Source organism: Apibacter sp. ESL0404 (assembly GCF_019469245.1).
Classification (GTDB): Bacteria; Bacteroidota; Bacteroidia; order Flavobacteriales; family Weeksellaceae; genus Apibacter.
Genome location: NZ_CP048267.1, coordinates 1,614,799 through 1,672,469, shown reverse-complemented (window position 1 = coordinate 1,672,469; position 57,671 = coordinate 1,614,799). Strand labels below are relative to the sequence as shown.

53 protein-coding genes and 6 tRNA genes (2 of these 59 only partly in view) are annotated in these 57,671 nt (G+C 31.1%); 20 read left to right on the top strand and 39 right to left on the bottom strand.

What is annotated here, in order from left to right; translation table 11 throughout:
- From GYM72_RS07070 to rpsU, 19 genes are all read right to left on the bottom strand, one after another.
- Positions 1–2,278: the 5' portion of a SusC/RagA family TonB-linked outer membrane protein gene (locus GYM72_RS07070; protein WP_220263912.1), read on the bottom strand. It extends 920 nt beyond the left edge of the window; 2,278 of the gene's 3,198 nt are visible here — the first part of the coding sequence; the start codon lies at positions 2,276–2,278; the stop codon falls past the left edge of the window.
- 227 nt (positions 2,279–2,505) lie between these two features.
- Positions 2,506–2,808, bottom strand: a complete 303-nt coding sequence (locus tag GYM72_RS07065) for a DUF3467 domain-containing protein (protein ID WP_105298070.1) — start codon at positions 2,806–2,808, stop codon at positions 2,506–2,508.
- Between the two features lie 17 nt (positions 2,809–2,825).
- Entirely contained in the window at positions 2,826–7,100 is a 4,275-nt protein-coding gene (gene rpoC / locus GYM72_RS07060; protein WP_160557118.1) for a DNA-directed RNA polymerase subunit beta', read from the bottom strand.
- 61 nt (positions 7,101–7,161) lie between these two features.
- Complete coding sequence (rpoB, locus tag GYM72_RS07055) at positions 7,162–10,986, bottom strand: DNA-directed RNA polymerase subunit beta (protein ID WP_220263911.1); 3,825 nt, start codon at positions 10,984–10,986, stop codon at positions 7,162–7,164.
- A gap of 91 nt (positions 10,987–11,077) precedes the next feature.
- Complete coding sequence (gene rplL / locus GYM72_RS07050) at positions 11,078–11,455, bottom strand: 50S ribosomal protein L7/L12 (protein WP_105298067.1); 378 nt, start codon at positions 11,453–11,455, stop codon at positions 11,078–11,080.
- Positions 11,456–11,507: 52 nt separating this feature from the next.
- Positions 11,508–12,032, bottom strand: coding sequence for a 50S ribosomal protein L10 (gene rplJ / locus GYM72_RS07045; protein ID WP_105298066.1), 525 nt, complete (start codon positions 12,030–12,032; stop codon positions 11,508–11,510).
- Between the two features lie 18 nt (positions 12,033–12,050).
- Complete coding sequence (rplA, locus tag GYM72_RS07040) at positions 12,051–12,743, bottom strand: 50S ribosomal protein L1 (RefSeq protein WP_105298065.1); 693 nt, start codon at positions 12,741–12,743, stop codon at positions 12,051–12,053.
- Positions 12,744–12,754: 11 nt separating this feature from the next.
- A complete protein-coding gene (gene rplK, locus GYM72_RS07035) occupies positions 12,755–13,198 on the bottom strand; it encodes a 50S ribosomal protein L11 (protein WP_105298064.1) in 444 nt (147 codons plus the stop codon).
- A gap of 46 nt (positions 13,199–13,244) precedes the next feature.
- Positions 13,245–13,790: a transcription termination/antitermination protein NusG gene (nusG, locus tag GYM72_RS07030; protein ID WP_105298063.1), complete on the bottom strand. Its 546-nt coding sequence runs from the start codon at positions 13,788–13,790 to the stop codon at positions 13,245–13,247.
- A 12-nt stretch (positions 13,791–13,802) separates the two neighbouring features.
- A complete protein-coding gene (gene secE / locus GYM72_RS07025) occupies positions 13,803–14,009 on the bottom strand; it encodes a preprotein translocase subunit SecE (RefSeq protein WP_105298062.1) in 207 nt (68 codons plus the stop codon).
- Between the two features lie 14 nt (positions 14,010–14,023).
- Positions 14,024–14,096 (bottom strand) — tRNA-Trp (locus GYM72_RS07020).
- A 51-nt stretch (positions 14,097–14,147) separates the two neighbouring features.
- Positions 14,148–15,335 (bottom strand): elongation factor Tu, encoded by a 1,188-nt coding sequence (tuf, locus tag GYM72_RS07015; protein WP_105298061.1) that lies wholly within the window; start codon positions 15,333–15,335, stop codon positions 14,148–14,150.
- A 176-nt stretch (positions 15,336–15,511) separates the two neighbouring features.
- Positions 15,512–15,583, bottom strand: a tRNA-Thr gene (locus GYM72_RS07010).
- A 13-nt stretch (positions 15,584–15,596) separates the two neighbouring features.
- Positions 15,597–15,669: transfer RNA gene (locus GYM72_RS07005), tRNA-Gly, on the bottom strand.
- Positions 15,670–15,750: 81 nt separating this feature from the next.
- Positions 15,751–15,833, bottom strand: a tRNA-Tyr gene (locus GYM72_RS07000).
- 10 nt (positions 15,834–15,843) lie between these two features.
- A tRNA-Thr gene (locus tag GYM72_RS06995) sits at positions 15,844–15,917 on the bottom strand.
- Positions 15,918–16,048: 131 nt separating this feature from the next.
- Entirely contained in the window at positions 16,049–16,339 is a 291-nt protein-coding gene (gene hpf / locus GYM72_RS06990) for a ribosome hibernation-promoting factor, HPF/YfiA family (protein ID WP_105298060.1), read from the bottom strand.
- Positions 16,329–17,249, bottom strand: a complete 921-nt coding sequence (locus tag GYM72_RS06985; protein WP_220263910.1) for a tyrosine-type recombinase/integrase — start codon at positions 17,247–17,249, stop codon at positions 16,329–16,331. Before GYM72_RS06985 ends, hpf begins: the two co-directional genes overlap by 11 nt.
- Before the next feature lie 70 nt (positions 17,250–17,319).
- Positions 17,320–17,514: a 30S ribosomal protein S21 gene (gene rpsU, locus GYM72_RS06980; protein WP_055425292.1), complete on the bottom strand. Its 195-nt coding sequence runs from the start codon at positions 17,512–17,514 to the stop codon at positions 17,320–17,322.
- A 218-nt stretch (positions 17,515–17,732) separates the two neighbouring features.
- On the opposite strand from rpsU, the gene GYM72_RS06975 reads away from it, so the two are divergent.
- The 3 genes from GYM72_RS06975 to lpdA all read left to right on the top strand — a co-directional run bounded on the left by GYM72_RS06975 (position 17,733) and on the right by lpdA (position 21,559).
- Positions 17,733–19,271 carry a glycine--tRNA ligase gene (locus GYM72_RS06975; RefSeq protein ID WP_105298058.1) on the top strand — a complete coding sequence of 513 codons (1,539 nt, stop codon included), beginning with the start codon at positions 17,733–17,735 and terminating at the stop codon, positions 19,269–19,271.
- A 175-nt stretch (positions 19,272–19,446) separates the two neighbouring features.
- Positions 19,447–20,001, top strand: a complete 555-nt coding sequence (locus tag GYM72_RS06970) for a YcxB family protein (protein WP_220263909.1) — start codon at positions 19,447–19,449, stop codon at positions 19,999–20,001.
- Between the two features lie 154 nt (positions 20,002–20,155).
- Positions 20,156–21,559, top strand: coding sequence for a dihydrolipoyl dehydrogenase (lpdA, locus tag GYM72_RS06965; RefSeq protein WP_220263908.1), 1,404 nt, complete (start codon positions 20,156–20,158; stop codon positions 21,557–21,559).
- 175 nt (positions 21,560–21,734) lie between these two features.
- Here the strand turns inward: lpdA and GYM72_RS06960 are convergent, their stop codons facing one another.
- A complete protein-coding gene (locus GYM72_RS06960) occupies positions 21,735–22,151 on the bottom strand; it encodes a helix-turn-helix domain-containing protein (RefSeq protein ID WP_220263907.1) in 417 nt (138 codons plus the stop codon).
- 153 nt (positions 22,152–22,304) lie between these two features.
- Here GYM72_RS06960 and GYM72_RS06955 point away from each other — a divergent pair, with 153 nt between their 5' ends.
- Positions 22,305–22,595, top strand: coding sequence for a hypothetical protein (locus GYM72_RS06955; protein WP_220263906.1), 291 nt, complete (start codon positions 22,305–22,307; stop codon positions 22,593–22,595).
- A gap of 84 nt (positions 22,596–22,679) precedes the next feature.
- On the opposite strand, the gene bla is transcribed toward GYM72_RS06955, so the two are convergent.
- The 4 genes from bla to GYM72_RS06935 all read right to left on the bottom strand — a co-directional run bounded on the left by bla (position 22,680) and on the right by GYM72_RS06935 (position 26,227).
- Positions 22,680–23,564, bottom strand: coding sequence for a class A beta-lactamase, subclass A2 (bla, locus tag GYM72_RS06950; RefSeq protein WP_220263905.1), 885 nt, complete (start codon positions 23,562–23,564; stop codon positions 22,680–22,682).
- Positions 23,565–23,625: 61 nt separating this feature from the next.
- Positions 23,626–24,060 (bottom strand): hypothetical protein, encoded by a 435-nt coding sequence (locus GYM72_RS06945; protein ID WP_220263904.1) that lies wholly within the window; start codon positions 24,058–24,060, stop codon positions 23,626–23,628.
- A gap of 138 nt (positions 24,061–24,198) precedes the next feature.
- Positions 24,199–25,563 (bottom strand): histidine--tRNA ligase, encoded by a 1,365-nt coding sequence (hisS, locus tag GYM72_RS06940; protein ID WP_220264966.1) that lies wholly within the window; start codon positions 25,561–25,563, stop codon positions 24,199–24,201.
- 124 nt (positions 25,564–25,687) lie between these two features.
- Positions 25,688–26,227 (bottom strand): DUF1440 domain-containing protein, encoded by a 540-nt coding sequence (locus GYM72_RS06935; protein ID WP_220263903.1) that lies wholly within the window; start codon positions 26,225–26,227, stop codon positions 25,688–25,690.
- Between the two features lie 345 nt (positions 26,228–26,572).
- On the opposite strand from GYM72_RS06935, the gene GYM72_RS06930 reads away from it, so the two are divergent.
- The 4 genes from GYM72_RS06930 to GYM72_RS06915 are packed head-to-tail and all read left to right on the top strand — an operon-like array spanning position 26,573 to position 30,261.
- Positions 26,573–27,145 carry a CopD family protein gene (locus GYM72_RS06930; RefSeq protein WP_160541925.1) on the top strand — a complete coding sequence of 191 codons (573 nt, stop codon included), beginning with the start codon at positions 26,573–26,575 and terminating at the stop codon, positions 27,143–27,145.
- Between the two features lie 7 nt (positions 27,146–27,152).
- Positions 27,153–27,881 (top strand): ABC transporter permease subunit, encoded by a 729-nt coding sequence (locus GYM72_RS06925; RefSeq protein WP_220263902.1) that lies wholly within the window; start codon positions 27,153–27,155, stop codon positions 27,879–27,881.
- Positions 27,881–29,557: a gliding motility-associated ABC transporter substrate-binding protein GldG gene (gene gldG, locus GYM72_RS06920; RefSeq protein ID WP_220263901.1), complete on the top strand. Its 1,677-nt coding sequence runs from the start codon at positions 27,881–27,883 to the stop codon at positions 29,555–29,557. The genes GYM72_RS06925 and gldG overlap by 1 nt, the downstream gene beginning before the upstream one ends.
- Positions 29,558–29,559: 2 nt before the next feature.
- Positions 29,560–30,261 (top strand): SAM-dependent methyltransferase, encoded by a 702-nt coding sequence (locus tag GYM72_RS06915; RefSeq protein ID WP_220263900.1) that lies wholly within the window; start codon positions 29,560–29,562, stop codon positions 30,259–30,261.
- A 287-nt stretch (positions 30,262–30,548) separates the two neighbouring features.
- Here GYM72_RS06915 and GYM72_RS06910 read toward each other — a convergent pair whose 3' ends face one another.
- Together GYM72_RS06910 and GYM72_RS06905 are read right to left on the bottom strand one after the other, a co-directional pair.
- Positions 30,549–31,358 carry an aminotransferase class IV gene (locus tag GYM72_RS06910; protein ID WP_220263899.1) on the bottom strand — a complete coding sequence of 270 codons (810 nt, stop codon included), beginning with the start codon at positions 31,356–31,358 and terminating at the stop codon, positions 30,549–30,551.
- Between the two features lie 68 nt (positions 31,359–31,426).
- On the bottom strand, positions 31,427–31,807 hold the full coding sequence (locus GYM72_RS06905) for an START-like domain-containing protein (protein WP_105298045.1): 381 nt from the start codon (positions 31,805–31,807) through the stop codon (positions 31,427–31,429).
- A gap of 315 nt (positions 31,808–32,122) precedes the next feature.
- On the opposite strand from GYM72_RS06905, the gene GYM72_RS06900 reads away from it, so the two are divergent.
- Positions 32,123–32,725, top strand: a complete 603-nt coding sequence (locus tag GYM72_RS06900; protein WP_160557137.1) for an RNA polymerase sigma factor — start codon at positions 32,123–32,125, stop codon at positions 32,723–32,725.
- Positions 32,726–32,972: 247 nt separating this feature from the next.
- Here the strand turns inward: GYM72_RS06900 and GYM72_RS06895 are convergent, their stop codons facing one another.
- From GYM72_RS06895 to tsaE, 6 genes are all read right to left on the bottom strand, one after another.
- Entirely contained in the window at positions 32,973–33,644 is a 672-nt protein-coding gene (locus GYM72_RS06895) for a DedA family protein (RefSeq protein WP_160557138.1), read from the bottom strand.
- Positions 33,645–33,762: 118 nt separating this feature from the next.
- Entirely contained in the window at positions 33,763–35,181 is a 1,419-nt protein-coding gene (locus tag GYM72_RS06890; protein WP_220263898.1) for a nucleoside recognition domain-containing protein, read from the bottom strand.
- Positions 35,182–35,260: 79 nt separating this feature from the next.
- A complete protein-coding gene (accD, locus tag GYM72_RS06885; protein ID WP_220263897.1) occupies positions 35,261–36,115 on the bottom strand; it encodes an acetyl-CoA carboxylase, carboxyltransferase subunit beta in 855 nt (284 codons plus the stop codon).
- Positions 36,116–36,196: 81 nt separating this feature from the next.
- Positions 36,197–36,553: a hypothetical protein gene (locus GYM72_RS06880; RefSeq protein WP_220263896.1), complete on the bottom strand. Its 357-nt coding sequence runs from the start codon at positions 36,551–36,553 to the stop codon at positions 36,197–36,199.
- 2 nt (positions 36,554–36,555) lie between these two features.
- A complete protein-coding gene (locus tag GYM72_RS06875) occupies positions 36,556–37,749 on the bottom strand; it encodes an alanine dehydrogenase (protein WP_160557140.1) in 1,194 nt (397 codons plus the stop codon).
- A 1-nt stretch (position 37,750) separates the two neighbouring features.
- Entirely contained in the window at positions 37,751–38,152 is a 402-nt protein-coding gene (gene tsaE, locus GYM72_RS06870) for a tRNA (adenosine(37)-N6)-threonylcarbamoyltransferase complex ATPase subunit type 1 TsaE (RefSeq protein WP_160557141.1), read from the bottom strand.
- Positions 38,153–38,251: 99 nt separating this feature from the next.
- Here tsaE and GYM72_RS06865 point away from each other — a divergent pair, with 99 nt between their 5' ends.
- The 3 genes from GYM72_RS06865 to GYM72_RS06855 all read left to right on the top strand — a co-directional run bounded on the left by GYM72_RS06865 (position 38,252) and on the right by GYM72_RS06855 (position 41,090).
- Entirely contained in the window at positions 38,252–38,449 is a 198-nt protein-coding gene (locus tag GYM72_RS06865; protein ID WP_105298037.1) for a C4-dicarboxylate ABC transporter, read from the top strand.
- Complete coding sequence (locus GYM72_RS06860; protein WP_220263895.1) at positions 38,439–39,332, top strand: PstS family phosphate ABC transporter substrate-binding protein; 894 nt, start codon at positions 38,439–38,441, stop codon at positions 39,330–39,332. The genes GYM72_RS06865 and GYM72_RS06860 overlap by 11 nt, the downstream gene beginning before the upstream one ends.
- 99 nt (positions 39,333–39,431) lie before the next feature.
- Complete coding sequence (locus tag GYM72_RS06855; protein ID WP_220263894.1) at positions 39,432–41,090, top strand: hypothetical protein; 1,659 nt, start codon at positions 39,432–39,434, stop codon at positions 41,088–41,090.
- Between the two features lie 248 nt (positions 41,091–41,338).
- Here GYM72_RS06855 and GYM72_RS06850 read toward each other — a convergent pair whose 3' ends face one another.
- The 3 genes from GYM72_RS06850 to GYM72_RS06840 form a co-directional block, all read right to left on the bottom strand.
- Positions 41,339–41,923 (bottom strand): cysteine dioxygenase family protein, encoded by a 585-nt coding sequence (locus GYM72_RS06850; RefSeq protein ID WP_160557144.1) that lies wholly within the window; start codon positions 41,921–41,923, stop codon positions 41,339–41,341.
- 212 nt (positions 41,924–42,135) lie between these two features.
- The gene (gene lysS, locus GYM72_RS06845; RefSeq protein WP_220263893.1) at positions 42,136–43,836 is read right to left on the bottom strand and encodes a lysine--tRNA ligase; all 1,701 of its coding nucleotides are present in this window, start codon (positions 43,834–43,836) and stop codon (positions 42,136–42,138) included.
- A gap of 234 nt (positions 43,837–44,070) precedes the next feature.
- On the bottom strand, positions 44,071–45,741 hold the full coding sequence (locus GYM72_RS06840; protein ID WP_160564175.1) for a hypothetical protein: 1,671 nt from the start codon (positions 45,739–45,741) through the stop codon (positions 44,071–44,073).
- A gap of 682 nt (positions 45,742–46,423) precedes the next feature.
- On the opposite strand from GYM72_RS06840, the gene GYM72_RS06835 reads away from it, so the two are divergent.
- The 6 genes from GYM72_RS06835 (at position 46,424) to GYM72_RS06810 (ending at position 52,330) form a co-directional block, all read left to right on the top strand.
- On the top strand, positions 46,424–47,746 hold the full coding sequence (locus GYM72_RS06835; RefSeq protein WP_220263892.1) for an ammonium transporter: 1,323 nt from the start codon (positions 46,424–46,426) through the stop codon (positions 47,744–47,746).
- Between the two features lie 104 nt (positions 47,747–47,850).
- Positions 47,851–48,429, top strand: coding sequence for a sugar transferase (locus tag GYM72_RS06830; RefSeq protein WP_220263891.1), 579 nt, complete (start codon positions 47,851–47,853; stop codon positions 48,427–48,429).
- A gap of 13 nt (positions 48,430–48,442) precedes the next feature.
- Positions 48,443–49,108, top strand: a complete 666-nt coding sequence (locus tag GYM72_RS06825; RefSeq protein ID WP_220263890.1) for an HAD family hydrolase — start codon at positions 48,443–48,445, stop codon at positions 49,106–49,108.
- Between the two features lie 10 nt (positions 49,109–49,118).
- Positions 49,119–50,189, top strand: coding sequence for an acyltransferase (locus GYM72_RS06820; protein ID WP_220263889.1), 1,071 nt, complete (start codon positions 49,119–49,121; stop codon positions 50,187–50,189).
- An 82-nt stretch (positions 50,190–50,271) separates the two neighbouring features.
- Positions 50,272–50,345 (top strand) — tRNA-Arg (locus GYM72_RS06815).
- 353 nt (positions 50,346–50,698) lie between these two features.
- Entirely contained in the window at positions 50,699–52,330 is a 1,632-nt protein-coding gene (locus tag GYM72_RS06810; RefSeq protein WP_220263888.1) for a M1 family metallopeptidase, read from the top strand.
- Between the two features lie 303 nt (positions 52,331–52,633).
- Here the strand turns inward: GYM72_RS06810 and GYM72_RS06805 are convergent, their stop codons facing one another.
- From GYM72_RS06805 to mutY, 4 genes are all read right to left on the bottom strand, one after another.
- The gene (locus tag GYM72_RS06805) at positions 52,634–53,959 is read right to left on the bottom strand and encodes a hemolysin family protein (RefSeq protein ID WP_160564163.1); all 1,326 of its coding nucleotides are present in this window, start codon (positions 53,957–53,959) and stop codon (positions 52,634–52,636) included.
- 21 nt (positions 53,960–53,980) lie between these two features.
- Positions 53,981–54,562: a gliding motility lipoprotein GldD gene (gene gldD, locus GYM72_RS06800; RefSeq protein ID WP_160564162.1), complete on the bottom strand. Its 582-nt coding sequence runs from the start codon at positions 54,560–54,562 to the stop codon at positions 53,981–53,983.
- 332 nt (positions 54,563–54,894) lie between these two features.
- Positions 54,895–55,275: a single-stranded DNA-binding protein gene (locus tag GYM72_RS06795; RefSeq protein WP_105298023.1), complete on the bottom strand. Its 381-nt coding sequence runs from the start codon at positions 55,273–55,275 to the stop codon at positions 54,895–54,897.
- Positions 55,276–55,322: 47 nt separating this feature from the next.
- Complete coding sequence (gene mutY, locus GYM72_RS06790; protein WP_220263887.1) at positions 55,323–56,315, bottom strand: A/G-specific adenine glycosylase; 993 nt, start codon at positions 56,313–56,315, stop codon at positions 55,323–55,325.
- A 95-nt stretch (positions 56,316–56,410) separates the two neighbouring features.
- Here mutY and GYM72_RS06785 point away from each other — a divergent pair, with 95 nt between their 5' ends.
- A complete protein-coding gene (locus GYM72_RS06785) occupies positions 56,411–56,704 on the top strand; it encodes an HU family DNA-binding protein (RefSeq protein ID WP_105298021.1) in 294 nt (97 codons plus the stop codon).
- A 263-nt stretch (positions 56,705–56,967) separates the two neighbouring features.
- Positions 56,968–57,671, top strand: partial view of an Rne/Rng family ribonuclease gene (locus tag GYM72_RS06780; RefSeq protein WP_220263886.1) — the 5' end (the start) only. It continues 856 nt past the right edge of the window; 704 of the gene's 1,560 nt are visible here — the first part of the coding sequence; the start codon lies at positions 56,968–56,970; its stop codon lies off the right edge, out of view.

The window sequence follows — 57,671 nt, the reverse complement described above, 5'->3', positions numbered from 1 at the left end:
CCCCGTTTAATCTTCTTTGGAACATTTGAAATTCTACTCCCAATTCAAAAGATTCCAATTTTTCGGGTTTTAATTTATCTGTTTTAGCAACAGTTGTTAACCAAAACCAAGGATCTTTTAAATACAAGCTGCCATAATCCGGATCCTCTTCCTCATCTATATTGTAAAATGTATTGATGAGTTGATAAGGATCAGTATCATTTCTAACTTCAGAATATCCCCCTCTAATTTTTAAAAATTCCAACCAATTGCTGGTAAGATATCTAGTAACTACAAAACTGGTTGCTACCGATGGATAGAAAAAAGAATTGTTTTTAGAAGGTAAAGAAGAAGACCAATCATTTCTACCGGTAGTTTCTAAGAATACAAAATTATCATATCCTAAACTAAAAGAATAAAACAAACTGTTTACTCTTTTCTTTTCTTTTTCATTCATAACTAAAGATGGCTCTAATGAATTATTTAGATTATACCAGTCTCTTATAATTAGCCCTCCTTTAGTTTTTCCATTCATTCTTCTATATGTGTATTCCCTTCGGTTAGTTCCGGCAAAAGAATTAAGTGAAAAGTTCCCTATATTTTTGTCATAATGAAAAGTTGCTTCATAATTTAAATCAGTATATTTTCTTTCAGAAATTTTAAATTCAGAAAGAGCATGTGATCCAACAGCTGTCCTGTTTTCTGTATGAAGAGTATAGGTATCAAGCATTACCTTTCCATTTACATACATATCTTTTGTTAAATTATAAATTAAACCGGCGGTACCATACAAACGATCTCTATTATCTTTATTGGTATTTTTGTTTATAGTCCAATAAGGATTATCCGAATAAGCGGGTTTTGGATTATCCCAAGATTCTCTGTTCCAAGTTCTTTGAGTACCGTCTGCTAACTCATATTTTTGAAGATCATTATAGTCTAATGAGGTTTGACCAAAATGAAACATTTTTTGAATAATGTTGTTATTATCATATCCCACTTCAGGTCTGTTGAAACCTCTTGTAGAAGTATAAGCTGCAGAAGCATTTATTTTTAAATCATCAGATAATTTAGAATTCAGATTCATGGATAATGAATTTTTGGTTAAGTCTGAATTTGGAGTTATTCCGGATGATTTAGTATTATTATATCCTAATCTGATATTAGTATTTTCAACACTTCTGCTAAAAGATATACCATTATTGTATGTTACACCGGTCTTGAAAAATTTCTTGTAATCATTTTTAGGATATATCCATGGTTTTGCAACTAAATAATCATTTGAAAATTCAGGATCAAATGCATTCCAATGTAAGACTTTAACATTTGGATCGTATTTAGGACCCCAAGATTCGTCGGTTCTATAGTCAACCACCAGGTAATCCACACCATTAATATTTTTTGTTGCAAATGTTTTGCTTCCGCCACCACCATATAATTTTTGCTGATGAGGCATTTTGTAAACTTTGTCAAATACAACACCTGAATTAAAGACAATCTCAGTTTTACCTCTTTTTGCTTTTTTTGTGGTAATCATTATAGCTCCATTCATGGCTCTGGATCCGTATAATGCCGCGGCAGTAGCTCCTTTAAGCACGGAAATATTTGCTATATCGTCGGGATTAATATCACCGAATGAATCTCCATAATCAATACCACCTGCACCTCGTTCAGTGTTTTTATCATTGATATTTTGATCAATTAAAGGAATACCATCTACAACAATAAGAGGTTTATTGGATTGAGATAGAGACCTCATTCCTCTTAATCTGATTTGTGTTGAACCCCCCATGGTTCCACTATTATTAACGATTTGCAATCCCGAAACTTTTCCCGAAAGTGAATTAATTGGATTACTTTCCCTGGTAATAGAAAGATCGTCGCCATTTACTGATTGAGTCGCATAACCCAACGACTTTTTTTCTCTTGTGATACCTAAAGCAGTTACTACGACTCCTTCAATTACTGTTTCCTTTTTTTCAGCAGGTTCTTTGCTTTCTGTAACTGGAGACTGTAGAACCACATCATAGAAACTTTGATCATTAACAATAAAACTTGCAGTTTCGTCATCAAATGATAAAATTTCGATGGTTTGTCCGGGTTCAGCATCAATTGAAAAATTTCCTGAGTCGTCAGTATACGTTTTTTTGGTAGATCCTTGTATCGTAACAGAAACATCAGCTTGTGGCTGACCGTCACTCCCAAGAACTTTCCCGCTAATCGTTTTCATCTGAGCCCAGGCAAAAGCCGAACCCAAGAAGATAAACGAAAATCCTAAGAAAATTCGGTTTACTCTCATATCTAATACATTAATTTATCGTTTCAAATATATAATATATTTTTTAATTATCGTAAAATAATTGTTAAATAATTACATAATTCACAAATTAATTCCTTTATTTAGTTGTCTATATTATAAAAATATCGGCCTTTTATGATGTAAACTATTAAACCATTAATAAAAAAAGCCGAGGGTTTACCTCGGCTTCATTATTATTATAAATAATTTGTTGACTTTTAGACTATTTAAGCTTGACCTTTAGGACCAAAATTTAAATGGTAGGTATCATCTTTAACTGCACCAAATTGTTGTTCGAATTTTTGAATATTATCAGTTAAAGCTGTTAATAATCGTTTCGCATGTTCAGGAGTTAAAATGATTCTTGATTTAACTTTAGCCTTAGGGACCCCCGGCATTATTTGTATAAAATCTACTACGAACTCAGTCGGAGAATGATTTATTAATGCCAAATTTGAAAATACCCCGGAAGCTACTTCATCCGTCAATTCAATATTTAAGTCTTGTTGATTCTGATTTTGATTTTCCATTTCGAATTAGTTTTTGGTTAAATTTTTTCGGTTATCATTTCCTCAAATTCCTTATTCGAACCTACAACTACGTGTTGATATTCAGTTAAACCGGTACCGGCAGGGATTCTGTGTCCTACGATAACATTTTCTTTCAATCCGTTTAGATAATCAACTTTACCGGCAACAGCAGCTTCATTTAAAACTTTAGTTGTTTCTTGGAAAGATGCTGCAGAGATAAATGATTTGGTTTGTAAAGAGGCTCTTGTAATACCTTGTAGTACAGGACTGGCAGTAGCCGGAAGCGCTTCTCTAGCTTCAACCAATTTCTTATCTTCACGTTTCAATTTAGAATTTTCATCTCGAAGTTCCCTTGAAGTAATAATTTGTCCGGCTTTTAATTCCAAACTGTCTCCGGGATCAGTAATAACTTTCATTCCGAAAATACGATCATTTTCCTCAATAAAGTCAATTTTATGTTCAAGATTACCTTCTAAGAATTTAGTATCACCGCAATCAACAATTTCTACTTTAGTCATCATTTGACGAACAATAATTTCGAAATGTTTATCATCGATTTTTACCCCTTGTAATCGGTATACTTCTTGAATTTCATTTACTAAATATTCCTGAACGGCAGTAGGCCCTTTGATGTTAAGAATATCGTTAGGAGTTATAGCTCCATCAGATAAGGCATCTCCAGCATGAACGAAGTCATTTTCCTGTACAAGAATCTGATTAGATAATTTAACCAAATATCTTTTAATTTCACCGGTTTTAGACTCTATAACTATTTCTCGATTACCTCTCTTAATTTTACCGTAACTAACTACACCGTCAATTTCTGAAACAACAGCCGGATTGGAAGGATTTCGTGCTTCAAAAAGCTCGGTAACACGCGGTAAACCACCTGTAATATCCCCGGCTTTAGCTGATCTTCTTGGTATCTTTACTAAGATTCTTCCTGCCTTAATTTTTTCACCATCATTTACGATAAGGTGTGCACCAACCGGTAAGTTAATTGATTTTAACTCATTCCCTTTAGTATCTAATATTTTTAAGGTAGGAATTAATTTTTTATTTCTAGATTCTGAAATTACTTTTTCTTCAAATCCGGTTTGTTCGTCTATTTCTAGTTGATAAGTGGAACCTTGCTCAATTTGTTCGTATTCGATCTTACCGGCAGTTTCAGAAAGTATAATTGCATTATACGGATCCCATTTACAAATGATATCTCCTTTCTTAACTTCATCACCTGATTCAACTAATAAAGTAGAACCATACGGAATGTTGGTAAGCATTTGAATGTTTCCTTCCGCATTTAATAATTTAAATTCTGTGGAACGAGAAACAACGATTGAAACTTTATTTCCGTTTTCGTCTTCACTTTCAACAGTTCTAATATCATCAAATTCAACTTTTCCGTCTCTTTTAGCAACAATGCTGCTAACTTCTGCAACGTTTCCTGCAGTACCTCCCACGTGGAAGGTTCTTAAGGTAAGCTGTGTACCCGGTTCACCGATAGATTGAGCTGCAATAACTCCAACCGCTTCCCCTTTGTTGATTAATTTATTAGTTGAAAGGTTTACACCATAACATTTAGCACAAATACCTTTTTTAGATTCACAAGTTAAAGGCGAACGAACTTCCACTGATTCAATTCCGGATTGTTGAATTAATTTAGCTATTTCGGAAGTTATCATTTGATCCGCTTCAATTAATAGCTCATCTGTATCAGGATGGTATACATCATGAAGAGATACACGTCCTAAAATTCTTTCAGATAATGGTTCAACAATTTCGTCATTTTTCTTCAACGGAGAAATTTCGATACCTCTTAAAGTTCCACAATCTTGCTCATTAATAATAACATCTTGAGCCACATCCACTAAACGACGAGTCAAATAACCTGCGTCAGCGGTTTTTAATGCGGTATCTGCAAGACCTTTACGAGCCCCGTGAGTAGAAATAAAGTATTCAAGGATGGAAAGTCCTTCGCGGAAATTAGAGATAATAGGGTTTTCAATAATTTCACCTCCGGAAGATCCCGCTTTTTGAGGTTTTGCCATCAATCCACGCATACCTGCTAACTGACGAATCTGTTCTTTAGATCCCCGTGCACCGGAGTCAAGCATCATATATACAGAGTTGAATCCACCTTTGTCGGTTTTCATTCGTTGCATGATTAAATCTGTTAATCGTGCATTGGTATTAGTCCAAACATCAATTACCTGATTATATCTTTCATTATTGGTAATTAATCCCATATTATAGTTAGCTCTGATCCCATCCACTTGTTCATTCGCTTCCTGAATCATAATTTTCTTTTCTTCAGGAGTTTTAATATCACCTAAGCTAAATGATAATCCACCTTTAAATGCAGTTGCATAACCTAAAGTTTTCATATCATCCAAAAACTTAGCTGTGGTAGGGAAATCGGTTCTTTGTAATATGGTACCGATAATGTTACGTAATGATTTTTTAGTCAATACTTCATTGATGAAACCTACTTTTTTAGGTACGATTTTGTTAAATAACACGCGCCCTACAGTAGTTTCAATCATTTTTTCAACTAATTCTTCACCTTCTACAACTGTTGCTTTTACTTTAATGATAGCATTTAAATCTACTGCTTTTTCATTATAAGCAATATCTACCTCTTCAGAAGAATAGAAAATAGATCCGTGTCCTTTAACTTTAATTTCGTCCGTAGGTGTTAATGGTTTAGTCATATAATATAATCCTAAAACCATATCTTGTGAAGGTACTTGAATAGGAGATCCGTTAGCCGGATTTAAAATGTTTTGAGAAGCTAACATCAATAATTGAGCTTCCAAAATAGCTTCCGGTCCTAAAGGTAAATGCACCGCCATTTGGTCACCGTCAAAGTCTGCATTAAATGCAGTACAAACTAACGGGTGAAGACGAATAGCTTTTCCTTCAATCATTCTAGGTTGAAATGCTTGAATACCTAAACGGTGAAGAGTAGGGGCACGGTTCAACAATACCGGATGTCCTTTCATTACATTTTCCAGGATATCGTAAACTACCGGCTCTTTTCTTTCAATAATTCTCTTGGCAGATTTTACAGTTTTTACAATTCCTCTTTCAATTAATTTACGAATGATAAAAGGTTTATAAAGCTCTGCAGCCATATCCTTAGGAAGTCCGCACTCATGAAGTTGAAGGGAAGGACCTACAACAATTACCGAACGAGCAGAATAATCCACACGTTTACCTAATAAGTTTTGACGGAAACGTCCTTGTTTTCCTTTTAAGGAATCAGACAGAGATTTTAAAGGTCTGTTAGATTCAGATTTAACCGCAGATGATTTTCTGGTATTATCAAATAAAGAATCAACAGCTTCCTGAAGCATACGCTTCTCATTACGTAAAATTACTTCAGGGGCTTTAATTTCAATTAATCGTTTTAAACGATTGTTTCTGATAATAACCCTACGATATAAATCATTTAAGTCAGAAGTAGCAAAACGCCCTCCATCTAAGGGAACTAACGGACGTAAGTCCGGAGGAATTACAGGTATTACTCTCATGATCATCCATTCCGGTCTGTTAATACGACCATTGGAATTAGCATCTCTGAAAGATTCAACTACTTGTAATCGTTTTAACGCTTCTGTTCTTCTTTGTTTGGAAGATTCATTATTGGCTTTATGTCTTAATTCATAAGATAAAGCATCTAAATCTGTTCTCTTTAAAAGTTCTTCCAAACATTCTGCTCCCATTTTGGCAACAAATTTATTCGGATCAGAATCATCTAAATATTGATTTTCAATAGGAAGAGTTTCTAATATATCTAAATATTCTTCTTCCGTTAAAAATTCAAGATGTTCTAATTCTTCACCATTTAATTTTTTAGCTATTCCGGCTTGAATTACTACAAAACGTTCGTTGTAGATAATCATATCCAGTTTTTTGGATGGAATACCTAATAAATATCCAATTTTATTGGGTAAAGAACGGAAATACCAGATATGTGCCACAGGCACTACCAAGTTGATATGTCCGATTCTTTCACGTCTAACTTTTTTTTCCGTTACTTCAACTCCACATCGATCACAAACAATTCCTTTGTAACGTATTCTTTTATATTTCCCACAAGCACATTCGTAGTCCTTTACCGGACCGAATATTCTTTCACAAAACAAACCGTCTCGTTCAGGTTTATGAGTCCGATAATTGATTGTTTCAGGTTTTAAAACCTCTCCTCTAGATTGTTGTAATATACTTTCCGGAGAAGCTAATCCGATTATAATTTTACTAAATTTGCTAGTTCTTTGTTTAACTGCCATTATTTTGTAATCAATTAAATTGAAAAAAATTTAAATTTATTAAGAGTTAAGAAAGAAATATTTATTCTTCCAATCTTACATCCAACCCTAAACCTTGTAATTCATGTAAGAATACATTAAATGATTCAGGTATACCCGGTTCAGGCATTGGTTCACCTTTAACAATTGATTCATAGGCTTTAGCTCTACCTATTACATCATCAGATTTAATTGTTATAATTTCTCTTAGAATGTTTGATGCTCCGAAAGCTTCTAAAGCCCAAACCTCCATTTCTCCGAATCTCTGACCTCCAAATTGAGCTTTACCTCCTAATGGTTGCTGAGTAATTAATGAGTATGGTCCGATTGAACGTGCGTGCATTTTGTCATCAACCATATGTCCTAATTTCAACATATAGATAACTCCCACAGTTGCTTTTTGCTCAAAACGTTCTCCGGTTCCTCCGTCATATAAATAAGTAGTTCCCCACTGTGGTACTCCTGCTTCTTTTGTAAGTTCATCGATTTGCTCGGAAGTAGCTCCATCGAAGATAGGAGTTGCGAATTTTTTACCTAATTTTTTACCGCACCATCCTAAGATAGTTTCATAAATCTGTCCAATGTTCATACGGGAAGGTACCCCTAATGGGTTAAGGACAATATCTACCGGTGTTCCGTCTTCTAGGAATGGCATATCTTCATCACGTACAATTCTAGCAACAATACCTTTGTTACCGTGACGACCTGCCATTTTATCTCCAACATTTAGTTTACGTTTTTTAGCAATATAAACTTTTGCCAATTTAACGATACCGGCCGGTAATTCATCTCCAACAGAAATAGTATGTCTTTCTCTATTTAGAGAACCTAGTAAATCGTTATGTTTTATTTTATAGTTGTGAAGCAATTCTTTAATAGAATTGTTTTTATTATCATCTAAAGTCCAATTTTCTCCAGCTAAATTAAAATAGTCATCAATACTAGATAAAAGCTTTTGAGTGAATTTTACTCCTTTTGGTATTACTTCTTCATTTAAATCATTATAGATTCCTTGAGAAGTTTTACCATTTAGAAGGACATATAATTTCTCTAATAGTTGATTTTTTAAATCATTAAGCTTTACTTTAAATTCAGCTTCTAATTGTTCAATTTTTAATTTTTCGTCCCCTCTTTTACGTTTGTCTTTAATGTTACGTGTAAATAATTTTTTATTAATTACCACACCTTTTAAAGAAGGTTCTGCTTTTAGAGAAGCATCTTTTACATCTCCGGCTTTATCCCCGAATATGGCACGAAGTAATTTTTCTTCTGAAGTTGGGTCAGATTCTCCTTTAGGAGTAATTTTTCCTACTAAAATATCTCCGGGTTTAACTTCTGCTCCAATACGGATCATACCGTTTTCATCAAGATCTTTAGTAGCTTCTTCACTTACGTTTGGAATATCCGGTGTAAGTTCTTCCATACCTAATTTGGTATCACGAACTTCTAAAGAATATTCGTCTACGTGAATAGAAGTAAACCAGTCTTCGCTAACTGCTCTTTGATTAATAACAATCGCATCCTCAAAGTTATATCCTTTCCAAGGCATGAAAGCTACTAGAAGGTTTCTACCTAAAGCAAGTTCTCCATCTTCAGTAGCATAACCTTCAGTTAAAACTTGACCTTTAGAAACTCTATCACCTGCTTTAACGATTGGTTTAAGCGTTATAGAAGTACTTTGATTGGTTTTTCTGAATTTCGTTAATTTATATGTTTTACTTGCAGAATCAAAGCTAACTAATTCTTCTTCTTCGGTTCTGTCGTATTTTATAGTAATAATGTTAGCATCCACATATTCTACTACTCCTTCACCTTCTGCATTAATTAAGATACGCGAATCTTTAGCTACTTGAAATTCTAAACCGGTTCCTACAATTGGAGCTTGAGGTTTTAATAGGGGTACTGCTTGACGCATCATGTTTGAACCCATCAAAGCACGGTTCGCATCATCGTGCTCAAGGAAAGGAATTAATGAAGCGGAAATACCTGTAATTTGATTAGGTGCAACATCCATCAGATCCACCTTATCAGGTTCAACAACCGGATAATCAGCTTCCTCTCTGGCAACAATTCTCTCATCAAGAATTTTACCATCGATGTCCATATTGATGTTCGCTTGAGCAATAATTTTTCCTTCTTCCTCTTCCGCAGTTAAATATTGAGGTTCGGATTCTAAATCTACTTTACCGTCAACAACTTTTCTGTATGGGGTTTCCATAAATCCTAAGTCATTGATTCTAGCGTAACAGCCTAAAGAAGATATCAAACCGATGTTCGGTCCTTCCGGAGTTTCGATAGGACAAATTCTACCGTAATGAGTGTAGTGTACGTCTCGCACTTCAAATCCGGCTCTTTCTCTTGATAAACCACCGGGACCTAATGCAGACATACGTCTTTTATGGGTAACCTCAGATAGTGGATTGGTTTGATCCATGAATTGAGATAACTGATTAGTTCCAAAGAAAGAGTTGATAACTGAAGTTAAGGTTTTAGCATTGATCAAGTCAATAGGAGTGAACACTTCATTATCACGAACGTTCATTCTTTCTTTAATGGTTCGAGCCATACGAGCTAAACCTACACCAAATTGACCGGCTAATTGTTCACCAACAGTTTTAACACGACGGTTAGATAAGTGATCGATATCATCAACTTCAGCTTTTGAGTTGATTAATTCAATTAAATATTTAACAATTGCGATAATATCGTCTTTTGTTAAAACTTGAATATCTTCTGATATATTTAATCCTAACTTTTTATTAATACGATAACGACCTACTTCACCTAAAGAGTATCGAGCATCAGAGAAGAATAATTTATCGATAATTCCTCTAGCCGTTTCTTCATCAGGTGGTTCAGCATTACGTAATTGACGATAGATATATTCTACAGCTTCTTTTTCGGAATTGGTAGAGTCTTTTTGTAATGTGTTATGAATTATTGAGAATTCATTGCTGTTTTCTTTATGAACTAAAATAGTTTTAATTCCGGAATCTATGATTAAATCAATATGTTCCTTTTCTAAAACAGTTTCACGGTCAAGGATAATTTCATTTCTTTCAATAGAAACCACCTCACCGGTGTCTTCATCAACAAAGTCCTCGAACCAAGTATTTAAAACTCTTGCAGCTAGAGTCCTTCCTAACATCTTTTTTAGGTTGGATTTATTTACTTTTACTTCTTCTGCAAGATCAAATATTTCTAATATATCTTTATCACTTTGATAACCGATTGCACGAAGCAAGGTTGTCATCGGAAGTTTTTTCTTTCTGTCAATGTAAGCATACATCACGCCATTGATATCGGTAGCAAATTCCATCCAAGATCCTTTAAATGGAATAATTCTGGAAGAATATAATTTAGCACCGTTGGCATGATAAGATTGTCCAAAAAATACACCAGGTGAACGATGTAATTGGGATACCATAACTCTTTCAGCACCGTTTATAATAAACGAACCGCTTGGTGTCATATAAGGAATAGGACCTAAATATACATCTTGAACTACTGTTTCAAAATCTTCATGTTCGGGGTCGGTACAATATAATTTAAGACGTGCTTTAAGTGGTACACTATAAGTTAATCCTCTTTCAATGCATTCTTCAATAGAGTATTTTGGAGGATCAACAAAATAATCTAAAAATTCTAAAACGAACTGATTCCTAGTATCGGAAATAGGGAAATTTTCAGTAAACGTTTTAAAAAGTCCTTCGTTTTTTCTTTGATCAGGACGGGTTTCTAATTGAAAAAAATCCTGAAATGATTTAACCTGTATATCCAGGAAATCAGGAAATTCAATTTGTCCTTTAGAGTGAGAGAAACTAAATCTCTTAGGGTTTTGAGTTTTTGACGCCAATGATTTACTCATATGATATATTAAAATCTTTAAAACACAAATAGGCTTAGACCTTACCAATGTTAAATTGGAGGCCTAAACCTTTATTTTTAGGTAGAATGAATTATTTCAATTCAACTTCAGCTCCAGCTTCTTCAAGCTGTTTTTTAAGACTTTCTGCTTCGTCTTTAGCTACTCCTTCTTTAATTGGAGTAGGAGCTCCATCTACAGCATCTTTAGCTTCTTTTAGACCTTTACCTGTAAGATCTTTAACTAATTTAACAACAGCTAATTTGTTAGCTCCTGCAGCTTTAAGAATAACATCGAATTCTGTTTTTTCTTCAGCAGCACCAGCATCAGCACCAGCAACAGGTGCAGCCATAGCTACAGCAGCAGCAGCAGGTTCAATACCGTATTCTTCTTTTAATATTTCAGCTAATTCATTAACTTCTTTTACTGTTAAATTTACTAGAGTTTCAGCTAATTGTTTTAAATCTGCCATTTTTAATTTTGTTTTAATTTTTGTTTAACAACTATTTATTATGAGTGTGAAATTATTCTTCTTTTTCAGATAAGGTTTTAACCAAACCGGCAATGGTATTCCCACCAGATTTAAGGGCAGAAACAACATTTTTAATTGGAGATTGAAGTAATCCAATAATTTCTCCAATAAGCTCTTCTCTGGATTTAAGATTTGCCAATGTTTCTAATTGAGCATCTCCTACAAATACTGCAGAATCAATCCAAGCAGCTTTTAGTAATGGTTTTTCAGTTTTCTTTCTGAAATTTTGTATTAATTTAGCCGGAGCATTTCCTTTTTCTGAAATGAAAATAGTAGAGTTTCCTTTTAGACTTTCAAAAACACCTGAAAAATCTTTATCTTCTACATTTTCCATTGCTTTTCTAAGAAGGGTGTTTTTAACAACTTTCATTGAAATTTCACCTTTGAAACAAGCTCTTCTTAGTTCTGAAGTCTGTTGTGCATTTAATCCATCAGTATCAGCTATATATAATACATTTGTACTTTCAAGTACTTCCTGTAATTCTTTAATTACCTCTGTTTTTTCTTGTTTTGTCATGTTTTGGTAAAATTAAAATTAGTTAATACCTTTAGGATCAATAGCAATACCCGGACTCATAGTAGAGGATAGGTATATACTTTTCACATAAACTCCTTTTGCTGCCTGAGGTTTTAATTTTATTAAAGTAGAAATAATTTCTTGTGCATTCTCTTGAATATTTTTTGCATCGAAAGATACTTTACCTATTGCAGCATGTACAATTCCGTATTTATCTACTTTAAAATCTATTTTACCTGCTTTCACTTCTGAAATTGCTTTTCCTATTTCAGTGGTAACTGTTCCGGTTTTAGGATTGGGCATTAATCCACGAGGACCTAAAACTCTTCCTAAAGGACCTAATTTACCCATTACTTGAGGTTGAGTAACAATTACATCAACATCTGTCCATCCATCTTTTATTTTTTGTAGATAATCATCCAAACCTACATAATCAGCACCTGCGTTTTTAGCTTCCTCTTCCTTATCGGGAGTAACTAAAGCTAAAACACGAGTTTCTTTACCTGTACCATGAGGTAAAGATACAACTCCACGCACCATTTGATTAGCCTTACGTGGATCTACTCCTAAACGTACAGCTATATCAACGGATGCATCAAATTTAGTATAATTAACTTCTTTAACTAAATTGGAAGCTTCCTCTAATGTATAAAGTTTTGATTTATCTACTTTAGCAACTACTGCTTTTTGTTTTTTCGTTAAAACTGCCATGATTCCTACAATTAATTATTAAAGGGATTTTGCCCAGTTACTCTAATACCCATAGATCTTGCTGTACCTGCAACCATGCTAACTGCTGATTCTATAGTAAAGCAATTTAAATCTACCATTTTATCTTCAGCAATTTGTTGTACTTGGCTCCAAGTAACGGATGCTACCTTATCTCTGTTTGGTTCGCCGGAACCTTTTTTAGCTTTAGAAGCTGCTAAAAGTTGAACGGTTACAGGAGGAGTTTTAACTACAAAGTCAAATGATTTATCCTCATAAACAGTAATGATAACCGGTAATACTTGTCCTTGCTTTTCTTGTGTTCGGGCATTAAATTGTTTACAAAACTCCATAATGTTAACCCCGGCAGCACCTAATGCAGGTCCTACTGGAGGTGAAGGGTTTGCTTGACCTCCTTTCACCTGGAGTTTTACCATTTTAAAAATTTTTTTTGCCATTTTAATTTTTACTTAAAAATGTTTTATTTATATCTGTGGAAGCAGCCTATATTTTTTCTACTTGAGAGAAACTTAATTCAATGGGGGTTTTTCTTCCGAAAATCAACACCATCACATCTAATTTTCTTTTCTCTTCATTTATTTTTTCGATGGTTCCATTAAAACCGTTAAATGGTCCATCAATAACTTTCACGGTTTCACCAAATACAAAAGGAATGTTTACGGTATCTTCAGATTCTGATAATTCATCCATTTTACCGAACATTCTACTCACTTCGCTTCGTCTCATTGGAAGTGGATCTCCTCCTTTAGTAGCACTTAAAAAACTAATTACGCCGGGTATATTCTTTATAGTATGTGGTAATTCACCAATTAAATTAGCTTCAACCATAACATAGCCGGGATAATAGACTTTTTCTTTACGAATTTTTTTTCCGTTTCTAATTTGTACTACTTTTTCCATAGGTACCACTACTTGGCCAAGATTTTTTTTAAGATGTTCGTATCTTAAAACTTCATTTTCAATATACATTTTCACCTTAGATTCTTGCCCACTGATCGTTTTCAGTACATACCATTTCATTTCATCCATCGCTTCCTAATATTAAGATTTTAATCCTATTAATATAGAATAAATATTCTGAAGCGCTTTAGCAAAAATCCAATCTACACCAAAGCAGAACATAGCCAAAATGATCGATGTAATCGCTACAACAGTTGTTGAGGATTGCAGATCGGACCATTTAGGCCACTCGACGTGATCTTTAAATTCTTCTATTGCGCCCTTTAAATACTTAATGAGTCCGTTCATTTATTATTATTTTGCGCGGGCGGAAAGATTCGAACTCACGACCTTTGGTTTTGGAGACCACTGCTCTACCAGCTGAGCTACACCCGCTTAAAAAAGAAAGAACTTTAAGTTCTTTCTTTTGTTATGATTTTATTTAAATTAATCTAAAATCTCAGTTACCTGACCTGCACCAACAGTTCTACCACCTTCACGGATAGCGAATCTTAAACCGTTGTTAAGTGCGATTGGTTGGTGTAATTCAACTGTAATAGTTAAATTATCACCAGGCATTACCATTTCAGTTCCTTCCGGTAAAGTAATTGTACCGGTTACGTCAGTAGTTCTAACGTAGAATTGAGGACGGTAGTTATTGTGGAATGGAGTGTGACGTCCACCTTCTTCTTTAGTTAAGATATAAACCTCTGCTTTGAATTTTTTGTGAGGAGTGATTGAACCCGGTTTAGCGATAACCATACCACGACGGATATCAGTTTTTTCAATACCTCTTAATAATAATCCAACATTATCTCCGGCTTCACCTCTATCTAATATTTTTCTAAACATTTCAACTCCGGTTACAGTAGATGTTAATTTTTCATCTCCCATACCAACGATATCTACAGCTTCACCTGAGTTAATAACTCCGGCTTCAATACGTCCTGTAGCTACAGTTCCACGACCTGTAATAGAGAAAACGTCTTCGATTGGCATTAAGAATGGTTTATCTTGATCACGAACCGGTAAATCAATCCAGTTATCAACTGCTGCCATTAATTCATCAACAGTAGCAACCCATTTTGGATCTCCGTTAAGTGCACCTAAAGCAGAACCTTGGATAACAGGAGTGTTATCTCCGTCATAATCGTAAGAAGATAATAATTCTCTTACTTCCATTTCAACTAAGTCTAATAATTCAGGATCGTCAACCATATCCACTTTGTTCATGAATACAACGATTTTAGGTACGTTAACCTGACGACATAACAAGATGTGCTCTCTTGTTTGAGGCATAGGTCCATCTGTTGCAGCAACTACTAGAATAGCTCCGTCCATTTGAGCAGCACCGGTAACCATGTTTTTTACATAGTCAGCATGCCCCGGACAGTCAACGTGTGCATAGTGACGGTTTTCTGTTTGATATTCTACGTGTGCAGTATTGATTGTGATCCCTCTTTCTTTTTCCTCAGGAGCTGCATCAATTTGAGAAAAATCTCTTTTTTCTGCTAACCCTTTTTCTGCTAATACTTTTGTGATAGCAGCTGTTAAAGTCGTTTTTCCGTGGTCTACGTGACCGATTGTACCTATATTAAGATGTGGTTTGGTACGCTGAAAAGTTTCTTTTGCCATGATAAATATGTTTGTTTATATTTCCAAAAATGAGTGCAAATATACTCAATTTTTTTTAAATAACAATAGCTTATAAAAAATAAATACTTTTTTATAAACAACTGTTTTGTAAATATGTCTTTAAGAAAGTTTAGGCTTATTAATAAAATTTGTGATTGTATGTTTGGATAATTGAGAGCCAATGACGGGAGTTGAACCCGTGACCTCGTCCTTACCAAGGAAGCGCTCTACCCCTGAGCTACATCGGCTGTTAAAAAATTGAGCGGAAGACGAGGGTCGAACTCGCGACATTCAGCTTGGAAGGCTGACGCTCTACCAACTGAGCTACTTCCGCTTATTTTTTGATTACCTTTGTAATTCGGTTGCAAAGGTAGAATTTTTTTTTGAATTACAAAATTTTTTTTAATTTTTTTTGTGGGGAGAGGAGGATTCGAACCTCCGAAGGTAAAAACCAACAGATTTACAGTCTGTCCTCGTTGGCCGCTTGAGTATCTCCCCTTCAAAAACGAGCCGGTAGAGGGATTCGAACCCACGACCCCGAGATTACAAATCACGTGCTCTGGCCAACTGAGCTATACCGGCGTTAAATTTTTTATTTCAAAGAAAATATTTCGTTATTTTTCTAAGATCATTATCTTCGTCTAACGGATTGCAAAGGTAGATAAATTTTTAATATTTCCAAATTTTTATGAAAAAAAAATATGATTTTTTACCTACATTTTTTCTTTCCTTTTGAGTATCATCTTTTTAGCGGCTTCACAGGCTAAGTCAATACTTTCTTCAAATGTAGGGGACGTTTTTTTAGCTACTAATTCATCACCGGGAACTTCTAAAACGATTTCCGTAGTCTTATTTTCTTTATTTCCAACGTTTTCCAATTTTAGGAATATATTAGCATTGATTATTTTGTCGTAATATTGATCTAATTTTAAAACTTTTTTATTTAAAAATGCCAATAGGGTGTCTTGTGCATTAAAATTTACTGCTTGTACGTTAATTTTCATCTTTTTTATTTTTAAGCCCAAAAGGATGGGACCGGTTGAATACTTTTTTTAAATCTTCTATAGTATTATGAGTATAAACCTGTGTAGCTGCTAAACTACTGTGACCCAGTAATTCTTTTATGGAATTGATTTCAGCTCCGTTGTGTAAGAGATGGCTTGCAAAGGTATGACGAAGCATATGCGGACTTTTTTTATCCTTAGTAGTTACCATGCTAACATATCTATGAATCAGGTTATATACATACTTTTCACTTAAAATTTTACCGTTTTTATTGGTAAATAAATATTCATAAGGTATACCAAAATTGATTTTATAGGCTAGAAATGTATTTATTTGCTCTGATAATTTTTGAGTTATAGGAATTAATCTTTCTTTATTTCTTTTTCCTGTAACTCTAATCGTGTGATTTTTTAAATCGATTGTTGAAGTTTTAAGTTGCAGGAGTTCCATTCTTCTGATACCTGTTTGATAAAATATCTCAAAAATGAGATGGTTTCTAAGAGTTTCAAAGGAATCCGAGTTATCTTTTCCTGCCTCACAAGAATTTATATAAGTTTCGATGGAATAAATTTCATCTTCAGTGTAAGGGAGTAGAACTTTTTTCTTTTGTTTAAGATTTTTTAAGTGTATGGTTGGATTTATATCCAAATAACTAATTTTAAGCAAAAATTTAAAAAAGCTTCTTATAGAAGAAATTTTTCTATTGATGGATTTTTCCGATAAATTTTTATTGGATAGATAAATAATGAAATTCCTTAGTTGCTTGGCAGTAGCATGTTCTGCATCAGAAATGCTTTCAGATTCTAAAAGAAAGCTTTGAAGATCCAGCAAATCTCTTTCATAACTTTGTATGGTAAGAGGAGAATAATGTTTCTCTAAGGTAAGGTATTCAAGAAATTTTTGTAACATATAAAAAGCCTACTTTTCAAAATTAAAAATAATTTCGAAAAATAGGCTAATATTATATAGAAAAAGTTTCTTATGCTTCTTCTTGACTTTGCAATCTTTGTTTGTAAGCTGCTCTAATTACCTGTTGTCTTTTAGTAACAGAAGGCTTAATAAACTGTTGTCTTTTTCTTAATTCTTTAACAACACCGGTTTTATCGTATTTTCTTTTATATTTTTTTAGAGCTTTATCAATAGACTCTCCATCTTTTACTGGAATAATTAACATAATAACATCTCTTTTTTGTTCTTCATTTATTTTCGAAGTGCAAATATATGAAGATAATTTGCAAACGCAAATTTATTTTTAATATCAACGAAAGATTAGGTTGAATTATTGGATATATTTTGTTTTCCCTGATAGAGGTATATAACAGTTATAGGGTAATATCTCATTTTTTATAGTAAATTTGAACGTTGAATATAAATATCTAACCAAGTATATATATGAAATCTCAAGAAGATGTTTTAAAAAAGGTAGTTGCCCATGCCAAGGAATATGGGTTTGTTTTTCCTTCCAGTGAAGTTTATGACGGATTATCAGCCATTTACGATTACGGTCAAAATGGTGTTGAATTAAAAAACAATATTAAACAGTATTGGTGGAAAGCAATGGTGCAGTTGAATGAAAATATTTTGGGATTGGATTCTGCTATATTTATGCATCCTACTATTTGGAAGGCTTCCGGGCATGTTGATGCGTTTAATGATCCGTTAATTGACAATAAAGACAGTAAAAAGAGATTTCGTGCGGATGTTTTAGTGGAAGATTTTGCGGAGAAATTTGAAGATAAAGCCAAAAAAGAAATTGAAAAAGCAAGAAAACGATTCGGAGAAGCTTTTGATTTGGAACAGTTTGAGACTACTAATCCTAAAGTTTTAGAATATAGAAAGCAAAAAGCAGATATCTTACAAAGATTAGCTAAATCTTTAGAAACTAATTTAGCAGATACTAAAGCTTTAATCGAAGAACTGGAAATTGGTGATCCCGAAACAGGTTCTAAAAACTGGACAGAAGTTCGTCAGTTTAATTTAATGTTTGGGACAAAATTAGGCTCTACTGCTGATTCTGCTACCGATTTATATTTAAGACCTGAAACGGCACAAGGAATTTTTGTAAATTACCTAAATGTTCAAAAGACAGGAAGAAAAAAATTACCTTTTGGAATTGCACAAATTGGTAAAGCGTTTAGAAATGAAATTGTGGCAAGACAATTCATTTTTAGGATGAGAGAGTTTGAACAAATGGAAATGCAATTTTTTGTTCCTCCGGGCACTGAACTGTCTTATTTTAAAGAATGGAAAGAAAAACGTTTAAATTGGCATTTAGCTTTAGGATTGGGTAAAGATAACTATAGATTTCACGATCATGAAAAGTTAGCCCATTATGCAAACGCTGCCACCGATATTGAATTTAATTTTCCATTCGGATTTAAAGAATTGGAAGGTATCCATTCCAGAACCGATTTTGATTTATCGGCACATGAAAAATATTCCGGTAAAAAACTTCAATATTTCGATCCGGAACAAAATAAAAGTTATGTTCCTTATGTAGTGGAAACCTCTATAGGATTAGACCGAATGTTTTTAGCTCTTTTATCTAAATGTTTAAAAGACGAAACATTGGAAGATGGCTCATCAAGAGTTGTTTTAAGTTTGCCTCCTGCTTTAGCGCCTAATAAAGTTGCTATATTTCCATTACTTAAAAAAGATGGATTGCCGGAATATGCAGAAAAGATTTTCAATGATTTGAAATTTGATTATAATGTAATGTATGAAGATAAAGATGCCATTGGTAAACGATATAGAAGACAAGATGCTATCGGTACTCCTTACTGTATTACCGTAGACCATGATACGCTTTCCGATCATACTGTTACTATAAGAAACAGAGATACTATGAAACAGGAAAGAGTTTCAGTAGATTCCTTGCGCACTATTTTAGGAGAGAATGTTGAATTAAAATCTCTTTTAAAGAAAATATAACCAAAATATGCTTCTGTTACTAACGGGGCATATACTTATTCCTATCTTTCTTTACTAGTTACAATTATAAATTAATTTTATAATATAGGGAGATAGGAATATTTATTTATACATATTTAATTCTTACTTATTAAATCACTAACATAAATACGACGGATTTCATACATTTACAATTATGAAAGATTATACATATACTTATAAAATTTCAGCAGATGATTATCTTACTCATCAGCTTTTTAGTGCTTCGATGAATGAAATAGTAAAACAACAAAGGAAAAAAGGGCTACTTTTATGGACTTCCGCCTTTTTTGTACTTGCTGTAATTTTTGTTTTTTTAAAGAACTATGCATTAGCCGCTTATTTTGGAGTATTTGGTATTGGGTTTATATTTATTTATCCGATTTATTCTCGTTGGATATATAAAAGATATTATAAACGTTTTGTTTATCGAAATTTTAATAAAACGCAATTAGAAACCATTGGACTTACTTTTTCAACGGATGATATAATCCTTTCCAACGGTGAAAATGAAGGAAAAATTCCTATTTCCAATATAGAACTAATCTATGAAATTCCCTCGCATTTTTTTATAAAATTAGACAGGGGAAGAAATATTATTATTCCTAAATCTCAAATTGAAGCTATAGACTCACTTACTAAAACTCTTACTGATTTAGCAGAATCAAAATCGATTCCGTATAAAAGAATGTTAGATTGGAAATGGAAATAATTTCGATTAAGACCTTTTACTGTTTAACATATTTAATACATTATGTAAAGGTATAGGCTAAGTAATTTTAAATTTATAAAATTGTTTAAGTGAGATGTATAAATTGAATGTATATTTTTTATCTTTGAATTCCAACCTAGTAGAAAAATAAATCATGAGTAATTTCGATATAGTAATCATTGGATCGGGGCCCGGGGGGTATGTCTCAGCCATTCGTTGTGCACAATTAGGATTTAAAACCGCATTGGTAGAAAAATATTCCCATTTAGGAGGCACCTGTTTACATGTGGGATGTATTCCTTCCAAATCCTTGTTAGATGCTTCCGAGCTTTATGATAAAGCTTTACACCAATTTAAAGACTTTGGAATTGAAATTACTAAGCCAACGATTGATTTTAGCAGAATGATTCAACGGAAAAATGAAGTCGTTGAACAAATAGGTAAAGGAATCGATTATTTAATGGATAAAAATAAGATTACGGTTTTTCATGGTATGGGTACTTTTAAATCTCCCAATCAATTGGAAGTGAAAGATGAAAAAGGAAATATAAAAAACCTTGAAGCTCGATATTTCATCATAGCAACCGGTTCCAAACCTGCAAACCTTCCGTTTGCTCCCGCAGATAAAGAACGTTTGATCACTTCAACAGAGGCATTAAATCTAAAAGAAATTCCTAAGCATTTATTGGTTATCGGGGGAGGAGTTATCGGATTAGAACTAGGATCTGTATACAAAAGGTTGGGAGCAGAAGTGACCGTCATAGAATTTTTAGACCGGTTAATTCCTACAATGGATGGCGGTTTATCTAAGGAATTACTGAAAGTGTTAAAAAAACAAGGAATGAAATTTTCTTTATCCACTCAAGTTACCAAGATAGAACGTAAGGGAGATAAAATATTTATTCAAGCTGTGGAAAAGAACGGTAAGGAAATCATGTTTGAGGGTGATTATTGTTTAGTTGCTGTCGGAAGGAAACCCTATACTGAAAATCTTGGATGGGAAAAGGCAGGTATTGAATTGGATGATCAAGGAAGAATAAAAGTAAATGAACATTTGCAAACGAATATTCCGAATATTTATGCTATAGGAGATGTGGTTCGTGGACCTATGTTGGCACACAAGGCGGAAGAAGAAGGAGTTTTAGTTGCCGAACAGTTAGCAGGACAAAAACCTCATATAGATTATAATCTTATACCCGCTGTGGTATATACCTGGCCGGAAGTTGCAGGAGTAGGAAAAACAGAAGAACAATTGTTAGAGGAGGGGCGTAGTTACAAAATAGGACAATTTCCCATTCGTGCTTTAGGAAGGGCTCGAGCAAGTGGAGATACGGACGGATTTGTAAAAATATTGGCTGATGAGGCTACCGATGAAGTATTGGGAATTCATATGATAGCCGCTCGTGCCGCCGATTTAATTGCGGATGCCGTGACTTTATTAGAATATCGAGCATCTGCTGAAGATATCGCTAGAATGAGCCATGCACATCCTACGTATGCTGAAGCCATAAAAGAGGCTGCCTTGGAGGCTACCGAAAAAAGAGCAATTCACAGTTAAAATAGTTAGTTATAATATAACATTAGATTAAAAAACACTTTCAATATTTGAGAGTGTTTTTTTTATTTTTTATCAATTCAGATAAATAAAACAAATGATTTGAATAAAATCAGTAAAATAAAAAAAGAGATTTTAACACTAAAACCTCTTTAACTTTTATCTAAATTGAAATCCTTTATTTATTCAATAACTTTTCCAATAATTCATCTTTTTCTTTCAGCATGCGCTCATATAAAGCCTCCTTTTCGTTATAGAGTTCTACAATTTTATCTAAGGCGTTAAAATTACAATTGTAATTATATGAAAAAGGCGCTCCATTGTTATTTGTTACTGTGTCATTAAAAGTGTTGATATAATTAAAAGTTGCTTCGTCATTCATGTTTTTAATAGCATCAATCGGAACATTAAGAGTTTTGGCTACTTTTTTTAGTGTAGAATCATCGATAAATTCTTTTTGCTCAAGTTCAGAAACGGATTGTTGGGTAATATCCAAATCAATAGCGATCGCCTCTTGTTTAATACCTAACATTTCGCGCAATCGTTTGATATTTCTACCATGATGTGTTTTTTGAGGAGCAATATCTAATTTCATTATGTGTTACTATTTATTTATGTATACAAAAATACTAAAAATACGGCTAAAAATAATGTATTTGTGAAATACATCTCAATAATTGTATTATACAAGTAAATACTTGTAAAATACGATCTCAATAATGAGCTAATTTTGACAATATAATAACAAATGAGAATGACATATACTAAAGATTTTTGGCTTGATAAAGCGCGTCATTATTTACAATCTTCTCGTGGAACAGAGGATCTTGGATCGGGAGTTGCGTTTGAAAATTATGTGCAGTTGGGAGCTTTGCTTTACTCCATTATTCATATTTCACAAAAATCGTTGTTTTTTAGAGAAGAAAAATTAGAAGAAGAGGTGCGTACAGATATATATAATCTTTTGGATATAGCTAAAAAATTAATTCCACGTTCTGAATTGGAATTTTTGGATGAAATTAGAAAGGAAATAGCGTAATATCTAGTTATTGTTAGTTTTAAAAAACCGGAATGATTTTTAAAATTATTCCGGTTTGATATATGTAACTTTTTAAATGGAAAATTATTTATTTTTATAAAAATTATATACTACCTGAGAAATATCGGCAATCATTCGAGCATTGGTTTTATCATCTTCTTTGGAATCTTTAATAAATACTGCAATAGAATATTGTTTCCCATTGGGTAAATAAACAAAACCGATGTCATTATCGGCGGCTTTTAAGCCTTCCGGGTTTCGGGAAGAACTGCCGGATTTATGTCCAATTAAAACTTTTTTAGGTAAAAGAGCTTTTAACTTATCCGAACCTGGTTCAGATTCTGTCATTGCTTGGAATAAGAAATCTTTATAGTTTTTACAAAAGATATCTTTATTCATAAAAATATCCAATAAACGAGCAGCCTCCAACGGAGTCGTCCAATTTATATATTGGTTATTAAAATCTTTGCTCATTTCCTCTTCGGTTGCTTGAATGGAAAAATTTTTACTTCCTAGTGTACGTAAATACAGATCCGTCATTTTAGTACCGTTCATATAATAATATAAAGCATCAGAGGCGTTGTTGTCACTTTTCGAAACCGTATATATTATCAAATCGCCAATAGGAATAGTAAAATTACCTTCCGGGTACTCTTTTGCTAAAGGGCTGTAAGTATCTTTTTTTATGTCTGATTTTTTCAGATATAAATTGGATTCCAAAGAAAGTAAATTTTTGTTCATATAGTCCAACAAAGCAAGTGCTTGATGAAATTTAAAAACGCTCATCGCCGGATACTTTATATCGTTATTAACAGTTAACGTATCTTTTCCGTCAAAAATCACGGCCACACCCACAGTAGCTTTCTTATTTTTAGTAATGGAATGAATTTTTTTTTCTAAACTTTGCGTTTGCGCTTTTAGAATGCAAAAAGGCATTGAGAGAAAAAATAGTAATATAAAATATTTCATAAGATAAAGTTAAATGCTATTTTTTAAATAAAGAAATTATTTTTTATTTCATTAATAAAATCTATTTCTTAATCGCTTTCTTTTCTCTAATTAATTCATTTTTTTTATCTTTATATGTTCTCTCAAGTTCGTTTTTTTGAATTTTTATTTCATTTTTGCTTAATTGACGGTTATTCTCAATTCTTTCTTTATCTCTTTTATATCTTTCTTCTAATTGATCAATTTTAGCGTCTAATTCTTTTTTCTTTTTGTCGGCAAGCTCTGAGTGGCGATCGTATGCATGATCATGTGAGTTCGAGTAATTTAAATTATCTTGTTTTTGTTTAAGTGAAAGTTCACGTTTTTTTTGTGCTTTTTCATATCCGGATAAATTTTGATTTTTGCCTATCTCTTTATATTGTCTGCCGTATTCTTTATTCATTTCTTTTCTTTCGGATTGAGCAAAGGCAGATGTTGACAGCATTAATAGAAATGCTAAGGTTAAAAACTTGTTCATTATTATTTTGGTTTTATAAAATTAATTAACAAAGAAAACCAATCTAAAAATATGCCAGTTTTAAAAGCTTTTATGTGATTAATTACTAGTTACATAACTGTAATTTCGCGAATCATTTGATGATAAAATCCATTAAAGTTAAGATAAAAATTCTTCAATTTCATCAATAGATAAATTTTTCTGATCGCCTGTTTTTATATTTTTAAGTGTTACTGTATTCGTATTAATTTCATCTTCTCCATAAAAGGCTACAAAAGATATTTCCTTTTTTTCTGCGTAGGTGAATTGTTTTTGAAGTTTCGATTTTTCAGGATATAAATCACAAGCAATGTTTTTACTTCTAAGTTCTTTAATTAGTTTCAGTGCTTGAAGACATTCATTTTCACCGAAATTGAAAAAAAGAATTTGTTTTTGGTGTAACGTAGCCTCAGGGAAAAGATTAAGTTCTTCCATAACCAAATATATTCGGTCTAATCCGAAAGAAATACCTACTCCCGGCATGTTTTTAACGCCGAATATTTCGGTGAGATTGTCATATCGTCCACCTCCGCCAATTGATCCCATGGAGATATTTTTAGCTTTCACCTCATAAATAGTTCCGGTATAATAATCCAAACCTCGCGCTAGGGTCAGGTTGAAGACCATTTCCGCAGAGGTAAGTCCAATTTCTTTTACCCGATTGTAAATAAATTCCATCTCTTGAATACCTTCTTGCCCTATTTCAATATCTGTGAGTATATCTTTCAATTGCGAAATTTTTTCTTCAAAAGTTCCCGAAAGTTCAATAATCGGAATAAGTTTTTGTAAAGAATCTTGTCCAATGCCTTTAGTTGACATTTCTTCTAAAACTTTATCCAAACCAATTTTGTCCAATTTATCCAAAGCAACAGTAAAATCGATTAATTGATTTTCGATAGATGCATATTGAGCAATAGCTGCCAATAACTTTCGGTTGTTTATATGAATTTCAATTGGAATATGTAAATCCGAAAAAGCCGAATCATATAATAAAGTAAGATTTACTTCATGCCATAAACTCGCTGAACCGACAATATCGGCATCGCATTGATAAAATTCACGATAACGTCCTTTTTGAGGTCGATCTGCTCTCCAAACCGGTTGTATTTGGTATCTTTTGAAAGGTAGGGGAAGTTGCCCGTGATTCATGGCAACGTAACGCGCAAAAGGTACGGTAAGATCATACCGCAAAGCTTTTTCAGAAATGGAACCAATTATATTTTTTGAACTCCATTGAGACATATCCGGATTCTTTTTTTTCGCTTCAGCTAGAAAATCACCGCTGTTTAATATTTTAAAAATTAAACGGTCTCCCTCTTCTCCATATTTACCGGTTAATGTGTCTAAATTTTCAAAAGAGGGAGTTTCCAGCGGTTGAAAGCAAAATTTTTCAAAATTGGATTGTAACTTAGTAATTATGTATCTTCTCTTTTGTAATTCTTTAGCGGTAAAATCTCTTGTGCCTTTAGGAATTCCGGGTTTCATTTCTTTATGTCTTATTTTGAAAACAAAGGTATAGAAATGTTTTGATTTTTTTTTAGGTAAATAAGGTAAAAAAAGAGCATAAAACATATGCTCCTTTTTACATGTATGTTGAAATATAAAATTTTTACCTGAAAGGAGAGGTAAGAGGGATTTCGGAATCCGGTTGTTTCGTAATTCGGTTTCGTAAATCTCTACGCGTAATTTCAATTATCCAGGTCCAGAATGCATGTCCGAAAAATTCAGAGAAATGTTCTGCAAAAGGCTGATCCCACGGGGCAGGTACCGTTCCCAGTATTGGCATTATAATAATATGGAACATTATGAAAATAAATATTCCATAGGCAGTTCCCTGCCATAGTTTAATTTTAGGATAATATTCTGCAACTAAGCAATAGAATATTGCACAGATAATTGAGAAGGAGAAGTGAATAATAAAGCTCATGATCGGTCGCGGATAATCATTAAAATAATACATAAGATGGGAAAGGTCATGAGACATTCCCAGTTGTTCCAGGAGGTGTTGCGGCGGATTGGTCATATCTCTTTCGGGAGTACGGGGAGGAAAAGGAACTTCCCAACCGAATTTGATAAAACCTGAAATGATTCCTGAAATGATTCCTACCCATACGGCAACATTTTTCTTAGGATGTAAAGCATTTTTCATAAACAGAATTATATAAATGATTAATTAAAATAATAATGTAATTTTTTGATACTAATGTATGCTATCTAAATACATATGTTTAAAATTATTTTCAAAAAAAATGCCTAAAATTTTACATTTATTCAGTATAATACTAATTATATTACAATTTTATTCATGAAATTGATAGAAGGTTAAGCAATGTTTACTTATGTCTTTATTACCAAAAGATATATCAATTATTTAAAGAACTATAATTTTAGCTTAAATATAATCGGTGTGTATATGTGACCTGTTCACAGGGTTATATATTAAAGTATTGATAATATTAAATTTATTAAATTCGCATTCAAAATTGATTGTATAATGCATATTCCTGATATTCCGAGTTATTTTGCCTTAAAAGCGATTCACATTATTTTTATGGTAAGCTATTTTGCGGGGATTTTTTACTTAATACGTTTATTTGTTTATTTTATAGATACCAATGAAAAACCGGAGCTTGAGCGTGAGATTCTTAGAAAGCAATACATATATATGATTTCTCGTTTATGGGATATCATAACGGTTCCGGCAGGAATTATAATGCTTATTACCGGAACATTAATGATGATTAATACTCGCGGGGATATTACTTTTTACATTTTAAGAGAACCTTGGTTCCATATCAAACTGGTATTTGTTGGAGCATTGGCTCTATATCATTACTGGAGTTGGAGGTGTATTAGAAGAATAAAGGCCGGAAAATTCATTACAACTTCTATTAAGCTCCGTATGATGAATGAAGTTGCTACTATTATTTTATTTGCCGTAATATTTATAGTTATTTTCAAACAATATTTTATGGGAATGTGGCTAAGCTTATTGATCAGTTTTATTGTTCTAGTTCTTGTAATTATGTTAGTTGTAAAATTAGTTAACAGAAAAAAGAAAAAGTAAGAATCGTATGTTTTCAATTTTTAAAAAAGAACTTTGGGCATATTTTGGAACATTAGGCGCTTATATTGTTTCGGCTGCTTTATTGTTAATCTGTTCTTTATTTTTATGGTTTTTCGATAATGATTTTAATGTTTTCAATGTAGGATTGGCTACATTAAATAACTTTTTTATACTTGCTCCCTGGGTATTGATGTTCCTATTACCTGCCTTGACAATGAAAAGCATTGCGGAAGAAGAGCAAAACGGTACTTTGGTCTGGTTATTTTCTCAACCATTGTCTGTTTCATCTATTGTATTAGGTAAATATTGGGCGATTATAGTTCTAGTCTTATTTTCTTTACTTCCTACTTTTACCTATGTTTATACGATTAATAATTTAAGTTTACCGAAAGGAAATATAGATTCAGGAATCATTGTTAGCGGATATATCGGATTACTCTTTTTGTCTATGACCTTTGCTTCAATTGGTATTTTTTGTTCTTCTTTAGTAAAAAATCAGGTATTAGCGTTTGTAACGGGTGTCTTTTTTTGTTTTATTTGTTTTTATGGATTTGAAAATTTGGCATCGTATAATCTGCTAGGAAATTTAGATTATACCCTTCAAAAAATAGGATTTTTTCAACATTATACCAGTTTTACCAAAGGGATTGTAGATACAAGAGATATAGGTTATTTTATCTTTGTAATAGTTGTTTTTCTTTTATTATCGATTCGAATAATCAACAGCAAAAAGTAATGAGATATTTAAAAAAGATAAATATTAGCTTAGTAATCCTACTTATTGCAGGACTTATATTAACTAGTGGTTTTTTTTATAAAAGGTTTGACTTAACTTCGGATAAACGATATACGTTAACTGAAAGTACTCGTCAAGTATTAAAAAAAATTGATGAGCCGATGCAGATTGATGTATATTTAGAAGGAGATTTTCCTGCAGATTTTAAACAACTGCAGTCTGAAACTCTCAGTCTGCTAGATGAATTTAAAAGGTTAAATTCCAATATTAATTTTCAATTAATTGATCCAATAAAGGAAAAATTATCACAAGAGACATTAGAAGCTATGGGTATGGCTCCTTCGGCTTTGCGGGTTGAAAAAGATGGAGCATCATCTCAACTAATTTTATTTCCTTATGCAACTATAAAATATAAAGGCAATGGGCAAACAGTACCGTTAATAATTTCTCAGGCAGGAATAACAGGAGATGAGCAAATGGCTAAATCTATCGAAAATCTGGAATACGGTTTTATCAGTGCTATTGATAAGTTATCCAATAAACGTTTGAAAAGTGTGGGCATTTTAGTAAATCAAAAAGAACTGAACCGATTGGAAATGTTCAGCCTGGCTAACAGGATTCATCAAAGTTATAATTTCGGACCTATTTTTCCTAAAGATAGTCAGACCTTGTCACTTCAGGATTTACCAATACTTAAGAAATTTGACGCCATACTGATTGCCAAACCAAGAAAGGCTTTTACTGATAAGGAAAAATTAACGATTGACCAATATATCATGAGTGGAGGTAAAACACTATGGGCAATTGATCAAGTTAATGCCGAAATGGATACTTTGCTTAAGTCCAGTAAAATACTGGCTTATCCGTATGATCTTAATCTAACTGATTTATTATTTTCATACGGAGTAAGGATAAATTCCGGAATTGTTAAGGATATAAAAAATCCTACCTATATAAATTTACAGGTTGGAGAAATACAAGGGAATGCACAAAATGCAAGAGTACCTTGGGTATATTTTCCTATGGGATTTTCCTTGAATAATCATCCGATAACCAAAAATATTAATCCGGTATCCTTTCAGTTTCCTACTTCCATAGATACCTTAGATACTCCCGGAGTTAAAAAAACAATTCTCTATCAAAGTTCTTCCTATACCACGCTTCAAGGAGTACCCTCCTATATATCACTTGAAGAAGCAAAGTTATTTGAAAGAAACAACGTAAATTGGAACGAATACAATAAAGGGCCTAAAATATTGGCAGTTTTGCTTGAAGGTAAATTTACCTCTGCATACAAGGATAGGATAGAGTCTAGTGGAATTAAAAATTTTGTGGACCGGTCAAACGATAATAAGATGATTGTTATATCCGATGGAGACTTAGCAAGAAATCAGGTGATAAAAGGTCAGCCCTTGCCTTTAGGTTTTGATTATTCAACAGGTATTACTTATGGAAACGAAGAATTTTTAATAAACGCCCTAGACTATTTATTAGATGATCATGGTTTAATGCTTTTAAGAAACAGGACGGTACAAATGAGAATGTTGAATAAGCCTCTAATTGTTCAGGAAAAATCGTATTGGCAATGGTTAAATTTAGGGGTTCCTATCGTTTTAGTCAGTATCGTAGGAGGTTCGTTTATATTTGTAAGAAGAAAAAAGTTTAGTAAAAAATAATTATGGCTGTATTATATTTACTTCCTGCCTATTTAGGTGAAACCTCACCCAAAGATATATTTTCTCCGAGAGAAATCGAATTATTACATACGTTAAAATTTTTTGTTGCTGAAAATCAAAAATCGGCCAGAAAATTTATTAAATTTTTATGTCCGGAAATAACTCAAAGCGAATTAAGTGTTTCAATATTAGATAAAAGAACCACGGAAGAGGAATTGGAATATCTTTCACAGCCTTTGAAAAACGGGGAGGATGTTGGATTAATTTCAGAAGCGGGATTACCTTGCATAGCAGATCCGGGTAATATTTTAGTTTCTTGGTGTCACAAACACGATATTCGAGTAGTTCCTATTACAGGTCCTTCTTCCATTATATTGGCGTTAATAGCCAGTGGCTTGAATGGTCAAAATTTTGCTTTTAACGGTTATCTTCCCATAGATTCTAATGTAAGGAAAAAGACAATAGTAAATCTTGAAAAGGTTAGCAGAAATCAAGGATCTGCACAAATATTTATGGAAACTCCGTATCGAAATCAAGCGTTATTTGATGACTTGATTAAATACTTAAATCCAAAAACTTCTTTATGTATTGCCACGAATGTTACTCTTCCCAATGAATCTATTAAAACTTTATATTGCAAAGATTGGAAAGCTAAAAAACCAAATTTTCACAAAGAACCCACCATTTTTATAGTACAAGCTTAAATTTTATTTTACACTTTAGCGTGTTTATCTATCTAAAATTGAGGGGTAATAAAAAACGTACTATTTACACTATAAAATAATTTTATTGATAAAACCCTTTATAGAACCATAATTAGATTATTTTTGCATCAAGAAAGTAAGAGATATCTTTAAAAAGATTTTTAATGATCTTTCAAGACATGATTACATTAAATGTAATCGCTTTCTCATTTTTTTGTGGTTTTAGTTTGAGGTCGCTTATGCGACCTTTTTTTATTTAAAACAAAACAGATGTTTTGAGTTGCCAACTATTCTAAAGAATAACCGATAAATTTTTTTGTCAATAAATGAGTTTGATCTTTCTTAAAAACTTTTTTTCTCAACCGGGTAACGGGCAGTAATCCATTTTCATCACTAAGTATAAAAAATTCATCTGCAGATTGAGCTTCGAAAGGAGATATTGGTGCTTCTTTAAAGATGTAATTTGTTTTTTCTCGTAGAAAAAGGATGTAATTTTTCTTTAAAACAGATTGGATGGCACCTTCCGTAATGGGAGGGGAAACTATCATATTATCTTGAATTAAAAATATATTACCTAATACAGATCTAGCTATTCTTTTTTCACTATTCAGCAAAATAACGTCCTGTAACTCATTTTCTCTTGCATATTGTTCTGCTATGCTGTTAAGAGGCTGATAAATTAATAAATCAGACAATAAATTGGGATATATAAGAATTTCTTTATAAACATCAACTTCATTTTCAGTAGTTACAAAGAAATTTTTATAGGATAAAATTTGTATTATAAATGAAGGGGGATGATTTTGGATATTTCTATAGATTGTTATTTTTACTCTACCTTCTGTAGTATTTAATTTCTCAGAGAGTATTTTAATTTGATCTTCAAATAATTCCGGAGTAAAAGCTAGAGGTATATCTATCCTCATTTTTCTCATGGATGCCATCAATTGGAAATATACATATTCCCAATAAAGGAGTTTATTTTGAAATAGCCAACAGAAACCATTTACAAAATCCCCGGAAAAATAATTGTTTTCAGTGTAATTGATTACTAATTGATTTTCTTCAATACATTTTTGATTGAAAATTATTTTCATACTAAATCATTAGTATTTTTTGTGTTAGTGGTTTTTTTATTGGCCCTAATACGGGAGTAATTATTATGTTAAGAACCTATAATCTTTTTTAGGTCTTCAATTAAATTTTCCCAATATAATTTAGAGTGTTCTAAGTCGCTTTCTTCGGCAAAATCAGTAATTACAAGAGCTACGTCACTGGTTACATCATCAACATGTATGGCAAGTTCCCAAAAATATTTGGTTCCTTCATCTTCTTCCCATCTGAAACGCACAAAAGATTCTTCTTTATATCGTATTAAGTTGGCTGATTCTTCTTGATCTCCCCATACAAAAGTAAATTTATCTCCTCTTTCAATTACGTCATCTGCTAACCATTCACTCATACCTGAAGAAGTTCCAATATATTCAAATAAAAGAGTGGTGGAACATTTCATAGCAAATTCTAATTGGTATTTTATCTTATTCATATTAATATTTAGATTTCAAGTTGCAATATATAAATTTGTTCTATATTTTAAAAATTATATTACTAAAGCAAAAGTTTTGATTTTATAATCTGGCATATGAGTTTTGATAGTAATAATAGACGTTTACATAATAAATAAGAAAAAATAAAACAAATTTATGTTGCATAAATAAAATATTATAATTTCATTAACAGTTTTTAGGTTTTTTTAAAAATTTATGTATACATTTGCTCATTAAGAAAGTTTTATAAGTTTAAAGAATTTAAATGTATTGAATAGATTTTTACTTTAGTTAAATATCAAATATCATAAGTAATGATAAAAAGAACTGACTGTGAATTAGTTCATTCTTATATTAATGGTAATGAAAATGCTCTTAAAATATTATTGAATAGGCATAAGTTAAGGATATATAATTATATTAATCGAAAGGTAAATAATCCTGAGCTTGCAGAAGATCTATTTCAAGATGTTTTTATAAAGGTTATTTTAACTTTAAAGGAGAAAAAATATAATGAAGAAGGCAAATTTTTACCTTGGGTTTTGAGAATTTCACATAACTTAATTATTGATCATTTTAGAGTTTCGAATAAAACCAAATTTATTAATGAATCGAGTGGACCGAACGAAGAATATAATATATTTGATTTTGTTACGGTTTCGGAACAATCCATTGAAGAATTGATTATTAATGAGCAAATTAACCTGGATCTTAAAAGGCTTATAAATGAACTTTCTGAAGATCAAAAAGAAGTTTTAGAATTACGCTTTTATAAAGGTTTAAGCTTCAAAGAAATTGCAGAAGAAACAAATGTCGGAATTAATACTGCATTAGGTAGAATGAGATATGCAATTTTAAATCTAAGAAAACTAATTGAGACCAAAAATTTAACATTCATTTACAATAATAAAATTTAATGTAATATCGTTATCAATACTATAATAACTAGTAAAGAACAATATTCAATGTACAAAAAATCTATTAATTTGTCAAATGAAAGGAGAGGTCCTTCCAATTATACTATAAATTTAATTTTAAACTTTTCTAAAAGTATAAAAATTATTGAATTAAGTAAAATTAAACATTCAATAATTTATTGCAACTAAAAGCAGCTGGTAGATATATATAATTTTTAAAATTATATATATCTATTAGTTTTTTACATTAATTTTCTGAAATATCTTTATTTTTTTGGAAAAATAACTTAACTACTACAGGGGCGGTGGTTACTATAACCATTACTAATACTATAGTTTCAATATGACGTTTCAAATCGAAATTAAATTCATTAAGGAATATTTGGTAAAGGTAATGTCCTGCAAATAATAAGGAAAAAGACCAAGCCGTTGATCCTAAAACATTATAAAATAAGTATTTACCCTTATTCATTTGAACAATTCCGGCAATTATAGGTGCAAATGTTCTTAAAATAGGTAAAAACCGAGCAAGAATAATTGCTCTTCCCCCATGTTTTTCATAAAATTCTTTTGCTTGGAAAAGATATTTTTTTTTGAATAAAAAGGTATCTTTTTTATTATAAAGATAAGTTCCGCTTTTTTTTCCAAACCAATAACCTATTTCGTTGCCAATTATACCGGCAATTGAAATTAAGCACGATAATAAAAAAACACTTAAAAAATCTGATTCAATATAAAAAATTTCTCGTATTAATTCCTTACTGTATATACCTGAGAGGAATAATAAACTATCTCCGGGAAGGAAAAATCCGGCAAAGAGACCAGTTTCAGCAAAAACTATAAATAAAACTAAATAAATACCGCCTAACTTTATATAAAACTCCGGATTAACTAATTGGCCCCAACTAAAATCATTCATAGGAACAAAGAAAAATTAAATATTAACAGGTGCAAAGATATTAATATTTAATTAAGAAAAATATTGTTATAGGAGTTCGATGATGTGTTAAAAAAATTAACATATTTATAGTTAATGGCTACCCAAAGAAATAATAGGTAATAAAAATTGCCGTAATTACGCCTAATAAATCGGTCAGCAAACCTGCAGTAAGAGAATATCTAATTCTTTTAATACCTACACTTCCAAAATAAAGAGCAACTATATAGAAAGTAGTATCTGCACTTCCCTGAAATATACAGGTAAGTCTTCCTACAAAAGAATCAGCACCATAATTTTGCATGGCCTCAATCATTAATGCACGGCTACCACTCCCACTAAGGGGCTTCATTAAAGCAGTAGGTAGTGCAGGTAAAAAATCAGTATTGATATGTAACGAGGATAAGCAATAAGAAATAGAATTAATTAGATAATCCATTATACCGCTGGTTCTCAATAAACTGATAGCAGCTAACATGGCTACTAAATAAGGAATTATTTTTACAGATACTCCGAAACCTTCTTTAGCACCATCAATAAAACTATCAAAAACATTTATTTTTTTTATAAAAGCGCCTGTAATAAATACAACGGGAATTAGTAATAAAAGTACGTTGCTAATCACTCGAGAGGCTGTACCACGCTCAAAATTTATATATTCTTGGTTAGTTTTACGGATCAACTCAGGAGTTATTTTTTTATCTTTTATGTTAATCTCCTTCTGAAATGAATCAGGATATAATTTAACGAAATCTTCTGTAGTTACATTTTCACCGGATACAGTTTGAGGGGTGATGTGAGATACGTACTCGACAGCATATTTTGTCCGAGAATCTGTGGAATATTTTATGAAATAGGAAAGCCCAAAAATCATTACTAGAGCCCCTAGTAGACCGATCAATATTTGGCGACTAAATAAGTTTAAGCGTTGTTTAATCCCTACTATAATTATACCGAATAAAGTTGTGCAAAAAGTTCCCACAATACATGGTACGAATATATCGGTAGGATCTTGTGCACCATTTAAATAACGGTAGAGCATAATGGATGTTGGGATTAATGTTAGTCCCGAGGTATGCAAAACTAAAAACATGATCTGTGCATCCGTTGCAGTATCTTTTTTAGTATTCAGTGTTTGCAAACTGTCCATTGCTTTTAATCCTAAAGGAGTGGCGGCATTATCCAGTCCAAGAAGATTGGCACTAAAATTCATCATCATATTTCCTATTGCAGGATGACCTTTGGGAATGGAAGGAAATAATTTGGAAAAAAAAGGAGAAACCAGTTTAGAGAGAAAACGTATAGCACCTGCATTTTCACCAATTTTCATAATTCCTAACCAGAAAGTCATCATTCCAGCCAAAGGCAAAGCAATATCCATTACTGCAACTTTGGTAGTACTAAACAACCCGTCAACCATATGTTTAAAGATTACCGTATCTCCTAAAAACAGGAACTTAAGAATTCCTACAAAAAAAGATAAGATAATAAAGGCAATCCAAATATAATTAAGGGTCATTTATTTGAGAGGATTATAAATTTTTAGGTAATGGATTAAAAAAAGAAAAGCTAATAATTATTAGCTTTTTCTTTATATTTTATTTAACTTCTTTATTCATTAACATGTCAACACAATGTGAAATGGTATTTTTTAAATCTTTTCTATGTGCGATAATGTCTATAAAGCCTTTTTCTAAAAGGAATTCAGAAGATTGGAAACCAGGAGGTAAATCTTTTCCGATTGTTTCTTTAATTACTCTTGGTCCTGCAAATCCGATTAATGCGCCGGGTTCAGCAATTATAATATCACCGGTAGAACCATATGAAGCGGTTATTCCTCCAAAGGTTGGATCGGTTAGTACAGATATATAAGGAAGTCCGGCATCACTTAATTGAGCTAATTTAGCTTCAACCTTTGCCAATTGCATCAAAGATAGTCCTGCTTCTTGCATTCTAGCACCTCCGGATTGACTTATAATTACATATGGTAATTTATTTTTAATACAGTAATCGATGGCTCTTCTAATTTTTTCTCCAACCGCAGATCCCACAGATCCTCCGATGAAACTAAAGTCCATACAAGAAATATAAATTTCTTTTCCATTTACTTTACCTACCGCATTTCTTATGGCTTCAGTTAATTTAGTTTTAGATTGTGCTTCTTTTAATCGATCTTTATACGGTTTGGAATCGACGAAATTTAATGAATCTTTGCTGTGAACTTTTACATCAAGTTCTTTAAATTTACCATTATCAAATAAAATCTGGAAATATTGGGAACTACCAATTCTAACATGAAAATCATCTTCCGGACTTACATAGAAATTAGCTGTTAATTGATCAGTTTCAATAATTTTCCCGGATGGAGTTTTATAGTATAATCCCTCAGGAACCTCCCTCTTTTCGCTAATGTCAGTACTTATGTTTTTTTTCTGTCTAGTAAACCATCTCATATATTCTGTTTTACATTTAGATTGTAAATATAGGAAAAAATTGTACAAACGGAATTTTATGTTAAAAAATCCTTAATAGGATTAATCAATCGTGTTTATGACTACCGTGTCTTTGCATTTAGTAAATGTAACTTTTAAGCTTTCATAATGAAGGACATAATGAGGACAAGGCAATGCTTGAGCATTACTCATCTTAAAATTTATTTTACCTTTACTAAGAACTGTATCTTTTATATAATTGAGAGATATTTTTTTTAGTTTAAGACTTTCCAGACTTTGATTAGAAAATTTTAAAGGTTTGGTTTGTATTTCAGCTAAAACCCTGTCATTGGGCAAATATGACCAAGAAAATACCTTATTACCAAATACAAATAATATAAATACAAAACCCATAAAAAAACCCGTAAGATAGAGTCTTAATCTTTTAGAAAATGACATGCTTAAATAATTAGTAAATGAATGTCTTGATATGGCAGATCGTACCAAGAAGCTATCTGTCTATTAGTAATTCTGCCTTTGTACATATAAATGCCCTGACAAATTCCACGGTTTTTTCTAAACATAGCTTCAAATCCTCCTTGATTGTTCAGATTAAGAAAATAACTTAAAAAAAAATTACTTAAAGCTTTTGAAGCGGTTCTTGCAAATTTAGAAGTGATGTTGGGAACACAATAATGTAGGACTTCATGTTTAATAAAAGCTTCATTTTTAGCATTTATTTCTGAGGTTTCAAAAACTCCTCCGTTATCAATGCTTATATCAATGACAACAGATCCCGGTTTCATTCTTTTAACAGTATTTTCAGGTACAATAATCGGCGCCCTAAGTTCTCCCTTTAAACATCCAATGGCAACATCGCAGCGAATTAACGCTTTGCTGAGCTCTTTCGGGTCTATCGTAGATGTATACAACCGTCGTCCCAGTAATTCTTGAAATCTTCTAAGTCGAGTAAGAGAATTGTCAAACACTTTTACGGTGGCTCCTAACCCTAATGCCGAACGCGCGGCGCTTTCTCCCACATTTCCTGCTCCTATAATTACTACGTTGGATGGTCTAACGCCGGTTATACCTCCTAGTAAAAGTCCATTTCCCCCATGAGTTGAAGATAATAATTCAGCGGCGATAAGTATGCTGGAAACTCCTGCTATTTCACCAATAAGTCGTACAATGGATAATTCATTATGGCTGTCTCGTATATATTCGAATCCTAAAGCCGTAATCTTTTTTTTAGAAAGTTCTTCGAAATATTCTTTGCATTGAGTATTTATTTGTACAGCAGAAATCAAATAGGAACTTGGCTGCAAGTGCTTTATCTGATCTATGGATAAAGGTTCAACTTTTAAAATGATGGGTTGAGACAGAACCTCTTTAGGGTCGTATGAAATTTTTGCCCCTGCTTCGCAATATAAAGCATCGGAATAATGAGCCCCTAAACCGGCTCCACTTTCCATTATGATTTCAATACCATTAGAGCTTAGAACCGATACAGCATCGGGAGTGAGAGCAATCCTGCTTTCAATCAAATGATCTTCTTTAGGAATACCAATACTGCATTTTCCTCCTTTTTTTATCACTTCAATTCGTTCCTCCAGGGGAATCAGCTCTTCTTCGGAAAAAGGTGTATAAATACCCATATTAGTTAAATGTTAAGTGCCTGGTTTGATCCATCAAATTTAATAAAATTTTATGATGTTCAGGTAATTCATTTTCACATATATCCGGCCATTCTATAAAACAATAATTATCGGAATCTATGTATTCATAAAAACCAATATTTATTAATTCTTCCATATATTTAATTCGATATAAATCAAAATGATAAATTCTACCAGCAGGGCATAGGTATTCATTTACTAATGAAAAAGTAGGACTTGTTATCGTATCCGGACATTCAAGTGTTTTGCATAAATATTTGACTAAAGTGGTTTTTCCGGCACCTAGATTTCCCTTAAGTGTAAAAATTTTATATTTTGAATTTGAAATTATTTCTTTAGCAACATCTTCTAAGTCTGAAAATGTATTAATAACAAAATCCATATAATTTATTTTTTAAAAAGATTATAAGAATAGTAACTGCAAAAATAAGTAAATAAATATTTTTATATTTGTTATTTAGAATTCTTCAAAAAAAGAAGTATGAAGCTAAGTTATAAATCACTTTCCATATTTATTGGAATTGGGTATTTTATAATAGGAATATTAATTATTGTTTATAAAAAGTTTTTTATTGAATTAGAACCGGAATATTCTTGGATTTTAGGGGGATTATTAATAGTTTACGGTTTTTTTAGAGCTTATCGAGCGACTAAATATATTAGACAAAATGAACAATAGATTAATAATCAGATCCATAGTGTTTTTAGCTTTTTTAATTATATGTATTTCGTGCCAAGAAGATATAAAAAAGAAACAAGCGTATAGGCAAGGGAAAATAACTTTAGCTATTGATCCTTCACTAATGAATTTAGGCTCTGCCTTAGTTGAAGTTTTTCAATCCTCTTATCCCGAAACAAAAATTTTATTCAAGCCGGAAGTTGAAGATTTAGTGATCGCTGATCTTTTGAATGGTAAGGTTCCCATAGCAATGACTACCAGGGATTTATTTGCAGAAGAAGCCGGAATTTTATACAATCATACCAACGTTACTTATATTTCAACACAAATAGCGTGTGATGCAACCATTTTTGTTGTGTCAAAAGAAAGTTCCATTAAAGAAATTGACCAAACTTCTTTAAAATCAAATATTATTTCAAATGATAGTAAATTTGTATTTGATGGAGGAAATTCAAGTAATTTTAATAATTTAAAAAAAAAATTAGGGTTTAAACTGACTAAAAATCAAAAAATTAACTCCTTTTCAAATGGAAAAGAGGTAATCCAATTTATTAGTAAAAATAGCACTCATATAGGAATTATTGGTTTGGATGTATTAAGTGAAGAAAATAATAATGAAGTGAAGGAGTTCCTTTCAAAAGTGAGAATATTGCCTATAAAAAGAGCGGATGGTAAATTAATAGATCCGACGGTGCCTAATTTGCGTGAAGGTATATACCCTTTCACCAAAAGAGTTTTTCTATTAAATGCTGAAAACAGTTTTAAAATAGGGAGCAGTTTTTCAAGATTTTGTGGCTCTCAGAGAGGACAGCTTATTGTTAAAAGGGCAGGACTTCAACCCTATTATTTGTATGAAAGAAGGATTGAACTTCATGGAAGATAAATTTTAAAAAATAGTTTAAAAAATAAATAATTTTAATACTATTAGAATACAAATAATAGTTAAAAATAAAATAAAAAGAAAAATAAATAAAAATTTAGAATGAATTACGCGAAAAAAGAAATAGGTGCAACATTTGTAATCTCTGCTTTGATGTTATCAGGATTTATGAATGCACAAAGTATTCAAGAAGGTATTAAGTATTTAGGAAGCGATCAATATAGCAAAGCCCAAAATACTTTTGAAAAATTAGCAGCTCAATCACCATCGTCAGACAATTATTATTATTTAGGAGCATATTATTTAACAATTTCTAAACCTGATCTAGAAATGGCTTCACAATATTTTAATAAAGGTTTGGCTTTAGATCCAAAATCTGATTTAAACAAAATCGGATTGGCGACAATAAAATTATATCAAGGAAAAAAATCGGAAGTAAATGCAGATTTTGAATCCATCGCCAAAGGATCTAAGTACAAAAATGCGGATGTATTATTTCAAATATCAAAAGCCTATCAATTATTTACCAATAAGCCGGAAAGTACAGATTATGATAAAAGTATCGAATATGGCCAAAAGCTATTAGACTTGGTTAAAAATAAAGATAAGTCCGAATACTATATAGTTTTAGGAAATGCCTATTTTGAAAAAAAAGATCCGGGTAAGGCGGTTTCCAATTATACCAAAGCCTTAGGAATTGCCGAAGATAAATCCATACCTTATGCATTAATAGGAAACATATGGGGGCGAACCAATGGACAAGGAAAATTAGCTGCAGAAAATTTTGACAAGGCCATAGCAGCTAATCCTAATTATCCATTAACATACAAATATTTGTCAGACTTTAATGTGAGAAGCGGTAATTATAATGAAGCATTTAAAAACTTACAAAAATATATTTCTTTGTCAGGGAACAACGATGCCGAGACTCAATTTGAATTAGCTAAAGTTTCCTATTTTATTAAAGATTATGCAAAGTCTTTAGATTTACTGACTAAAAATTGGAATGATATATCCGATCCGTTAAAATTTAAGCTAAAAGCATTGGATTTAATTGAAAATTCTGATTTTTCCGAAGCCTATAAAAATATAAATCAATACTTACAAACTATTCCTGAATCAAAAAGAGAAGGTTCAGATTATGGAGTTTTAGGAAAAATACAATCCTCATTACTTAAAACTGCAAGCGGTCAAGAAAAAGAGGAATTAACCAAAACCGCGATATTGAATTTAACCAAAGCCATCGGTCAAGGAGATAAAACCTATGATTATCAATCTATTCTTTTATCCTTACAACCGGGAGCTAAAACAGAAGTATCTATAACTAATCATAAAATTGAGGCTTTGAAAAAATCGGTTGCCGCTGATGCTAACGATACAACTTCTTGGTATAATTTAGCTTTAGAACAATACGAGGCTAAAGATTATTTAGGCTCTGTTGCATCATGGGACCAATTGATTTCTCTAATTCCTACCTGGGAAGTAGCTTATGCCGGAAAAGGTATGGCATTATATGCTTATGATTCGAGTGATAAAAGCGGTCTTACAGCTCAAGCCTTCCAAAAATATATTGATATGGTTGAACCGAAGAAAGAATATTCAGCCAATGAAAAAGCATATTTAGCTATTGCCTATACATTTTTCGCTTATAAAGAATATCATGAAGGAAATAAAGATAAAGCAGAAACTTATTTGAACAAAACATTATCTGTGGATCCTCAAAATGCAGATGCTTTAAATCTACAAAAACTTTTACAATAATTTTTACAATTAATAAGATTAAACAGCTATTTCATTTAAATGGAATAGCTTTTTTTATTGCTAAACTTTATAAGTTGTAAAGTTCAAAAAAATAAAAATATAAGATTAGAATTAATATCTGAAAGGTAGAAATTGATTTCCTGGTTAGGCTTTAAAATTGACGAATATGAATTAATATTTAATTAAAAAATTCTAACTCAATCTGAGTTAGAATTTAAATATTTTAAAATTATACTAGATTATACTAGTTATAATTGAGTGATTTTCTCGTAATTATCTTCAGGTAAATTCCATGAACAGGATGTAGCCTTGTCATTTAAGATGGCTATTTTTCTATTTTCAATATCAAAAATTCTAACACCTTTTAAAGAAGTTTGAGGAGTGTGATAGATATGTAAGCTAACAGATATTTCCGAAGAATTATTAACTACCGAATGAATACCTCCTAAATCTTCAGGAAAAATAGCACCTTCAGGAGCTACGCCTTCTCCTTCGTATACTATGAAATTTTTATCTTCAATGTAACTAACTTCTGTAAGATTTCCTTTTAAAACTTTTATTAATCCGTCATAGTTTAAGTGGTCATGAATGGCAGTTTTATTATTTATCCCCCAAAGCATTAAAATTGCACAGCATTTATTAGCATAAATAGGTAAACGAACATAACTGCCTTCCGGAACATTTACTTTATTAATAGAAAAAGCTGCATCGTAATCATTAAAATTATATTTAAATAATTCTGATGCAACTTGTTCGTAATCAGAATTACTTAATTTTAGATTTTCAATACTGCTAAGTAATTCTTGACTTTTATTTTTAAATATCGTTTCCATAATCATTTATTTATTTTGATTTTAAACAAAGATAATAAATATGAATTTAATATCATCCAATCCCTATAGATTTAGTGGTAAATAAAATCATTTTTTTTATTCATTTTTTTAAATTGACTTATAATAGAATGTATGGGTTCTAAATTCAACATATTTTAATTGAAAAAGGCTATCTAAAAAGATAGCCTCATAAATGTTATTTCAAAATATTTTTATGAAATTAATTCAACTGTTTTATTTTCATTGGTAACAGTAACAGTAATCAATGAATGTTTAGAAAGCGATTTCATGGCTTTGTCCCATTTTTTTCCACTTAGTCCGGCCAGAGATTTTAATTCATTTAATTCCATAGAAGAATTATTATCTTGTAATAATTTGATGATAATCTTTTCTTCCTCAGAATGTTCAATAGAAAATGCTTTTTGCTCGGGTTTCATTTGCGGGAAAAATAATACTTCTTGTATAGACGGATTATTAGTAAGGAACATGATTAATCGATCCATTCCTATACCTAAACCTGCAGTAGGAGGCATACCGAACTCCAATGCACGTAAAAAATCCTGATCAATAAACATCGCTTCATCATCTCCTTTTTCAGACAATTTTAATTGTTCTTCAAAACGTTCTCTTTGATCTATGGGATCATTTAATTCTGAATAAGAATTAGCAATTTCTTTTCCGCAAACCATTAATTCAAAACGTTCGGTTAATTCAGGATTATCTCGGTGCTGTTTAGTTAATGGAGACATTTCTTTGGGATAATCAGTAATAAAGGTTGGTTGTATAAAATTACCTTCACATTTTTCTCCGAATATTTCATCTATGATTTTTCCTTTACCCATAGTTTCATCAACTTCAACACCCATTTCTTTTGCTGCATTTCTCAATTCCTCCTCAGATTTTCCTGTTATATCAAAACCCGTAAATTTTTTAATGGCGTCAGTCATAGAAATTCGGGCATAAGGAGCTTTAAAATCAATTTCATGCTCTCCAAATATTGCTCGGGTTGTTCCGTTTACTGCTAGGGCGCAATGTTCCAATAATTGTTCAGTAAACTTCATCATCCAATTATAATCCTTATAAGCAACGTAAATTTCCATTGCAGTAAATTCAGGATTATGCGTTCTGTCCATTCCTTCATTTCTAAAGTTTTTAGAGAATTCGTAAACACCTTCAAAACCGGCAACAATAAGACGTTTTAAATATAACTCATTTGCAATTCGTAAATACAAAGGAATATTTAAGGCGTTATGATGGGTTATAAACGGTCGAGCCGCAGCTCCACCGGGAATGGATTGAAGTATAGGGGTTTCAACCTCAAAATATCCTTTATCATTAAAAAAGGATCTCATAGCATTAAACAGACGAGTCCGTTTAATAAAAATTTCTTTTATATGAGGATTGACTACTAAGTCAACATATCTCATTCTATATCTTAATTCAGGATCATTAAATGCATCATGGACTTTTCCTTCTTCATCAACTTTAGGTAGAGGAAGCGGTCTCAATACCTTTGAAAGAAGTTTAAAATCGTTAACCATTACGGTTTTTTCGCCCATTTTAGTGACAAATAATTCTCCTTCAACTCCTATAAAATCACCTAAATCGAGCAATTTTTTATAAAAATCGTTATATTTAAATTTATCATCGTCGGGACAAATTACATCTCTGTTAAAATACAGCTGAATACGCCCGGTGGTGTCTTGCAGCTCAGAAAAACCCGCTTTTCCCTGAATACGATTAGACATAAGTCTTCCGGCAATCACAACCTTCTCTCCTTCTTTAAATTGATCTTTTATTTCTTGGGCAGTATGCGTAACTTTATATTCTGCAGCGGGATATGGATCGATACCCGCATCCTTAAGTTTTTGTAATTTTTCTCTTCGAATTAGTTCTTGTTCTGAAAGTTGCATAATAACAATTTTATCGTGCAAATTTAGTAATAATCTGTAAGTCCTTTAAAATGTTTACCGTATTTATTTACTATTCTTTTTAAAAATTCTTCACGATATCTTATACATCTTAAGAAAAATTTAAAAATTGATAATTTTAATGTTATACATTTTGATTTTTTTGAGGAAATATTAGTTCTATAAAAAAAGGTAGACAATGAGCGTCTACCTTTACTAATATATTACTAAGAAAAATTACCTTACAAATGCAATTTCAGTAACCGGGCTTCCGGTCAATGGGTCTAATATTCCATTCGCTATATAACCGTTAGCATCTTTAATAGTTATATTTTTAACATAACTAATTTTAGATATATTGAAGAAATTGATTTTTCTGAAAGGAATACACATGTTGAATTTAAATGAGTTAGAAGTTACATTATATGGCAACACTTTAACTGTTTTATTGGACTCAAGAAGAGTACCATTATCAGCATATACATCATAAGTTATCTCTAAATCACCGGAAATTGTTTTACCTGGTAAGCTGTATTTATAATCCAATAACACATCATATCCAAAAGAGGTCAAACCGCTACATGGTACAATGGTAGCTTTACCCACTTTAAAATTTGAAAAAGAAACAGAATTAATATATTCTCCTTTTTTCCATATATTTATAGATTTTTTGAAAATATCGGTGGTATAGGCAGGTAAGCCTAAACTTGAAAAAGTGAATGCCGCAGAAGTATAGACTGTTCCTTGTGAAAAACTTTTAGAATCACCTGAAGAAGTTCCATTACCTATATTAGAAGTTTTAAGTCCTACAGTTATTTTACCTTTAACATCAATTAATTTAGATTGGAAAACTTGAACTTGAGGTATGATGATAAATTTCATGTCGGTTAAAACTTCTCCGTATAAATTATTAGTAAATCCGTCTATTTTTTGAATTCCATTTTCATAGATATAATCCGGATTATTATCAAGTGTAAATTTAACACCTAATTTTATATTACCTTCGGCTTTAAAGCTCACGCTAGATCCTCTGTAAACGTTTGCTTCAATTTCAGTTGGAAAATTAATTTGGTTTACACTAATTTTAACCGGAACGTCTCCTAAATATTTGCCTGTAGGAATTTTTATTTCTACACTATATTTTTTTAAATAATCGATCAGGATTTGTGGAACATTATCGATAAAATCATGAGAAAATTTACCTTTAAAGTCTTTATCTAATGTTAAAGTCGGATTATATTCTGTATGGCTGTTATAATACATCTCAATTACGCTAGGTATAATGCGTGATTTATCAAAACCTAATTTTACAGCGATAGAAGGGGTTAATTTACTGTCCGGATTAAAAATTAGCCCTTTTACACGAAATTCTTTATTAAAAATCAAAGGATGAAAAACGTATTCTTTATCGTAAGCATTTTTAAGTGCAAGTAAAGAACTATTCTTATTGTTGTTAGTATCATCAATATTTAAAGATAAGCTTAACGTACCGTTTTCAAAAACATCGCCTATATTGGCATCCGTTGTTTCTAAATTATAAATATCATTTTTTTGATTAATTGAGGTGATATTTCTTATATACGTCGAATCTTGGGTAATTAAATAAACCGTATTACCCGGGATTAGTTCTTTACCGATTTTTTCAGATATGTTTTGTAAACTAATAAATCCTCTTGATAACTCCTCTTTAGTACTAAGAATAGAACTATTTTCTGTATTCAAGGTTACTAAATTAGGATTTACTTCCACATTATCAAATGAATAGGTAACTCCTTGTATAGAGCCGGACTGATTGATAATTTTCTTATCATTCAAAGAATGAGAGGGGGATGAACCATCATGTAAGTCTTCATTATTACATGAATATAGCGCTAAAATAGTGCTAAGTGTTAAAAGAATTTTTTTCATAAAAATTGTTATTAAAAAATTAGTAATTCATTTAAAATCAGTTGTTTATAACTTCCATTAATATAGTTTTTAATTTCGGATAAATATATATTATTTTTTAATATATAGAAATAAAATACATTAATATTTATCTAAATACTTTTAACGTATAATTATATAGTAGTTTATATGTAATAATTTTTATAGAATTGGTGTTTGCATGATAAATGTTTAATACTAAGTACATTTTTAAAAGAATTTTGCAAGTCTAGTTTGAAAAGAACTTGTGGGTTTTATTTTTAAAATACTATTGAATGAATCGCAAATATTATAAAAATTTTTTAAAAAAATTATATAAAATAAATTTAATTTGAGTACTTGCAGATGTTTATAAATATATTTTTATAGTTTTTATAAGTTGAGTAATTCATTGTGTAACGAATTACTTTCTTTTAAGAAGGTACACGAAGAGTTCTTTAAATAAGAGATAAATATATTAAACGATTTAAATAATCAAATGTTTAGATTAAATTTTTATCCAATATAATATATAAATTAAATGCAATAAAAATAAATTGTGGTATTAAAAAATAGGGGTATATCTTATAATTTATTAATATTTATAATTTATACCCGTTAAAAAACATATGTTTATTTTGTTTTTAATTAAAAAATTATATTTTTGCTGAATAAAATATTGGGTATGCGTAAATATATTTTAATTCTAATTTTAATTTTCGTAGGTTTAGTAAGCCTTTTTTCAAATACATTATTTTCAGCAGAGTCTTCAAAAGCAGTTGCAGAAGGCATAAATTTTAATTCTGCTGATGTAGCTTGGATGTTAGTAGCTTCAGTGCTTGTTTTTTTAATGACTCCCGGAGTAGGTTTTTTTTATGGAGGAATGGTTAACAGTAAAAATATAATAAGCACTATATTTCAGAGCTTTATAGCTATGGTGACAATAACCGTTTTATGGTTTATCTTTGAGTTTGGATTGGCATTCGGACCGGATATAGGCGGTATCATAGGAAATCCATTACCTCATATGTTTATGCAAGGGATTGGAACAACTTCTGCCTGGGTAGGAGCGCCTACCATCCCCATACTTTTATTTGCCCTCTTTCAATTAAAATTTGCCATTATAACTCCGGCATTAATTTCAGGAGGTGTTGCAGAGCGTATAAAATTCTGGGGTTATTTATTATTTATAGTTATGTTTTCAATTTTTATTTACTCCCCCCTGGCACATGCTACATGGCATCCGGAAGGAATATTAGCAAAGGCAGGAATATTGGATTTTGCCGGAGGCACGGTGGTTCATATGAGTTCCGGTTGGGCGGCCTTAGCAGGAGCCATTTTTTTGAAAAAAAGAAGAGATACAACTCTAGCATCCGCACAAATACCTTATGTAATTTTGGGTGCCAGTTTGCTTTGGATTGGTTGGTTTGGATTTAATGCAGGATCATCGTTTGCGGCCAATGAGTTAGGGGTGTTAGCTTTTGCAAATACAACGGCAGCCTCTGCTTTAAGTGCTCTAACCTGGGGATTTTTAGAAAAAATAAATGGAAAAAAATTATCTTCAGTAGGAGTTTGTGTAGGAGCAGTAGTGGGTTTAGTAGCTATAACCCCGGGTGCAGGATTTGTTTCTTTAGGACATTCATTGTTTATCGGATTAATTGCCAGCGTGATTAGTTTTTACATGGTTAAATTTTTCCATACTAACGGGGTAGATGATACCTTAGACGTTTTTCCTTGTCATGGAGTGGGAGGTATGGTAGGAATGCTCTTAACCGGAGTTTTCGCGGATAAGTCTATAAATGAAGATATTCCTTCAAACGGATTGTTTTTTGGAGAGACCTCATTGTTTGTTAATCACTTTATAGCAATGATTGCCGTTTCCATATTTGTTTTTTTTGGAACGTTATTATTATTATTTATTGTAAATAAAATTATTCCATTAAGGGTTGATCCTGAGAAAGAAGAATTAGGTTTAGATATAACACAACACGGAGAAAAAGTTTTTTAATAGTTATTAGAATATTTATTCAATGTTTATTTTAAAAGGTGCTTAATAGGAAAAGGATTTCGTAAGAAATCCTTTTTCTTTTATAATTTTGTATAATAAATAGTATGAAGAAAAATAAAATTATAGCAGATTATTTATTAGCATTATTATGCTTTATTATTTTTCTTGTCCCCATGATAATTATATTTATTGCGGTTACATTTGACACAGGTATGATTGGAATCTTTACTCAAAATAGAATAGGTAAAAATGGTAAACATTTCAATTTGTTCAAATTTAGAACGATGAAAGGGGTATATACATCAACGGTCACTACACATAAAATGCAAATCACCCAATTAGGTAAATTATTAAGAAAATATAAATTGGATGAATTACCCCAAATTTTAAATATTCTTATAGGTGATATGTCTTGGGTGGGTCCCAGGCCCGATGTGCCGGGCTATGCGGACAAATTAAAAGGGGAAGATAAAATTATTCTTTCCGTAAAACCGGGGATTACAGGTCCGGCTCAACTAAAATACAGAAATGAAGAGGAAATTTTATCTAAAGTTGAAGATCCACAATTATACAATGATACGATCATTTGGAAGGATAAAATTAATATAAATAAAGATTATGTAAAAAATTGGTCATTAACAGGAGACTTTAACTATCTGTTTAAAACTATATTTGTAAAATAAAAAAATTAAAATTATGATTAAGTTGGCTATTTTTGATTTAGACGGAACTTTACTTAACACGCTAAATGATTTAGCTGATTCATGTAATTATATTTTAGAAAAAAATCATTTACCGGTACATGCTTTAGATTCATACAAAAATTTTGTAGGTAATGGAATGACTCAATTGATTCAAAGAGCTTTGCCTTCCGAATTAAAAAGTGATTTTGAGGTAATTGAAAAAATTAGAGATGAATTCATTGAATACTATACTAAGCATTCAGCTATAAAGACAGCACCCTATGACGGAGTAATTGAAATGTTAAAATCACTCACTTCCATGAATATAAAACTGGCAGTAGCATCCAATAAATTTATGGAAGGTACTCAAGCATTAGTAAAAAAATATTTTAGTGAAATAAAATTTTCATCTGTTTTTGGACAAAGAACTAACGTTCCCATGAAGCCGAATCCACAGATTGTTTACGATATTATGAATGAATTAGGTATAACAAATAAAGAAGAAATAATTTATGTTGGAGATACCGGAACAGATATGCAAACAGCTGTAAATGCAGGCATAACAAGTATAGGGGTTCTGTGGGGATTCAGATCCGAAAAGGAATTAAAAAAGCAAGGGGCTCAATATATTATAAATTATCCAGAAAAATTATTAGAAATAGTAAATAAATACATATAAAAAATCAGTAATGAAAGATTCTAGGGTGCCGGTTTTAGATGGATTAAGAGTTTTATCTATTGGTATGGTAATGCTAGGGCATTATTACAATTTCTCGAAAAATGAAATTATTAAAAATATAGCTATATATGGATATATTGGAGTTCAAATTTTCTTTATTATATCCGGATTTGTTATATCCATTTCTTTAGAAAAATCGAGAAATTATTTAGAATTTCTTAAAAAAAGATATATTAGATTAGCTCCTGGAATGTTTGTATGTTCTACATTAACTTTTTTATTTTTTAAATACATTTACTTAGGTGAAGAATACGCAAATTCTAGAAATATATATAATTATTTAATTGCAAATGCTTTTATTGACCCGTATTTCTGTAATATACCCTATGGTTATAATAAGTTTTATTATATAGATAATTGCTACTGGAGTTTATGGGTTGAAGTGAATTTTTATTTTTTAATAGGTTTTTTATATTTTTATTCGCCAAAAAAAATGATGAGAAATTATATAATAATTTGTATCATAGGTATTTTTTTCTACGTGTTATTTTGGAGTAAAGCAGGACATATTATTTTACAAAATTTCATTTCAAATGAAAAAATAAATTATTATAAATACGTCAGTAGATCTTTTGTATTTTTTCATGAATGTTTATGGTTTCTAATAGGAATGTATTTATATAAACTATATAACAATAAAAGAGATTATAAAATTATAGGTTATATTTTTATATTATCTATCATATTAGCGTTTTGGAGTAGACACGTTAAATATCTATTGATTCATACTATAATAATATCCGTTTTTTTAATTTTAATATACTTTCCTAAATATCTATCCTTTTTAAATAATAAATGGATTGTTAAATTAGGTATAGCCTCATATTCATTATATTTAATTCATTACCACATTGGAGTTGCGACAATAAAAACTATATATAATTATTTTGGAAAAGAAATACTTTTCATACCTTTACTTATTGCTTCATTAGCTTGCATTTTTTCATTGTTTAGCTATAAATATTTAGAAACCCCTATTTCTAAAATTTTAAAAAAAGTATTGTTAAATAAAAAGTTTTGAATGAATAATGAAAATTCATTGAAAAATTCAAAAAGATTTTAATAGAAAAAAAAATTTTATTAGCTTTGCACGCAAAATAAATGGCCGCGTAGCTCAATTGGATAGAGCGTCAGATTACGGCTCTGAAGGCTGAGGGTTCGACTCCTTCCGCGGTCACTAAAGTAAGTCATTTTAAGCGAGTTAAATAGCTTGTTTTTAATGACTTTTTTTATTAAAATAAGTATTTTACCAATTTTAATTATGTATAATGCTTAATCAAATTACATCAAATAGGTATTTACTAATAGAAATTAACTACATAGTAAGTAATTTGACTTCAAATGTGAAATACGATTAAATTAGAGTGAAGTTCATTAGTGTCTAATATTTTTTTACCAATACGTATTATAAACTTTTCATTGTTATAAAAGTATTTTACAATAATTAAAGTAAAGTACAAGATACTTACATCCTATACGTTCTTTTATATAATTAGTTTAGCAAATAGATCCATCGTTAAAGTATTCATTATGAAATCGCTTAAATTTCAACACATTATATTTTTATTCTTCCCTCTAATTTTTGTTGCTCAAGAAAGAGCCTTATTTATATTTAAAGATTCGATAGAAAGTAATAAAAATAAGTATATAGATCATTGGGATGTAAAACATTATGATCTAATTATTGAACCGGACTTTAAAGCAAAATTTCTAAAAGGATCAAACAAAATTAAATTCCAAAATAAAGGATCTGAAATAATTCAAATAGATCTTCAAAATCCAATGAATATTGATAGTATTTTGACTGTAAAAAATAACCATATACCATATGTAAAAAAAGGAAATTTTTATTATTTAGACATAAGTCGCAATGCAGAAAAAGAAAATGTTGATCAGGAACTCATTATTTATTTTAGCGGAAAACCCAAAATTGCAGAAAATGCTCCCTGGGATGGAGGTTGGATATTTTCTAAAGATAGAAATGGTAAAGATTGGATGACCGTTGCTTGTGAAGGCATTGGTGCCAGTGTGTGGTTTCCATGCAAGGGCTATTTGGGAGATGAGCCGGATGAAGGAATGACCTTAACTATTGTTACCAATAACCACTTAAAAGGTATAGGCAATGGGAAACTTAAAGATAACTGGAATGAATCAAAAAAAAATTATTTTAAATGGCAGGTAATTAATCCCATAAATTCATACAATATAATTCCCTATATAGGAGATTACGTAAATTTTAAAGATGAATATAAGGGAGAAAAAGGAAATTTAGAATTAAGTTATTGGGTTATGCCTGAAAATTTAAATAAAGCTAAATTTCAATTTTCACAAGTAAAAAAGATGCTTGAAGCATTTGAATATTGGTTCGGTCCGTATCCTTTTTATGAGGATGGTTATAAGATCGTTGAAGCGCCTTATTTGGGCATGGAACATCAAAGTGCAATTGCTTATGGCAATAATTATAAAAATGGCTATTTAGGTCAAGACAGAAGTGACACGGGTATAGGGTTGGATTGGGATTTTATTATAGTTCACGAATCCGGACACGAATGGTTTGGCAACAATATTTCTAATGCGGATATTGCAGACATGTGGATACATGAAGCATTCACTACCTATTCGGAAACGTTATTTGTTGAATATTTTTATGGAAATGAAAAAGCAAATAGGTATATAATAGGACAAAGAAAGAATATTAAAAATGATATTCCCATTATAGGAAGGTATTCTAAAAATAAAAAAGGTAGTATAGATATGTATGATAAAGGAGCCAATATGATACATACCATAAGACAAATTATCGGAAATGATGAGCTATTCAGAAATATACTCAGAGGTTTAAACCAAGATTTTTATCATCAAACTGTTACTTCGAGTCAAATAGAAAATTATATATCAGAAAAATCAGGAATTAATTTTTCTAAAATTTTTGACCAATATTTAAGAACCGTAGATATACCCGTATTAAATTATTATATAAAAGATAATGCCTTATTTTATAAATGGTCAAACATTGTTAAAGGCTTTTCAATGGAAATAAACACGTCTATAGGTAAAATTAAACCTACAGAAAATTGGAAATCCGTCAAACGTAAGAATTTAATCAATAAATTTTATGTTGATGAAAATTTTTATGTTAAAGTCTATAAATCAAATGAATAACTCATTTCTTTTTTAACTTTTTAATGGTAATAATTGAAATACTTATAAATCCAATCATTGTAGCAAAAAGATAGGTTAAGAACATAAAATTTAAATACTTAGCAGGTATGGGATCATACCAATAGATAATAATCATTTCTGCTGCCTGAAAAAATAGTAATATACCGACTATGTATAAAATAATGAAAAACATATACTTCATTATATCGGTAGTTTTTAGTAAAAACCGATAAAGCATAAATGAAATAATAATAAATCCAATAAAGAGCAAACTATAAATAAAGTAAACCATAAAAAATAGTATTAATCAGTAATTTCATCTTCAGCGGAACTCTCTTCGTTTTCCTCCGTAGAATTAAGTTTTTCCATTAATACTTTATCTATTCTATTTGCATCTTTATCTACAATTTCAAATGAAAATCCGTTATAATTGAATTTTTCGGCAACTTCAGGAATATACTCCATGTGATAAATAATAAATCCGGCTAACGTAACATATTCATCATCGTCTAATTCTATAATGGTATCATCAAAAAAGGAATTTAAATCTCTAATTCCTATATTACCGTTAACTAAATATGAACCATCTTCACGTTGCACAATTTCTGTCTCCTCTTCATCGCTCTCAGGCATGTCACCTACAATACCTTCAATAAGGTCTTGCAAAGTAATAATACCTTGAAATGTACCATATTCATCCACTACAAAACCCATATGCTGTTTATTTTTACGGAATTCCTGTAAAATATCAACAGAATGCATATTTTCATGAATGAAGATCGGAGTTTTTAAAATGGATTTGATATCAAAATTTGGTGTATTTATATTTTCATAAAATTCTTTTATTGCCAAATAGGCATTAGCTTCATCTAAATTACCGTCACAAACTGGAAATTTGGTAAAATTGCTGTCTTTAATTTGCTTTTCAATTTCTTCGAAACTATCTTTTAAATTAATCCATTCAACTCTTTTGCGGTATGTCATTAAACTTTTAGCTTTTTGTTCTGAAAAAGCAAAAACATTTTGATGCAATTCACTTTCCTCTTTTTCTAAAACCCCTTGTAAACTTGCTGTCTTAAGCATATAAATTAGTTCGTCCTCAGAAATTTTTTCACCTTCCACATTTGAAATTTTAAATATCTTGTTAAATATATGGGTTGAAAATGAAAGGATTTTAACAAACGGATACAAAGCCATTGAAAAAACTTTGATAATTGGAGCAACAGTCAAAGCTATTTTTTCAGGATTTCTCATGCCGAAAGTCTTAGGAATTAACTCTCCCAAAACTATGGACACATAAGTAATCAATGCTATAATTACCATATAAGACAGTTCATTAGCATGGGTTGCTGTCAATGAGAAATGCTCAAAAAATGGAGTAACGTATTTTACTAAGGTAGCGCCTCCATAAGCACCCGATACAATACCGATCAAAGTTATACCCACTTGAATAGAAGATAAAAAATCTTCCGGTTTTTCTAAAAGATTGAGTACTATTTGAGCCTTTTTATTTCCTTTTTTAACTTTGTTTTCAATTTTTTGCCTCTTTACAGATACTAAGGCAATCTCAGATATAGCGAAAAAGGCATTTAAAAGAGTTAATAATAAAAGAATTCCTATTTCTAACATTTTAATATAAAAAAATTAAGTTTATTCCCAGGTAGTTGTTTCAATCATTTTAATAATATCTTTTTCAATATATTCAACAGCAGGTTGTAAAGAATCAGGCCGAGGCTGAACTTTAAAATATAAATTTCCTGAAAGGAAATGTTTAATACTGTCTGTTACATAAAATTGAATATTTGAAGCAGATTCGCCTCCCAATCGATAAAGATTCCCAAATACCTTTTTTTCCGGATAAGAAAATGATTTGGTTTTTATAGAATTGGCTTTTATGGTATGTTCATATACAAGTCTCTGAGCTTCTTTTAATAGCGAATTTAAATTTCCGTTTACCTCAGAATAAGTTAAATATAGAGTTGCTTTCATGAATGGATAACTAAAATTGTACCAACAATTTTTGTGTTTATCCTCTACTTTAGTGAGGTTCGAATACTGAAATTCAAAAGGACATTTTTCTTTTTTAAAAAGTATGTAATTGGGTGCAGGGTATTCTAATCTTACCTGGCCGATTGGCTTAGGTAAATATTCTTCTTTCTTACAACTAAGTAAAAACAAAGAAAATAGAATAATAAAATATAAAATATATAATTTTTTTAATGATTTACCCATCTAAATAAATAAATTTAGTATTTAATTAAATAATATATATAACGAATTTTTAGATACAATACGTATATTATCCCATCTATTACCTATAAATAGAAACTTTTTATATAAATATTTTATCTTGTAATAAAAATATTTTTGAGGGGATAAAGTATATGCAAAAGCAGTCAATGCACATACCTGTAGAATTTTACTAAATAACTTAAAGAAAGTTTTTCTCTTAAAACAATAGGAGAAGAGAAAATTATAAAATAAGAGGATATAAATTAATGAAATACTCGTGGGCCCGGGCTCGTCCATATAAATTGAAATTTTATTATAAGTATTTTTGAAGTTTAAAAATCATGCTGAATTATGTCTTCATTTTCAGGTTGTTTACCCAATAAGTTGGATAAAAATAAAATATTATCTGCAATAACTTCGGTAATATGTTTAGTAATACCGTTATCATCAAATTTACGAGTTTTAAGTTTTCCTTCAATGTAAACTTTACTTCCTTTTTTCAAAAATTTTTCACAAAGTTCTGCCAGTTTATTTCTTGCAGTTATATTATGCCAATCAGTTACATCTACTTTTTCTCCGGTTTCTTTATTCATATAACTTTCAGATGTGGCAACCGGAAAGTTAACAACAATATTTCCATCACTAAACCTATAAGATTTTACGTCAGTACCTAAATTCCCAACTAAAATTACTTTATTAATAGATGTACTCATTTTTATATATAAATTGATCGCATTGATGAGCAAAAATAATAAAAAATTTAATTATAAAATAAAAAATTTTCCATGGGTTTTGGAAAAGCGTAGCTTTTTAAGTTGTTTTTATTCAAAATTATAGCATTTATTTTATGGGCGACTTGATAAAAATCATTTTCATCAATTTCAATTTCTGAAATGGTAATAGTTAACAATCTATGACTAAGCTTATGTTTGATCTGATGGTTATGGATAATTTGGTAATTTTTGAAATTTTGGTCAAATAAGGGAAATTCATATAACCCTTTCCAAATCGAATTGTTATTTCTTTTTTTTATTAATGTTAAGTCTTTACAAAAAAGATAGGCATAGTGAATATTTTCTTCTTTAATTTTAACCGAGGAAGATTTAATTGGAAGAACGTTTTGTAAATTATTAGTATAGGCCAAACATTCCTCCTGAATAATACATTGATCGCATTTTGGATGTAACGGTGTACAGACCATCGAACCGAAATCCATGATCGCTTGATTGAAATCACCCGGATTTTTGGGCATTAAAGGTTTAATTAAATCAAAAAAGTAGGTAAATGTGCTATTTTTACTTATATCCTTTTCTGAGCCAAAAACTCTGGAATATACTCGAAATGCATTACCGTCCAGGGCGGGCACTTTTTCATTAAAAGATATTGAAGCTATGGCAGCGGCAGTATATTTTCCAATTCCTTTAAGTTTAATTATTTCATGATAAGAATTAGGGAAAATACCATTTAATTCATTTACAATGTATTTTGCGGTGAAGTGTAAATTATGCGCTCTAGAATAATATCCCAATCCCTGCCAGGAATTTAATACTTCATCTTCGGAGGCATTTGCCAGAACTTCAACATTAGGAAACCGTTGAATAAAATTTAAATAATATTCATATCCTTGATTAATACGAGTTTGCTGAAAAATAATTTCCGAAATCCAAATGTTATAAGGAGAAAGAGTTTCCCTCCATGGCAGTAAGCGTTTATTAATTTTATACCATTTCTGTAAAAGACTAATAAAATTCACACTTTTAAATGTTTATAAGTTTTACTTTCCAAAAATAATATTATATTTGCAAACTCAAAATTTAATTAGAAGTATAATAATATAATATTAAAAGTATGACAAAAGCAGATATCGTAAATTCGATTTCAAGTAAACTGGGTCTTGAAAAAGTTGAAACTCAAAAAGTCGTGGAAGTTTTTATGGATGAGATTAAAACTGCTATGGCTAAGGGTGATAATGTTTATTTAAGAGGTTTTGGAACTTTTTTAATTAAAAAAAGAGCAGCTAAAACAGGAAGAAACATTTCTAAAAATACAACTATTAAGATTCCGGCTCACAATGTACCTGCTTTTAAACCAGCTAAGTCTTTTGTTGAAGACGTAAAAACAAATGTTAAAGTCAAAAATTAGTAATAATTAATAAATAAAAGAACACTATGCCAAGCGGAAAAAAAAGAAAACGTCATAAGGTAGCGACCCATAAACGTAAAAAAAGAAGAAGATTAAACCGTCATAAAAAGAAAAATAAATAATTTTCTTCTAACATAAAACTAAGGTTTTTTTACTTAAGATATTTGTACATTCTTTACCAAAGTTTAAACTCAAAAACAATAGGTAAAGAATGTTTTTGTTCAAAAATGAATGTGTATAAGGGTGGATAATTAATGTAAAAGATGAGTAAAGAATTAATAGTATCATACGAACATTCAAAGGTTAGAATTATAATATTAGAAGGAGGAAGGATTCAAGAACTTCATGAAGAAGAAATAGGAAATAATTTTACGGTTGGAGATATTATTATGGGCAAAGTAAAAAAACTTGCCCCAAGTCTTAATGCTTGTTTCGTAAACATCGGATACGAAAAAGATGCTTTTTTACATTATCTTGATTTAGGTCCACAAATTAAATCTTCATTAAAATACTGTAAAGGAGTATCTTCCGGTAAAATAAATTCACCCAAATTAACTTCGTTCCCTTTTGAAGAAGATATAAACAAGGATGGAGTTATACAAGATGTTCTAACTCCTAATCAGGATATACTCGTACAAATTACCAAAGAGCCTATTTCAACCAAAGGTCCTCGATTATCTTCCGAAATTTCTTTAGCCGGAAGGTATCTTGTATTGATACCTTTTGCATCCAAAACATCAGTTTCAAGAAATGTCTCTACTGCTGAAGAAAAAGACAGGTTGAAACAAATCGGAGAACAAATACGCCCTAATGGTTTCGGACTTATTATTAGAACGGTAGCAGAAGGTAAATCCGCTCAAGAATTACAATCGGAATTAACTAATCTTTTAAATAAATGGAACAATGTGTGCTTTCGTAATATTAAAAAAAGCAAAGCACCTGCCAAAATTTTGGGAGAATTAGATAA

Coding starts and splice junctions, on each gene's coding strand:
- GYM72_RS07065 (WP_105298070.1), bottom strand. CDS start 2,808: ATGGAAAATCAAAATCAGAATCAACAAGACTTAAATATTGAATTGACG.
- rpoC (WP_160557118.1), bottom strand. CDS start 7,100: ATGGCAGTTAAACAAAGAACTAGCAAATTTAGTAAAATTATAATCGGA.
- rpoB (WP_220263911.1), bottom strand. CDS start 10,986: ATGAGTAAATCATTGGCGTCAAAAACTCAAAACCCTAAGAGATTTAGT.
- rplL (WP_105298067.1), bottom strand. CDS start 11,455: ATGGCAGATTTAAAACAATTAGCTGAAACTCTAGTAAATTTAACAGTA.
- rplJ (WP_105298066.1), bottom strand. CDS start 12,032: ATGACAAAACAAGAAAAAACAGAGGTAATTAAAGAATTACAGGAAGTA.
- rplA (WP_105298065.1), bottom strand. CDS start 12,743: ATGGCAGTTTTAACGAAAAAACAAAAAGCAGTAGTTGCTAAAGTAGAT.
- rplK (WP_105298064.1), bottom strand. CDS start 13,198: ATGGCAAAAAAAATTTTTAAAATGGTAAAACTCCAGGTGAAAGGAGGT.
- nusG (WP_105298063.1), bottom strand. CDS start 13,790: ATGGATGAAATGAAATGGTATGTACTGAAAACGATCAGTGGGCAAGAA.
- secE (WP_105298062.1), bottom strand. CDS start 14,009: ATGAACGGACTCATTAAGTATTTAAAGGGCGCAATAGAAGAATTTAAA.
- tuf (WP_105298061.1), bottom strand. CDS start 15,335: ATGGCAAAAGAAACTTTTCAGCGTACCAAACCACATCTTAATATAGGT.
- hpf (WP_105298060.1), bottom strand. CDS start 16,339: ATGAAAATTAACGTACAAGCAGTAAATTTTAATGCACAAGACACCCTA.
- GYM72_RS06985 (WP_220263910.1), bottom strand. CDS start 17,249: ATGTTACAAAAATTTCTTGAATACCTTACCTTAGAGAAACATTATTCT.
- rpsU (WP_055425292.1), bottom strand. CDS start 17,514: ATGTTAATTATTCCAGTAAAAGATGGAGAGTCTATTGATAAAGCTCTA.
- GYM72_RS06975 (WP_105298058.1), top strand. CDS start 17,733: ATGAAATCTCAAGAAGATGTTTTAAAAAAGGTAGTTGCCCATGCCAAG.
- GYM72_RS06970 (WP_220263909.1), top strand. CDS start 19,447: ATGAAAGATTATACATATACTTATAAAATTTCAGCAGATGATTATCTT.
- lpdA (WP_220263908.1), top strand. CDS start 20,156: ATGAGTAATTTCGATATAGTAATCATTGGATCGGGGCCCGGGGGGTAT.
- GYM72_RS06960 (WP_220263907.1), bottom strand. CDS start 22,151: ATGAAATTAGATATTGCTCCTCAAAAAACACATCATGGTAGAAATATC.
- GYM72_RS06955 (WP_220263906.1), top strand. CDS start 22,305: ATGAGAATGACATATACTAAAGATTTTTGGCTTGATAAAGCGCGTCAT.
- bla (WP_220263905.1), bottom strand. CDS start 23,564: ATGAAATATTTTATATTACTATTTTTTCTCTCAATGCCTTTTTGCATT.
- GYM72_RS06945 (WP_220263904.1), bottom strand. CDS start 24,060: ATGAACAAGTTTTTAACCTTAGCATTTCTATTAATGCTGTCAACATCT.
- hisS (WP_220264966.1), bottom strand. CDS start 25,563: ATGAAACCCGGAATTCCTAAAGGCACAAGAGATTTTACCGCTAAAGAA.
- GYM72_RS06935 (WP_220263903.1), bottom strand. CDS start 26,227: ATGAAAAATGCTTTACATCCTAAGAAAAATGTTGCCGTATGGGTAGGA.
- GYM72_RS06930 (WP_160541925.1), top strand. CDS start 26,573: ATGCATATTCCTGATATTCCGAGTTATTTTGCCTTAAAAGCGATTCAC.
- GYM72_RS06925 (WP_220263902.1), top strand. CDS start 27,153: ATGTTTTCAATTTTTAAAAAAGAACTTTGGGCATATTTTGGAACATTA.
- gldG (WP_220263901.1), top strand. CDS start 27,881: ATGAGATATTTAAAAAAGATAAATATTAGCTTAGTAATCCTACTTATT.
- GYM72_RS06915 (WP_220263900.1), top strand. CDS start 29,560: ATGGCTGTATTATATTTACTTCCTGCCTATTTAGGTGAAACCTCACCC.
- GYM72_RS06910 (WP_220263899.1), bottom strand. CDS start 31,358: ATGAAAATAATTTTCAATCAAAAATGTATTGAAGAAAATCAATTAGTA.
- GYM72_RS06905 (WP_105298045.1), bottom strand. CDS start 31,807: ATGAATAAGATAAAATACCAATTAGAATTTGCTATGAAATGTTCCACC.
- GYM72_RS06900 (WP_160557137.1), top strand. CDS start 32,123: ATGATAAAAAGAACTGACTGTGAATTAGTTCATTCTTATATTAATGGT.
- GYM72_RS06895 (WP_160557138.1), bottom strand. CDS start 33,644: ATGAATGATTTTAGTTGGGGCCAATTAGTTAATCCGGAGTTTTATATA.
- GYM72_RS06890 (WP_220263898.1), bottom strand. CDS start 35,181: ATGACCCTTAATTATATTTGGATTGCCTTTATTATCTTATCTTTTTTT.
- accD (WP_220263897.1), bottom strand. CDS start 36,115: ATGAGATGGTTTACTAGACAGAAAAAAAACATAAGTACTGACATTAGC.
- GYM72_RS06880 (WP_220263896.1), bottom strand. CDS start 36,553: ATGTCATTTTCTAAAAGATTAAGACTCTATCTTACGGGTTTTTTTATG.
- GYM72_RS06875 (WP_160557140.1), bottom strand. CDS start 37,749: ATGGGTATTTATACACCTTTTTCCGAAGAAGAGCTGATTCCCCTGGAG.
- tsaE (WP_160557141.1), bottom strand. CDS start 38,152: ATGGATTTTGTTATTAATACATTTTCAGACTTAGAAGATGTTGCTAAA.
- GYM72_RS06865 (WP_105298037.1), top strand. CDS start 38,252: ATGAAGCTAAGTTATAAATCACTTTCCATATTTATTGGAATTGGGTAT.
- GYM72_RS06860 (WP_220263895.1), top strand. CDS start 38,439: ATGAACAATAGATTAATAATCAGATCCATAGTGTTTTTAGCTTTTTTA.
- GYM72_RS06855 (WP_220263894.1), top strand. CDS start 39,432: ATGAATTACGCGAAAAAAGAAATAGGTGCAACATTTGTAATCTCTGCT.
- GYM72_RS06850 (WP_160557144.1), bottom strand. CDS start 41,923: ATGGAAACGATATTTAAAAATAAAAGTCAAGAATTACTTAGCAGTATT.
- lysS (WP_220263893.1), bottom strand. CDS start 43,836: ATGCAACTTTCAGAACAAGAACTAATTCGAAGAGAAAAATTACAAAAA.
- GYM72_RS06840 (WP_160564175.1), bottom strand. CDS start 45,741: ATGAAAAAAATTCTTTTAACACTTAGCACTATTTTAGCGCTATATTCA.
- GYM72_RS06835 (WP_220263892.1), top strand. CDS start 46,424: ATGCGTAAATATATTTTAATTCTAATTTTAATTTTCGTAGGTTTAGTA.
- GYM72_RS06830 (WP_220263891.1), top strand. CDS start 47,851: ATGAAGAAAAATAAAATTATAGCAGATTATTTATTAGCATTATTATGC.
- GYM72_RS06825 (WP_220263890.1), top strand. CDS start 48,443: ATGATTAAGTTGGCTATTTTTGATTTAGACGGAACTTTACTTAACACG.
- GYM72_RS06820 (WP_220263889.1), top strand. CDS start 49,119: ATGAAAGATTCTAGGGTGCCGGTTTTAGATGGATTAAGAGTTTTATCT.
- GYM72_RS06810 (WP_220263888.1), top strand. CDS start 50,699: ATGAAATCGCTTAAATTTCAACACATTATATTTTTATTCTTCCCTCTA.
- GYM72_RS06805 (WP_160564163.1), bottom strand. CDS start 53,959: ATGTTAGAAATAGGAATTCTTTTATTATTAACTCTTTTAAATGCCTTT.
- gldD (WP_160564162.1), bottom strand. CDS start 54,562: ATGGGTAAATCATTAAAAAAATTATATATTTTATATTTTATTATTCTA.
- GYM72_RS06795 (WP_105298023.1), bottom strand. CDS start 55,275: ATGAGTACATCTATTAATAAAGTAATTTTAGTTGGGAATTTAGGTACT.
- GYM72_RS06785 (WP_105298021.1), top strand. CDS start 56,411: ATGACAAAAGCAGATATCGTAAATTCGATTTCAAGTAAACTGGGTCTT.